Annotated in this window: 35 protein-coding genes and 3 pseudogenes; 9 read left to right on the top strand and 29 right to left on the bottom strand. The window is 51.0% G+C overall.

Annotated features, from left to right (window positions below; all coding sequences use genetic code 11):
- Positions 1 to 243: 243 nt before the first annotated feature.
- The 7 genes and pseudogenes from ACAN56_RS21490 to ACAN56_RS21460 all read right to left on the bottom strand — a co-directional run bounded on the left by ACAN56_RS21490 (position 244) and on the right by ACAN56_RS21460 (position 12,222).
- Positions 244 to 426, bottom strand: coding sequence for an S-layer homology domain-containing protein (locus ACAN56_RS21490; RefSeq protein WP_379145704.1), 183 nt, complete (start codon positions 424 to 426; stop codon positions 244 to 246).
- A gap of 78 nt (positions 427 to 504) precedes the next feature.
- A pseudogene (locus ACAN56_RS21485) lies at positions 505 to 2,640 on the bottom strand (Ig-like domain-containing protein); the annotation flags it as partial.
- A 204-nt stretch (positions 2,641 to 2,844) separates the two neighbouring features.
- Positions 2,845 to 6,747, bottom strand: a pseudogene (locus tag ACAN56_RS21480) (DUF5695 domain-containing protein); the annotation flags it as partial.
- 169 nt (positions 6,748 to 6,916) lie between these two features.
- Positions 6,917 to 8,878: a glycoside hydrolase family 127 protein gene (locus ACAN56_RS21475; protein ID WP_379145678.1), complete on the bottom strand. Its 1,962-nt coding sequence runs from the start codon at positions 8,876 to 8,878 to the stop codon at positions 6,917 to 6,919.
- 50 nt (positions 8,879 to 8,928) lie between these two features.
- A complete protein-coding gene (locus tag ACAN56_RS21470; protein WP_379145676.1) occupies positions 8,929 to 9,786 on the bottom strand; it encodes a carbohydrate ABC transporter permease in 858 nt (285 codons plus the stop codon).
- A 3-nt stretch (positions 9,787 to 9,789) separates the two neighbouring features.
- Complete coding sequence (locus ACAN56_RS21465) at positions 9,790 to 10,713, bottom strand: carbohydrate ABC transporter permease (protein ID WP_038596266.1); 924 nt, start codon at positions 10,711 to 10,713, stop codon at positions 9,790 to 9,792.
- A gap of 147 nt (positions 10,714 to 10,860) precedes the next feature.
- Positions 10,861 to 12,222, bottom strand: coding sequence for an ABC transporter substrate-binding protein (locus ACAN56_RS21460; RefSeq protein WP_379145675.1), 1,362 nt, complete (start codon positions 12,220 to 12,222; stop codon positions 10,861 to 10,863).
- Positions 12,223 to 12,396: 174 nt separating this feature from the next.
- On the opposite strand from ACAN56_RS21460, the gene ACAN56_RS21455 reads away from it, so the two are divergent.
- Positions 12,397 to 13,287 carry a helix-turn-helix transcriptional regulator gene (locus tag ACAN56_RS21455; protein ID WP_076113180.1) on the top strand — a complete coding sequence of 297 codons (891 nt, stop codon included), beginning with the start codon at positions 12,397 to 12,399 and terminating at the stop codon, positions 13,285 to 13,287.
- Here ACAN56_RS21455 and arfA read toward each other — a convergent pair.
- The 9 genes from arfA to ACAN56_RS21410 form a co-directional block, all read right to left on the bottom strand.
- Positions 13,284 to 14,801: an arabinosylfuranosidase ArfA gene (gene arfA, locus ACAN56_RS21450; RefSeq protein WP_379145674.1), complete on the bottom strand. Its 1,518-nt coding sequence runs from the start codon at positions 14,799 to 14,801 to the stop codon at positions 13,284 to 13,286. The genes ACAN56_RS21455 and arfA overlap by 4 nt on opposite strands.
- A 216-nt stretch (positions 14,802 to 15,017) precedes the next feature.
- Complete coding sequence (locus ACAN56_RS21445; protein WP_052092303.1) at positions 15,018 to 15,242, bottom strand: DUF6199 family natural product biosynthesis protein; 225 nt, start codon at positions 15,240 to 15,242, stop codon at positions 15,018 to 15,020.
- Between the two features lie 71 nt (positions 15,243 to 15,313).
- Positions 15,314 to 17,140, bottom strand: coding sequence for an APC family permease (locus tag ACAN56_RS21440; RefSeq protein ID WP_379145673.1), 1,827 nt, complete (start codon positions 17,138 to 17,140; stop codon positions 15,314 to 15,316).
- Positions 17,141 to 17,406: 266 nt separating this feature from the next.
- Entirely contained in the window at positions 17,407 to 24,783 is a 7,377-nt protein-coding gene (locus ACAN56_RS21435; RefSeq protein WP_379145672.1) for a pectinesterase family protein, read from the bottom strand.
- Positions 24,784 to 24,858: 75 nt separating this feature from the next.
- Entirely contained in the window at positions 24,859 to 26,445 is a 1,587-nt protein-coding gene (locus ACAN56_RS21430) for a glycoside hydrolase family 43 protein (RefSeq protein ID WP_379145670.1), read from the bottom strand.
- A gap of 33 nt (positions 26,446 to 26,478) precedes the next feature.
- Positions 26,479 to 27,849 carry a glycoside hydrolase family 28 protein gene (locus ACAN56_RS21425; protein WP_379145669.1) on the bottom strand — a complete coding sequence of 457 codons (1,371 nt, stop codon included), beginning with the start codon at positions 27,847 to 27,849 and terminating at the stop codon, positions 26,479 to 26,481.
- A gap of 10 nt (positions 27,850 to 27,859) precedes the next feature.
- Positions 27,860 to 29,014, bottom strand: a complete 1,155-nt coding sequence (locus tag ACAN56_RS21420) for a glycoside hydrolase family 88/105 protein (RefSeq protein ID WP_379145668.1) — start codon at positions 29,012 to 29,014, stop codon at positions 27,860 to 27,862.
- A 102-nt stretch (positions 29,015 to 29,116) separates the two neighbouring features.
- Positions 29,117 to 30,664 (bottom strand): extracellular solute-binding protein, encoded by a 1,548-nt coding sequence (locus ACAN56_RS21415; protein WP_076113187.1) that lies wholly within the window; start codon positions 30,662 to 30,664, stop codon positions 29,117 to 29,119.
- Positions 30,665 to 30,749: 85 nt separating this feature from the next.
- Positions 30,750 to 31,691: an ABC transporter permease gene (locus tag ACAN56_RS21410; RefSeq protein WP_076113213.1), complete on the bottom strand. Its 942-nt coding sequence runs from the start codon at positions 31,689 to 31,691 to the stop codon at positions 30,750 to 30,752.
- Between the two features lie 295 nt (positions 31,692 to 31,986).
- On the opposite strand from ACAN56_RS21410, the gene ACAN56_RS21405 reads away from it, so the two are divergent.
- Positions 31,987 to 32,871 carry a carbohydrate ABC transporter permease gene (locus tag ACAN56_RS21405; RefSeq protein ID WP_038596286.1) on the top strand — a complete coding sequence of 295 codons (885 nt, stop codon included), beginning with the start codon at positions 31,987 to 31,989 and terminating at the stop codon, positions 32,869 to 32,871.
- Between the two features lie 94 nt (positions 32,872 to 32,965).
- Here the strand turns inward: ACAN56_RS21405 and ACAN56_RS21400 are convergent, their stop codons facing one another.
- Both ACAN56_RS21400 and ACAN56_RS21395 read right to left on the bottom strand, forming a co-directional pair.
- A complete protein-coding gene (locus tag ACAN56_RS21400; protein ID WP_038596289.1) occupies positions 32,966 to 35,212 on the bottom strand; it encodes an AraC family transcriptional regulator in 2,247 nt (748 codons plus the stop codon).
- Positions 35,213 to 35,972: 760 nt separating this feature from the next.
- Positions 35,973 to 36,389, bottom strand: coding sequence for a MarR family winged helix-turn-helix transcriptional regulator (locus tag ACAN56_RS21395; RefSeq protein ID WP_038596294.1), 417 nt, complete (start codon positions 36,387 to 36,389; stop codon positions 35,973 to 35,975).
- 137 nt (positions 36,390 to 36,526) lie between these two features.
- On the opposite strand from ACAN56_RS21395, the gene ACAN56_RS21390 reads away from it, so the two are divergent.
- Positions 36,527 to 37,000 (top strand): DUF2798 domain-containing protein, encoded by a 474-nt coding sequence (locus ACAN56_RS21390; protein ID WP_379145667.1) that lies wholly within the window; start codon positions 36,527 to 36,529, stop codon positions 36,998 to 37,000.
- A gap of 74 nt (positions 37,001 to 37,074) precedes the next feature.
- Positions 37,075 to 37,218 carry a hypothetical protein gene (locus tag ACAN56_RS21385; protein ID WP_179091829.1) on the top strand — a complete coding sequence of 48 codons (144 nt, stop codon included), beginning with the start codon at positions 37,075 to 37,077 and terminating at the stop codon, positions 37,216 to 37,218.
- A 106-nt stretch (positions 37,219 to 37,324) separates the two neighbouring features.
- On the opposite strand, the gene ACAN56_RS21380 is transcribed toward ACAN56_RS21385, so the two are convergent.
- The 7 genes and pseudogenes from ACAN56_RS21380 to ACAN56_RS21350 all read right to left on the bottom strand — a co-directional run bounded on the left by ACAN56_RS21380 (position 37,325) and on the right by ACAN56_RS21350 (position 47,486).
- Positions 37,325 to 38,779, bottom strand: a complete 1,455-nt coding sequence (locus tag ACAN56_RS21380; protein ID WP_489685703.1) for a GH32 C-terminal domain-containing protein — start codon at positions 38,777 to 38,779, stop codon at positions 37,325 to 37,327.
- 71 nt (positions 38,780 to 38,850) lie between these two features.
- Positions 38,851 to 41,238 (bottom strand): annotated as a pseudogene (locus ACAN56_RS21375) (glycoside hydrolase family 32 protein); the annotation flags it as partial.
- 96 nt (positions 41,239 to 41,334) lie between these two features.
- Positions 41,335 to 42,225 carry an ROK family protein gene (locus ACAN56_RS21370; RefSeq protein WP_038596298.1) on the bottom strand — a complete coding sequence of 297 codons (891 nt, stop codon included), beginning with the start codon at positions 42,223 to 42,225 and terminating at the stop codon, positions 41,335 to 41,337.
- An 18-nt stretch (positions 42,226 to 42,243) separates the two neighbouring features.
- Positions 42,244 to 43,728, bottom strand: coding sequence for a glycoside hydrolase family 32 protein (locus ACAN56_RS21365; RefSeq protein ID WP_379145664.1), 1,485 nt, complete (start codon positions 43,726 to 43,728; stop codon positions 42,244 to 42,246).
- Positions 43,729 to 44,015: 287 nt separating this feature from the next.
- On the bottom strand, positions 44,016 to 45,626 hold the full coding sequence (locus ACAN56_RS21360; RefSeq protein WP_379145663.1) for an ABC transporter substrate-binding protein: 1,611 nt from the start codon (positions 45,624 to 45,626) through the stop codon (positions 44,016 to 44,018).
- Positions 45,627 to 45,684: 58 nt separating this feature from the next.
- Positions 45,685 to 46,566: a carbohydrate ABC transporter permease gene (locus tag ACAN56_RS21355; protein ID WP_038596304.1), complete on the bottom strand. Its 882-nt coding sequence runs from the start codon at positions 46,564 to 46,566 to the stop codon at positions 45,685 to 45,687.
- Between the two features lie 17 nt (positions 46,567 to 46,583).
- Positions 46,584 to 47,486, bottom strand: coding sequence for an ABC transporter permease (locus ACAN56_RS21350; RefSeq protein WP_052092700.1), 903 nt, complete (start codon positions 47,484 to 47,486; stop codon positions 46,584 to 46,586).
- A 479-nt stretch (positions 47,487 to 47,965) separates the two neighbouring features.
- Between ACAN56_RS21350 and ACAN56_RS21345 the strand changes: the two genes are divergently transcribed.
- The 5 genes from ACAN56_RS21345 to ACAN56_RS21325 all read left to right on the top strand — a co-directional run bounded on the left by ACAN56_RS21345 (position 47,966) and on the right by ACAN56_RS21325 (position 54,412).
- A complete protein-coding gene (locus tag ACAN56_RS21345; RefSeq protein WP_379145662.1) occupies positions 47,966 to 49,006 on the top strand; it encodes a LacI family DNA-binding transcriptional regulator in 1,041 nt (346 codons plus the stop codon).
- 772 nt (positions 49,007 to 49,778) lie between these two features.
- Positions 49,779 to 50,675, top strand: coding sequence for an ATP-grasp domain-containing protein (locus ACAN56_RS21340; RefSeq protein WP_341119107.1), 897 nt, complete (start codon positions 49,779 to 49,781; stop codon positions 50,673 to 50,675).
- A gap of 160 nt (positions 50,676 to 50,835) precedes the next feature.
- A complete protein-coding gene (locus ACAN56_RS21335; protein ID WP_379145661.1) occupies positions 50,836 to 52,305 on the top strand; it encodes a VCBS repeat-containing protein in 1,470 nt (489 codons plus the stop codon).
- Positions 52,306 to 52,325: 20 nt separating this feature from the next.
- Complete coding sequence (locus tag ACAN56_RS21330; protein ID WP_038596316.1) at positions 52,326 to 53,012, top strand: response regulator transcription factor; 687 nt, start codon at positions 52,326 to 52,328, stop codon at positions 53,010 to 53,012.
- A 2-nt stretch (positions 53,013 to 53,014) separates the two neighbouring features.
- Complete coding sequence (locus ACAN56_RS21325; protein WP_379145660.1) at positions 53,015 to 54,412, top strand: ATP-binding protein; 1,398 nt, start codon at positions 53,015 to 53,017, stop codon at positions 54,410 to 54,412.
- Positions 54,413 to 54,429: 17 nt separating this feature from the next.
- Here ACAN56_RS21325 and ACAN56_RS21320 read toward each other — a convergent pair whose 3' ends face one another.
- The 4 genes from ACAN56_RS21320 to ACAN56_RS21305 all read right to left on the bottom strand — a co-directional run bounded on the left by ACAN56_RS21320 (position 54,430) and on the right by ACAN56_RS21305 (position 57,510).
- Positions 54,430 to 55,179, bottom strand: a complete 750-nt coding sequence (locus ACAN56_RS21320; RefSeq protein WP_379145658.1) for an ABC transporter permease — start codon at positions 55,177 to 55,179, stop codon at positions 54,430 to 54,432.
- Entirely contained in the window at positions 55,176 to 56,099 is a 924-nt protein-coding gene (locus tag ACAN56_RS21315; protein WP_379145656.1) for an ABC transporter ATP-binding protein, read from the bottom strand. The genes ACAN56_RS21320 and ACAN56_RS21315 overlap by 4 nt, the downstream gene beginning before the upstream one ends.
- 62 nt (positions 56,100 to 56,161) lie before the next feature.
- A complete protein-coding gene (locus tag ACAN56_RS21310) occupies positions 56,162 to 56,851 on the bottom strand; it encodes a TetR/AcrR family transcriptional regulator (RefSeq protein ID WP_052092306.1) in 690 nt (229 codons plus the stop codon).
- A gap of 86 nt (positions 56,852 to 56,937) precedes the next feature.
- Positions 56,938 to 57,510, bottom strand: coding sequence for a TetR/AcrR family transcriptional regulator (locus ACAN56_RS21305; RefSeq protein ID WP_379145655.1), 573 nt, complete (start codon positions 57,508 to 57,510; stop codon positions 56,938 to 56,940).
- Positions 57,511 to 57,671 lie beyond the last annotated feature (161 nt).

Raw genomic sequence — 57,671 nt, 5'->3', positions numbered from 1 at the left:
CTGTGTTCAGAAGGAGGCGTAACTTCAACCAAGTGGAAACGGCTTCGCCGTCCTCAAAAGGACGGTATAGGTTTCAGCGAGAAATAGAAGGATAATTTATAGCGTGAAGCATATAAATGCTTATATTTAAAACAAAGCCATTCCCCAGAGTCCTTTCGGACTCCGAAGAATGGCCTTCCCATAATCAAACTATCTGTAGCATCATGTTTAACTCATTCGCAGCGGAGACTTAGCAGGGCTTAATCACATAGCACCCTTCTTGTCCGTAGCACTCAGTAAATTCGCAAGCGCCTGAACAGTTTGTGCTCGGCTAGCGGAACCCTGCGGATCAAACCGGCCATCCGGAGCCCCTTGCATAATGCCGGATGCTAGCGCCTGTGCTACCTGCGCTTTAGCCCAGTCTGACACCTGAACTGCATCAACCATCCTTAGCGGTTCACCGGAAGCTGCTGCCCGGCCCAGCTTGTATTCATAGGCTTTGACCAGCAGTACAGCCATTTGCTCACGGGTAATCTCCGCATCGGGTGAAAAGGCTGTTGCCGTTACGCCCTGTACCAGCCCCGCCTGATAAGCGGCTGCTACGGATTCGGCATACCAGTTGCCCGAGTTAATATCAGAGAATGGAAGCTCCCCACCGTCACTCTTTAGATTAAGCATCCGGGCCAGCATCGCTGTAAATTCAGCCCGTGTTGCCGTTCCTCCTGGAGAAAATAGATTATCCGTCACACCCGTGACCACATGCTTTGCGCTAAGCGACTTCAGCGCAGCGTAAACCCAATGGCTGGATGCGACATCCGTGAACGTCTTATCGTAGGAGAACACCGCGTAGGTACTGAAATGATTCAGCATAATAACAGCCTTATTGCGGGTGCTATCTATACTTCCTCCTGCATAACCCCACAGAGAGCTTGGCTTCTCCTTTACATACACACCCAACAGTTCATCATTTGATATCGCAGCGGAATATGGAAGCTCCGCGCGTACTGGCTGCGGGAAGACAGACAAGACCAGCTCCGCTCCATCCCCCTTACGCAGGAGAAGGCCAAATTCATAGGCTGCACCTTCCTGCCGGTAGATCCCGCTGCCACTGCCTGACGGGATTGTTCCCGATGTTACCGGAGTGAGGGTGACCACGAGGGCCGCGCCCTTCCGTTCGTTTTCCGGTAATCTTGCACTGAGTTCAACCAGTACAGAGGCAGGAATGACCAGCGAGGCCTCTCCGTCCTTAACGATAAGCGATCTCGTGCCAAGCAGTACTCCGGCGTTCAGGGGCAGTAATGCCTCCGTTTTTCCATCATTCAGAGTCACCTCGATGTTAGAGGCTCCCTGATTCTTGGTGAAGATGTCCTCACCAACCGTTTGTGTCTTCATACCGACCGTCCCCGCACTGGCTGACGGAGTTGGCACCAGGGTCGGGGCTGGCGTCGGGTTCGGTGCTGGTGTTGGCGTCGGCGTTGGGGCAGCCCCAATTACGGTAACTGTTGCCTTGGCTGCCACACCCGTCCCCTCCACCGTGCCGTTCACAATAAAGCTGCCGGTATTTGCATATTGCTGCGGTGCGATCCTCTGCCAGACGACTGGCACTGCTGATATTGACTTGTCGCTGTATACAGCCGTCACCACCGAAGGCAATGCAGGTGCAATGCCTACCGTTGTGGTTACCTCCACAGCCTCAAGACTGACAATCCCAGGTGCTTCCGCCTCAAGCACCGACACCTCCGCCAACGCAGGCAGTGCCGTTCCTTCCGCAGCTCCGTTTACTGTGAATGTGCCTGGTGCTGCATACTGTCCCGGATCTATCTTCTGCCAGACGACCGGAGTCTCCCCGCTGGTATTGTCGGAGTAAGTAGCTTGCACTACCGTGGGCAGGGAAGGGGCAACTCCGGCAGGTGTGCTGATATGCACCTTCTGCAGCGCCACAATGTTCCGCTCCGCCGCTTCCGTTACGATCACCTCAGCCACTGCTGGCAGCGCTGTTCCTTCTACTCTGCCGCCTACTGTAAATTCTCCAGGCTGGGCATAAGTTTCCGGCAGCACCTGCTCCCAGCTCACTGCTGCGGTTCCCTCGCTTCCATTCTCGTATACCACCGGAATCATTTCCGGCAGGACAGGGGATACCCCCGCAGCAGTTGTTACACCGATACGGCCCACGCTCTGGATGTCCTTGTCATCGTATATGGCTTTCACTTGCGATGCGTTCATGGCTCCGTTGTAAATCCGGAAATCATCAAGTCCGGCATTCAGCTGCGCGCCGTCTCCATAGCCGGAGACGCCGATCTTCTTGGCATCATTGATTGCCGTGATCGACTGCGGCGAGCCTTCCAGGTCGACCTGCTGGGCCACTCCGTTTCTGTAAATCATCCCGCTCTTGGTTGCCGCATCAAAGGTAAAGACAATATGCATCCACTCATTCAGCGGCAGAAACTCCTCCGGCGACTGCTTCACATAGAAGCCGTTAGCTCCGTCAACGAATACAATGCTGGAATTGCCGTTGTAGGTGACAAAAAATCCGTTGCCGGCAAAGCTGCCCTCCGGTTTGAACCATAACAGCACATTCTCCTTGTCATTCATGGTGCCAGTGCGCTTGATCCAGTAGGACAACGTCAGGCTGCCCGGCTGTAGCTCCGGATCGTTGCCCGCATGGACAAAGTTGCCGCTTGTTCCGCTGAAGATGAGCGCCTGGTTCTTGTGTCCCTGTCCACTCCAATCGGGCGAGCCGTGAAGTGTTCCATCACGCCCGCTTCCCGAAACGTCTTGAACCGTAATTCCCTGACCTTCATCAAAGGTATAGCGGAGTGCAAGCTCCGGGAAGGGAGCAATAACCCGTTTCGTCACTGTTACATGAGCCCGGACTTTCGTTTCCGTGCCCACAACAGTTCCATTCACCGTGAATAGGCTGCCTTCCTTGTCATACAGACTGGGATCTACCGGCTCCCATTGTACCGGAACCTCGGACACACTGCCGTCCTCCAGTGTCGCCTTGACCGTTGCCGGAAGCTTCGGCGCCTCCTGAGCCGGAGTAGTCAGGATGGCGTCCTCAACCGAAACAATGTTTCCGGCAGGGGCGATTAGAGCAGCAATTTCGGCAGCACTAAGGGCTCTGCTGTAAATGCGGAAGTCGTCAACCAGACCGTCAAAATACGGATCTGCGAATTGTGATTTGCCGATGTAATTATTTTTGGTCTTGCCAAGGTCGGAAGGCCGGAGCGTCATGTGGTCATTTCTACCTGCCTCCACACCGTCGATATACAGGACACCCTGAGAACCCGTGAGCGTCACGGCCACATGTTTCCACTCGCCGGCAGGCAGTGCAGGCGCATCAATGACCTGCTCCCGTCCGGCTGCATTGCCGCCGGTAGTAATGGCAAACCGGGTGATGGAGCCTGCTTTGGGCGACAGGAACATATAGGTGCCCGTTCCGGTGCCAAAATCGAAGATCCGTGAATAAGTGCCGATCGTGTCCGCCTTCACCCAGGCGGAAATCGTAACTTCATCGGCACGGCTCAGCAATCCCTCTGGCATTTTCACATAACCTTCCTGCCCGCTCAAATCCAGGGCATGATTGATTTTACCAGGAGTCCAGACTGCCGAGCCGAGCACATTGGCGTCATAACCCCCGCCGGTGGCATCGGAGACTGCCGTTCCTTCGGTTTCGTCAAAGGTATAATGCGCCAGCAGCTCCGCTAGCGGCGGTGCAGCAGCAGCTTCAACCTTAACCGTATCGCTGTGCTCAATCTCCGAATCGCTTACGGTCAGCTTGAACACGTAGATTCCCGGCTCTGTAACCGCAAGCGAGGTGAACAGCGCTTTGCTGTTGCCGAATGTTGCCTCGCCGCCGGTTGGCCCGGACAGCAGTGTCCATTCGGAGGTCAGCTTGCCCTCCGGCAAGCCGTCGTCCTTAGCCTGGCCGCGAAGCACGGCATCATCCACCCGCAAGGTGTATGTGAAGTCCTCCCCCGCATTAACAGCCGGAGCTTGATTGTCGTCAGGCTCCGTCCCGCTCAGCTCTACAGTGTAGGCAACAGCCGGACCCGCTTCAACGGTCAGCTTAACTTCATCGCCGAAGGCATTCAGTTTGCCAGCCGGCTCACCGTCTATACGGATGAGGTAGGCACCTTTTTTCAAGCCGCTGAAGGCAATCGTTGTTTCATGCGCCTTGCCCGGCGTCAAATTGCGCAGATTGAAACTGGCATAGTCCTTCTTCATGGACAGTTTGGCTGCCGTAAACTGATCTTTGTCCAGCTCGATATAGAGCTTCTCGGTAATCAGGTTGACCCGTTTGTACAGGCCATCCGTGGGCGTAATATCGTAATAGACGGCATCCGTGACAGAGACATCCGCCCCGTAACCGGTTACCCCAAAGATCGGATCGACCGCAATATCCGCGCTGAGAATCTGAAGCGCGCCGAACAGTCCGAGATCGGCTTCACCGGTCATGCCCTTCCAGCCATTCAGCAGCGGAACATTCCGGCCGCCGCCGGTTCCATTCGTGCCTTGATTGCCTTTCTCCGCCTGATAGGTCCAGGCTGCAGCTCCGAAGTTTGCCGGATCATCGCTGATCTGGCCGGAGTTGATCGCACTGAGATTAGCCAGCTTGGCGGCATAGGACAGCCGCTGCTCTTCTTCCCGGCCCGTCCCGGCGTGATAGCGAATCCAATCATCCATAGCATAACCTGCCAGGGACGCGCTATACTGGAAATTCCACCAGTTCTCACCCGTGATGGTAACCGGGTCGGCATAGTAATACCACACCGGCATTTGGCCCCGGGACGCCCGTGTCTTGGAGTTGATTTTGCCCATCATCTCGAGCGCTTTGGCCTGCTCCGTTTCGTTGCCGCCCTGCATCTTGGCCAGCGTATATACGGCTTCCTCGCCGGTATTGTCATAGCTGTACTCCGAGCCGTACGGGTATTTGGTATTTTTAAAATTGTTGTATTTGCGCAGCATCTTGGCCCGGACATCATTGGCCTCATCCATATAACCCTCGTCTTCAAGCGCCTGAATGATATCCGGAGTCGTCAATTCGCCCATAAGCCCGGTTTCCCAGTTGTAGGATACGGGCCCTTCGTACAGCGCCTTCAAAATATTATAGGCCCGCAGCAGGTAAGTCTCCTTGGGATGCTTATAGTTGACCAGCTCAGGATAGTTCGCGGCAATTTTATACATGCTGAAGTACGTATTATAGATATGCGGGTAGGCGTATCCCCGGTAAGTCGGTGTTGTGTTCGGCTCCGCCATCAGGAAGTCATGAATCAGGTAATCCTCATGGTGGCCGTTCATCAGATTCGTCCAGATTGCCGTCTCAAGATAATCGTCGACCGCCGTGATTTCCGACGCTACAGGGGTAAGGGCATTTTTTTCCGCCAAAAACTGTCCGTGTGTCAGCCCCCAGTCATCGCCCCAGCCCCAATACCCGCCGAAGCTGTTCCGTTTCGATTTCGTGTTCATCATCCAGTCGTCAAAAACTTTGTCTCGAAGATCGCCCGGAAGATTCCACTGTGTGCTTTGCACCATAAAAGCCGCGTGATCCTCCAGAGCCTGGTCAACCGCATCGATGCCGTAGAACTGCAGCACTGTTGTGAGACCGCTCCCATAATTTATGGTAACATGCTGCGGACCGAGCTTCGTCAGGCTGAATTCATAAATTTGGTGGTCCCCGCCCTTGCGGGCAAGCAGCGGAATTTCCGTGCCGTCATCCAGCTTCACACTATGAATGTCCGCCTTGGTGCGCAGATCGAATTTCACTTTCTGGTTGCTTGGCACGACCATTCCCGGGACAACAGTTACATCTATCAGTCCCTGCTCATACAGCGTATTCTTTGCCTCCTGCTCATTCGCAACGGCAAACCACTTAAACCCGTAATCCTGTGCTTCTCCCGCTGCCAACACCAGGCTGGAATTCGGCAAATAACCGCGGTTCGTAGATTTGATCACATTGGAATGAATATAGAATACGTTCAGGCCCTCAATCCATTTGCCTTCGTTATCGGGGTTCCAGGCCCATTTGCTGCCCGGATGCTCCTCATTGCGCCAGCGGTCCTGATATTCAAACCCCGCCCCCGTAGCGGAATCCGGCATCAGCATCAGGTATGAGCCAATACCGCTTGGTCTGCCCGCTGTAATATAGGAGCTGTTGTTGCCGACAAAAGAGTGGGTGACCACACGGGTTTCATAAATGGCGTCCCCATAGGTCCACTGCTCATTAAAAGGAAGCGGAAGTCCGAAGTCGCCGATCTCCAGCTGCTTTCCGCTGGTGTTAACGACATGAATATCCCACTGCAGATGCCCATCCGCTTCCAGTGTGTAGGTCTCAACCAGCTTGAAATTACGTATGCCTTCCGCATTCCCGGAGTTCTCATACGTAACTGTGACTTTATTGCCTTCTTTAATGATGCTCCGGACATCTTCCGACTGGTTAGTCGACGCTTTGATCCAAGCCCCGCCGTCCAGGCGATAGGTAAAGATCAGCTCACCCATCCACTGATGATCAGCTGTATCTTGCTCAGGCGACACCTTCTTGTTCATCACATATTCGGTCGGGAAGGAATCCCCTTTGATTTTAATCGAAGAGATTTCGCCGTATGACCCGGTTTCAACCAGCAGCTTGTCACTTGTCAGCTCATACGCGCCGGCCTTTGACGGAAAAAGGACTGCTGATACTACCGCCAGCGCCACAAAGACCGCCCCCGTAAGTATCCTTCTATTCCTAAAACGCGGCTGTACTCTATCTGAAGTCGTGAATATCATGCTCTTCATCATCCCCTTCTTCTTAGATTACGGACATTCCCGTTTCTTACAGCGGATACAGGTAAGGACGGCTTCACCTCCTCTCCGGGAAAGGCGGAATCAGGCACAGCCGCATCCCGGAGCAGATTCCAGATCAATGAACATCATCAATTATGGTTGTTATACGCATTTATTTCTTTGCTTCTTCCCCAACCCAAACGGACATTTCCCCGACGCCCCGGTTGGCCCAGGCGAAATACGGAATGAAGATCAGCCGGACCTGCTCTCTCGTCCAGGAAGAGTCACTGCGGTACAGCTCGCGGTCCCAGCTTCCTGCCGGAGTCAGGCGCGTACCGTCAGCCGCAAGGGTCTTCACTCCTTCCGGGAATCCGCTTTCCTCCGAAAGTGTAAATTCACTCTCCTCGGGCAGACGGAGCTGATACAGCCTTTTGCCATTGTCTGCTTCCTCGAGGCAGTACACGAACGGCCCGCGCTGCAGTGCGATCTTCGAGAAGGTCTGGCGGATCAGCGGATGTCCTTTCATCCGTTTGACCGGCATGGCAAAGGCCAGCTCCACCTTATTGCCGGACAGCCATTCGCGGGTCAAGCGGATATAACCATCGTCGTCACCGGATGTAATTATCCGGGACGTCCCTCCAGCCGCAACCTCCACGGCGTCACACCAATCCGGCAGACGCAGAGCCAGTGTGAAGGTAACGGGCTGCTCCGCCGTCACTTCAAAACACACCCGCCCCTCCGGGGCATAACGGGAGTGCTGCTCGATCACAACCGGCTGCCCGGCCACAACGGTCTCCACCCGGCCGCCGATATAGAGCTCGGTGTAGACGGTGTCTCCCTGCACCGAGTAAATATATTCACCGAGCGAAGCAAGCAGGCGGGCAACATTCGGCGGGCAGCAGGCACAGCTGAACCATCCTTGGCGTTCGGCTTTGACATGATTGTAGTTTTTATTCCGGCCAAGCACCTCGGGATAGACCTCCAGCGGATTCACATAGAAAAACCGGGTCCCGTCCAGGGACATGCCGCTGATAACCGTATTGTAGAGCGCACGCTCGATCACATCAGCATATCTGCTGCTGCGGTGCAGCTGCAGCATGCGGCGGGCAAAAAAGATCAGCCCGACCGAAGCGCATGTCTCAGCATAAGCCAGATCCCCAGGCAGGTCATAATCGGCGGTGAAAGATTCCCCCTGTTCCATGGAGCCTATGCCGCCTGTGATGTACATCCGCTTGCTGACGATGTTGTCCCACAGCTTCCGGCAGGCCTCAAGCATGCCTGCATCCTGCGTGGCGGCAGCGATATCGGCCATGGCAGTGCACATGTACACCAGCCGTACGGCGTGGCCTTCCGCCGTGTCCTGCTCCCTTACCGGCAGATGGGACTGGCTGTAGGAGTGGTCATGCACCATTGAGAGCTGCGGGAAATGCAAGGTCCGGCCGCGCTTCTCCCACTCCTCCTCAAAGTAGTGCGGCTTACGGCCGCGCTGCCCGAGGAAGTAGCTGCTCATCCGCAGGTATTTCTCATTTCCCGTAGCCTGATGCAGCTTAACCAGCGCCAGTTCAATCTCCTGGTGCCCGTCATAGCCCTGGAGCTTGCCCGGATCCGTCCCGAATACCGTGTCAATATAATCGGCAAACCGGCTGACGGCGTCCAGCAGCTTTCTTTTGCCCGTAGCCCGGAAATAGGCCGTCGCCGCTTCGATCAAATGTCCTGCACAGTATAGCTCATGGCATTCCGCAAGATCACTCCACTCCCTGCCCGGCTCCTTGAGCATGAAATACGTATTGATGTAGCCGTCACCCCGCTGAGCCTCGGCAATCAGCTCAATGACCCCGTCCGCAATTTCTTCCAGCGCCGGATCACGTTTCGTCTCCAGCAGGTACGCTGCTGCTTCCAGCCATTTGGCCACATCGCTGTCCTGAAAAACCATGCCGTAGAACTCGCCTTCCTCCCTCCCGGCGGCGATTTTGAAATTGCGGATCGCGTGGCTCGGCTCCGCGCCTTCGATGCGGTCATTCAGCGCTTCCCACTGATAAGGAACCATGACCTCACGTACGAGCCGGATATATTCAGACCAGAAAGGATCGTTGATTTGGATGTTGCGCTTAGCGGCACTCTCTGTTTGATTCATTGATGGAGCTCTCCTCTCTTTTTCTGCGGGGCATTCCCGCCTATAGCACCTTATCCTTTGACTCCGCCGACGGTCAGCCCCTCCATGAAGTAGCGCTGGAAGAACAGGAACACCAGCAGAATCGGCAGAATAGCCAGCACAGCGCCCGCGATCAGAGCTTCATAATTGTTCCCAAGCGGGGAGACGAAGGAGGCCAGTCCGATCGGCAAGGTGAATTGCTCTGTCGTGCGGAGCACAATCAGCGGCCACAGGAAATTATTCCAGCTGTTCATGGCCTGCAGGATGGTAATCGCTCCAAAGGCGGGGGCCATCAGCGGCACCATGATTTTGAAGAAAATCCCGTATTCCGAGCATCCGTCGATTCTCCCCGCATCCATGAAATCCTTCGGAAGCCCCAGCGCAAACTGGCGGAAGAAGAAAATCGGCAGCGGCGCGACAACAAACGGCAGAATGACGCCCCAAATGGTATTGATCAGCTTCAGGGAAATCGTTAATTTATAGAGCGGCAGCAGAATAATCTCCACCGGGATCATCATCACGACAAGCACCAGGGTAAAAATCAGATTACGCCCCTTGAAGCGGTACATCCCGAGGCCGTAACCGACCATCGAGGAGAGCAGCAGGCTCAGCAGCGTAAACAACACACTGATGAGCAGACTGTTCTTGTACCACCCAAAATAATTGGCGGCGGCTCCTTCCCCCGAAAAAATGCTTTTGTAGTTGGTAAAGCTCATCAGATCAAAGTCCAGCCGGACATTCAGACCATAGCGGAAAAGTTCGGTCGCCGGCTTCAGCGAAGCCAGAAACAACGCATATAATGGAAACAGCATTAGTGCAGCCAGGATGACAAACAGGATCACCAGCACCAGAGAGGAGGGGGTAAGCTTAAATTTGGATGGGGTCCGCATGAATTAATCCTCCTTCCTGAACATGCCGGTCAGCGTTAATTGCACCAGACTCACCAGCAGCGTAATGGCCAGCAGGGTGATGCCAATGGCCGAACCGAAACCGAGATTGAAATATTGAAAGCCCTGCTGATAAATATAGCCGACAATAGTTAAGCCAATATTCTGCGGAGACGGTTTGCCTGCCCACAGCATATAGCTCTCCGTGAACATGGAATAGCCGCCGTAGATGGTGATCGTCACAACATAAATCGTAATCGGCTTCAGCAAAGGAACAGTGATCCGGATGAATTTGCGCATCGTACCCGCGCCGTCAATCTCGGCCGCTTCATACAATTCTCCGGGAATGCTCTGCAGTGCGGACAGGAAATACAAAATATTAATCCCGATCCAGCGCCAGCCCGCAAGCACCAGAAGCGCAAACATCCCCAGGCTGGAGCTGTACAGCCAGCGCTGGCTGGGGATTCCAAAGGCATGCAGCACGGTATTCATCAATGCGCCGTCCAGTTCGCCGAAGATAAGCCGGAAGATTACACCAGCTACAACTACAGAAGTAAGCGCCGGGATGAACAGAGTAGATCTGAAAAAATTGCTGAACAGCATTTTCTTGGAATTCAGGAATACGGCGAGCACCATCGGTACGGGAATCAGCAACAGCAGCGTCCAGATCGTATAACGGCTGCTGTTGTAGAGTGCTGCACCGAAATCCTCATTCCACAGGCCGCGGTAGTTCTCCAGCCCGACAAAGGATACCTCCCCCGGGAGAACCTCCTGAAAGCTCATCACCCCGGCATTGATCAGAGGATAGGCAAAAAAGACAGCAAAGGACAATAGAAACGGCAGCACAAACACATAGGGTGCTATTTTTTGCGAATTGCCCAGTCGGTAACCTCGCTTGACGTTATGGCCGAGCTCTCTTTGTATCTGCATAACGATGCCTCCACTCTATTTCAAAATGTAGCGGAATATAAAGACGGGCGGGCTGACAGCGGAAGTCCCGGCAAGCCTGTTGCCGCAGCAGGGGCATACTCCCTGCTGCCCTGTCACAGCCAGGACTTCCCTCCATCAGCCTCCCCGTTATTTCAAGCTGGCCTGCACATCCTTGAGCACTTGTGCCGGGTCCTTCATGTTGATGAAGATTTCCGGCATCGCCTTGTTGCGGACCGCATCGAACACCTCCGGCGACTTCTCGCGGATATGGACCGGAGCAATTTCATCCTTGACGCTGAGCAGCGTATCAAAGATATCCGTGCCGAAATAATCGGTGAACTTATTGGATTCCTTCATGGCCGGATCACTCCATACATCCGTACGGATCGGATCGAATCCGAGCTGCTTCCAGACCTGAAGATTGCCTTCCTTGGACAGTTTGGCGTAAGCCAGGAATTCCTTGATCAGGTCCGGATTTTTGGCCTGATTGGTAATGGAAGTGGCCGTTCCGCCCATACCTGCCGAACGGTTGCCGCCTTCCTCCCAGGCCGGCATCGGCCGGATGATGATTTTGCCTTTCAGATCAGGGATATGGTCGGTGAAACGGTTCATGAACCAGAAAGGCATAAAGACCGACGCCGCGCTGCCCGAATCCATATAGCCGAAGTATTCCTCCGTATCATGGCCTGCTCCCGGCGCAACCGCCGCCACACCTTCCTTCACCAGCTTCTGGAAGAATTCCATCGTCTTCACATTGACTGGTGTGTCCACAGTAACATTGCCGTCAGCGTCCACCTGATCTGAACCCTGCTGGCTGATGGCAGGCCACCAGGACCAGTTGCCGTTGCCTTCGAAGGTGATCATTGGTTTGCCGGTTTTCTCCAATACCTGCTTGCCTGCTGTCTCGAACTCGGCCCAGGTCTTGATGTTATCCGGGTTCACTCCAGCCTTATCAAGCATTTCCTTGTTGTAATACATGACGGTCGCACCTACATGATAATCAATGCCGTAATACGTATTATCCTTGCTGTAAATCTCGACTCTGGATTTCACAATGTTGCCAAGCTCCGGCTCCACGATATCGTTCAGAGATACAAGCTGCGGTGTGCCCTTCATAAAGTTCGGGAATTTGCTCTGCTCGATATCCACCAGATCCGGTGCGCCTACACCTGATTGCAGCGCTACCAGCAGCTTGGTGTGCATGTCGTCATAAGGAATGGTCGTTGCCTCCAGCTCAATTGCCTTGTCCGGATGGCTCTCATTCCAGCTTGCCGCCATGCTCTCATAGAATTTCTGGTGTGCATCGACAAAGGTCCAGAACACCACCTTTTGCGCTTCCCCTCCGGTATTTCCTTTCTGACTGCCCTCGCTCTTCTTGCTGTTGCTATTGTCCTGCGCCGGTTGATTGGACGGAGATGTCTCTTTATTTCCGTTCCCTCCGCCGCAGCCGCTGAGCCCCATGACCAGAATCAACAATAATACCGTCGTGCATAAAAATGCTTTTTTCATTCAACTTCCTCCTTGAATGATTTATACTTAGCCCAGTTAAGGGGATAAGCCTGTTATACAATTCCAACCTTTAAGTAAGCGCTTTATTTATAATAATACATGTTGTATTATGAAAAAAAACAAACGAATTCAACCTCATTTTTCACCATTTCAACCTGCTTGGAGGAATTTTATATGAATTCACCCATTCTTCATTTCATCTCGCCGCCCATTCCTTATTTCGTGGACTGCGGACATGCCACCTACACCGCCGGAGATGTTCACATCAACCGCAACTGTATCGGTGTATTCGACCTGATCGTCGTTCTGAAAGGGATTCTTCCTATTGGCGAAGACGACACAACCTGGGAACTGCGGGAAGGAGAAATTCTTATTCTCCGGCCGGACGGCTATCATTACGGCTCCGCTCCCTGTACCGGTGACACCAAGATTATCTGGATTCATTTCCAGACCTTCGGCAGCTGGAAGGAATGCCTCAGCATGGATGAATGTCTTGACAATCAGGCAGAGCTGATCGAAAGCCACAAGCAGAAGGCCTATCTGAATCATGCCGATGTCTGTTCCATCTTTATTCCCAAGACGATGAAGATCACCGGAAAAGCGATGGAGGTGCTGGACATGTTCTTTGAGCAGGAGCATGAGCCGCAGTCCATGCGCAACTGGAAGCGGCAGGCTTCCTTCCAGCTGTTCCTGCAGCATCTGGACCGCGATCTGGCCTCTCCCTCCGATGCGACCGCCATTCAGCTCGCGGAGAAAATTGAGCTGTTCATCCGCCACAATTACACGTCCGGCATCACCAACTCCATGCTGCAGAAGGAACTGAATTATCATCCCAACTACTTGGCCAAAAGCATGCTGAAGGTCTATGGAATGACCCCGATGGCTTATCTGCAGAACTATCGCCTGGAGCAGTCCAAGCGTCTGCTGCTGCAAACTTCCTGGTCTGTTGCCCGCATCGCCGAAGAGGTCGGATTTCACCATGTCTCCCACTATTCCTCCTGCTTCTCCAAGAAAGAGGGGCTCTCTCCATCCGGCTTCCGCAGAAAGTTCATCCGGGAACGCTAATCCTTTTGACGTAGCCGGATGACATTCCACGACAGCCTGGACAAAACAGCTGTCAGCCTGCCTTCCGACACCGACGATTCCCCCCGGCTGTGCGGTGCCACGGCGTACGGATCAGATACGGTATTGACTGCTTTCACATCGTCATGCTCAAGCACGAGATGCTCTTCTACCCGGTAATTCAAGAATCCGCGCACATCACATTCCAGCAGCAGACTCTCCTGCAGACTTCTGTTCAGAGCGAAGATCACCAGTTCCCCTTCCGCCTCATTCCATACCACGGCGGAGTCTAGCAGCGGCACATCAGTGTAATCCTTGCTGTCGTACAGCGGAGAAGTAATCACCGGCCGTAATACGGTCCCTCTGCCGTACAGGGAAGTGTGCATGTAAGGATAGAAAATACTCTGCCTCCAGGCTGCGCCCCCGGTTTCGGTCATGATCGGCGCGATGGCGTTGACCAATTGGGCCAGACAGGCAATCTTAACGCGGTCAGCATGATTCAGCAGCGTAATCAGCATGCTGCCGACCATCAGTGCATCCTCGAAGGTGTAGCAGTCTTCAAGCTGTGCCGGAGCCACCTGCCACGGTGTTATTTCCTTGTCGGTTTCCAGAGTATGAAACCATACATTCCATTCATCGAAGGAAAGGTTCAACGTCTTCCTGCTGCGCTTCTTTGCCTTGATGTAGTCGCACACAGCGACAATTTCCTTGATGAACAAGTCCATATCCAGTGATTTGGCCAGATAGTTCGCTGTATCATTCTCCGCATTGCCGTAATAGGTATGCAGTGACAGATAATCTACCTGCTCATAGGTATGATCCAGTACAGCAGCTTCCCACTGCGCATAGGTGGGCATGGACCGGAACGAACTTCCGCAAGCCACAAGTTCAATCGAAGGATCGACCAGCCGCATCGCTTTGGCTGTCTCGGCGGCAAGCCGTCCGTATTCCTCTGCCGTCTTCTGCCCGATCTGCCACGGGCCGTCCATTTCATTGCCGAGGCACCAGGTCTTGATGCCGTGGGGCTGCTGATAGCCATGCGAAATGCGCAGATCGCTATAATAGCTGCCGGAAGGATGATTACAGTATTCCAGCAGGTTGCGGGCGGCATCGACACCTCTGGTTCCGAGGTTGACGGCCATCATCACCTCGGCATTTAATTCTTTTGCCCAGCGGATAAATTCATTGGTCCCCACTTCATTGGTCTCCACTGTCCTCCAGGCCAGATCCAGCCTCCGCGGACGCGAAGCAGCAGGACCGACACCGTCCTCCCAATTGTAACCGGATACAAAATTACCTCCGGGATAACGGATCATCGGCACACCAATTTCCCGGATCAGACCGGCCACATCCTGGCGGAATCCTCTTTCGTCAGCCTGCGGATGCCCCGGCTCGTAGATTCCCCTATATACAGCCCTCCCTAAATGCTCGATAAACGAGCTGCATAGCCGGGGATCGGCCTCGGCTAGAGTATATGCTTTATCAATAGTCATCTTAGCTTTTTGTTGAATTTCCATCTTGTAGATCTCCTCCCCTATTTCAATATTTTCAACTTATGAAGCAAGCGTCTGCTTTTCTATTTTACTTGCACTTCCACTGCTATTAATACCAGGATATTGAATCTGTTTTTATAAATTCTCAACCTTTAGGAAGCATAAATAAGAGACAGGCAGCAGACCCTACAACGACAAAAAAACCTTGAAAGGCATTTCGCCAATCAAGGTTTACTGTATTTACAGCAACGGTAAGATTCCTAATATCGTAAAAAGCGCACCCACACTTATGGCAATGGTTCCGGAAAATTTAACCGATTCCAGATAGGAGTCGCTGGGATCGGAATCCCCTTTCACTTTCCATCCCACATTCATCCGCCATCCGCTTGCCGGATTCTTACGGATATATATCCCGAACGCTACAGTGGTGAGTCCGAGTATCATGATGACAATTCCGGTAATCATATGATCAGCCCCTTTTAAAATTATACGGGCATACCCGGAATTTGTTTCTTTAAATCCCTTTTTTCGGAATGCTATTTTTTCAAATGATAAGGCACTGTAGTTATGATAACGTTCCTGCGGTAAAGCAAATGTGCGCGGATCAGCAGGCTGGACTGATTATGCAGGATGTTGTGCCAGCCCTTCTTCGGAATAAACTGCGGTACAATCACGGTCACCTGGTAATTCGATTCACTCGCCTTGCGCTGCACGGTGTCGATAAATTTGGTCAGCGGATGAATGATGCTGCGGTAAGGCGAATACAGCGTCACCAGCCTCACTTCGGGATGGAATTTCTTCCACTTCTCTTCGAATATCGCATCATCCTCCCGCTCGAAAGGAACGTGGACGGCAATAATCTGTTCGGCGGACAGTGACTTGGCATAACGCAGCGAATTCTCCACCACATGCGTAATTCCGGCAACCGGAAGGATGATAATATTCCCCTCAATCGCCAGAGGCGGTTCGCAGGTCGTAATCCGCAGCTGATCAGCCACCGCTTCATAGTGCTTACGGATTCGGTAAAAGAGCAGGATAATCAGCGGCAAAAAGATCAGCACTGTCCACACCTGCGTAAATTTAGTCATGAAAAACATCATCGTGACGACGAAGCTGATGACTGCCCCGGTTGTGTTGATAATCAGCTTAGGGATCCAGCCTTCCGGCTTCTGGCGGATCCATTTGATCATCATGCCGGTCTGTGAGAGGGTGAAGGGAATAAATACGCCCACCGCATACAGCGGAATCAGATGTTCAGTACGGCCTTCAAAAGCAATGATCAGAATAATGGACAATACGCCAAGACTGACAATCCCGTTGGAATACCCCAGCCGGTCGCCGCGGACCGTGAACATTCTCGGAATGAATTTATCCTTGGCCAGATTGACCGCAAGCAGCGGAAAAGCCGAATATCCGGTATTGGCTGCCAGAACCAGAATCAAGGCCGTTGTGCCTTGCACAAAGAAATACATAAAGTTCCGGCCAAAGACCTGCTCGGCAATTTGCGAGACCACCGTAACCTCTTCACTAGGGATGATCCCGTAATAATAAGCCAAGAGCACAATTCCGGAAAACAGGACCGCAAGCAAGATCCCCATCGCCGCCAAGGTTTTGGCCGCATTGTTTGGTGCCGGAGCCTTGAAGTTAGGAATGGCATTGGAAATGGCCTCCACTCCCGTCAGCGCCGAGCTCCCGGAGGAAAATGCCTTCAGGAGCAGAAACAGGCTGATCCCGGCTACCGGTGTACCGATGGGGGTATGCAGTTCAGCAGGCACTCGACCTGTTAAAACGTTGAACAGACCAAGTCCGATCATAATAAACAATGCAAGAACAAATAAGTAGACCGGATAAGCAAGGAAGGAGGCCGATTCTGTAACCCCCCGCAAATTCAGCGTCGTAATCAGCAGGACAAATACAACGGCAATAATTACATTATACGGATGCAAGCTTGGAAAAGCTGAAGTAATCGCGTCAGTACCGGCGGATACACTCACCGCAACCGTCAATATATAGTCGACCAATAGCGAGCCGCCGGCGATCAGGCCGGGATACTTCCCGAGGTTTTCCTTGGAAACGACGTAGGCTCCGCCGCCGTGAGGATAAGCATAAATAATTTGCCGGTAAGATAAAATCAGGGCCGTCAGCAGCACCAAAACACCGATGGCAATCGGGATGGAATACCAGAAGGCTGCTGCACTAATGGTGATCAGAACCAGCAGGATTTGTTCAGGACCATAAGCGACAGAGGATAAAGCATCCGAAGATAAAATAGCCAGCGCTTTGGTTTTGTTCAGTTTTTGGTCGCCCAGTTGATCCGACTTAAGCGGACGTCCAATCAGCAATCTTTTTACCGAAGACATCATCAGCCTCACCCGCACTTTTTTAATGTTATATTACCCTTGGAAGTAAATAATAATCTGAGTCCGACCGGAGTATAAATTACCTTATTGCTTAAAGTATATCTTGATCGGTACAATTCATCCCATAAATATACATTTCAGCGACGGATTGCGCAATAGATTTAATTATGACTATCTCTGGACACCCAAAAACAATCAGCCTGAACCGGCTGCTCGTTATGAGCTGCGGTTCAGGCTGACTGGTGGATGACAACGGATTGCTTAAGAAATTACGGTCTTAACAGGAACAAATGCTGTACAATCACTGCCGCCTGTGCCCGGGAAGCCTGCGCTTTAGGCGCATAGCTGTTATTGCCTACGCCTTGTATGATTCCCGCTCCGCTCATGGCTTGAACTGCCGCCAGTGCGTATTCGGAAATATTGGTTGCATCCTTGTATGCAGCGGTTTGGCCCGAGCCCTGAAGCGGGAGATGGGCCTGCCGGGCTGCGCGGAATGCAATCAGCGCCATTTCCTCACGGGTGATGGGTGCGTCCGCACCAAAGGTTCCGTCCGGTCTGCCCAGTACGATACCCAGCTGCTGGGCTGCCGCAACAGAACTGTAATACCAGTCATCCGGTGCAGCATCGGTGAAGGTGCTTGCCGCTTCGCTATTGTCCAAATCTAGCGCCAGCATCAGCATCTTCAGGAACTCTGCCCGGGTTACCTTCAAGCCGGGCCCGAAAGTATGTGTATCCGTCCCCTCAAGGATTCCCCTGGCGGCAAGTGCTTCAATACTGCCCTTTGCCCATTCCAGTCCGGCAATATCGCCGAAGGTACTCTCTGCATAACCTGCAGCATATTTACTGAAATGCGCCGGACTGAAGTCCACTTTCCCGGTCAGCAGGTTGTATTTGGAATTTCTGATGACCTCCGCCTGACCCTTATCAAGGATATGATAAATGACTATTTTCTCGGCTGCAGCTGCAGCCGGACGGTCGTAGTTCAGCGATACCTTCAGGCCGCCGTCAAATTGCTTCACCGGCTGCCCGTCAACGGAGAAGCCCAGTTCATAGATATTGCCAAGGTTACCCTGAACCGTAATCTGTTCACTGCCTGATTTGGCAACAGTAAATGTAAGGCTTGAGGAAGCTGATCCGGCTGCCCGCCGAATAAGTTCCGCATCCAGCCGGAAGCTGGACAGTCCCAAGTCTATCTCCACCGTCCGGACTCTCCCGGAGACGGCTTGAACCATTACCTGCGCTGGCAGCGTCAGCTGGACGGCAGTGGTATCCGCAGGGGAGCGCACTTCAATCCGGAGTGTATCCGTCTGAACGGCTTCCACCGCCTTTGTGATCGTTATTGCGGATAGCTCTGCCGTGACTTTTCCATTCACATTTGCTGCCAGGGAGACTGTAATTCCATTGACACCCGCTGTAATTTGCGGCTGTTTGCCGGTTGTCACGATAGACGGCAGATTTCCGCCCGGTTGCGGGGGCTGGTTACCATCCTTGATCTCCAGATTCATCGTCCCCGCAACGCCCGGACTCTCACCAGAAGCTGCCTTCACGGTGATCTTTCCGGCAGCTATTGCAGTGACCAGACCCGTTTCCGTAATGGTTGCCCTGACCGTAGAGGAACCGTCGGCATTATACACGGACCACGTAACCGTAGTACCGGTGGTGCCTACGGGCAGGACAGCCGCATGCATTTGCAGCTTTTGCCCGGTCTGCAGTACACTCACGTTGCCTGCAGAAGTGACGTTTATTTGGGTAGCAACTTTAGGAATGACCCGGATAACAGCCTGCGCTTCATGCTTAATCGGGAAATTCAGGATCCCATTCGACCCGCTGAAAGCAGCGAATTTCAGCGGCACTGAAATTTCAGCTGCCGTCTCCTTGGCCCGGAAGCTGATTTCGATAAATTCCTTGGCGTCGGTCAGAGCAACTCCTTCCGCCGCTGCTGCACTGACGCTGAGTTGCCCCGGATGATCTGCGGAGACAGGACTAAGCGTAATCCCCTCAACGAGACTCCGGGCGGAGATAAATTCTATCCCGGCCGCAGCATAATCCAGCGTAAAGTCGGCGGAGTATACCGACCTGTAGACGGAATCAGTAACATTGGAAATACCGACCCGGTAGGCAAATTCCTGCCCGGGCGACACGGTGACAGGCCCGTTCAGCGTCGCCGAAGGCAACCCGGCTGCAACTTCCTCCTGCCCGCTGATTACCACCTCCAGACCGCCGCTGATCCGGCTGCCGTCGAGCGCAGCCGCGGTCACTAGAACGGTCCCGTTTGCTTTTGCCGCAAGTAGCCCGTTTTCATCAATGGAGGCCTTAGGGGTAGAAGTCATTCCGTCAGGCTCCGTCACGGTCCAGTGCACGTTGCGGTTGGCCGCATTCTCCGGAAGCACAACTGCCTGAAGATGAAGAACGCCTTTATCCGTTTCGATCGTCTTCCTGCCCTCTTCACCACTTACAGTAATGGAAGAGACCTTCTCTCCTGGCACTTGAGATTGGCTCAAGAGGCGCACCAGCGGCTGCGGATTCCAGCCGTCGCTGCCGGCCAGCACAGCCTGAACGGTAATGGCCTGCGCCTCTTCTGCAGTTAATTGCTTGGACCAGCTGTAGCGTGCGGCTGCGTTAGCCCCCTCCCCATAGCTCATATACTCGGAGAAACGTGCCGTCCGGGAACGGCCTTCATACCATTCATGCCAGCCGCTTGGCTTGATGTGGGCTCCCATATCTGTATTGATGAAGGTGGAGCTGCCATAGTCTCTCCACGGTCTGCCCAAATCCATGCTCCCCGCGGCCACCCCTTCACCGGCAGTCAGGCGGTTATTCAGGAATACATATCCCGGTTTACCCGCTTCCGTGGAAGGAGCAGTTACATAGCCGGCACCCGCGCTTTGAATGACATTGTTCTCGAACACCGCAGCGGCGTTACCGAAGATAAAATCCACAGTCCCTTCAATATGGCTGTCCACGAAATAAGCTCTTCCTTTATCTGCGAACAGCGTATCCTGATATCCGAGCAGCTTGACGTTGCGGTATACGCCCCGGTCCCCTTCGGCATCTAGGGCTACAGCCTGCCCGGCAGTCCGGCCAGCACTGTTCTGAACCGTCATATTCTCCAGCGTGAAATCTGTTGCCGCCACTTTAAGCGTATAACTGCCGCTGGTGCCCATTTCTTTGCCGTCCGGCCCTATCGTCTTGGCCGAGTCTGCGTTGACGAGCAAGGTGCCTTCCCGGCTTTCGCCGATGATGCGCAGATTCTTCTTGCCTGCCGGCACCAGCACCTTCTCTGGATACGTTCCGTTCTTCACCTTGATGATCGTCGTGAGTGTACTGTTATCAGGTGATGCCAGGATTGCTTCGTTGAGGGTCTTGTAATCTCCCGCTCCGCTCTGATCGACTACCATGACCGGGGCCGGAACCGCACTGACTGCCATGGACGGGAGACTTGCCGCGCCTCCGCTGCCGTCAACGGCGATTACCGCATAATCATAAGCGGTTCCATTTGCCAGTCCGGTGTCGGTATACGCTGCTTCACCGATCCCTTCAGCAACGACCCTATAGTCGCCGCCAGTCTCCGAACGGATAATCCGGTAGCTGCTGTTGCCTGCAGATGCAGTCCAGCTCAGCTTCACTTCCCCGTTACCAGGTTCAGCTGCAACCCCTTGAGGAATACCGGGCTGGCCGGCGTTCTGGAACGGAACCGTTCCGGCTGCATCCGATGCCAGCCCGCTGCGGGTGCCTGCGGCGGCGGCCACCTTGTAATAATATGGCGTACCATTCGCCAGTCCGGTATCGTCATAGCTGGTGCCGCTGATCTCCGCAGCGAGCAATTCATATGGGCCTTCCGGCGACAATGCCCGTGTTACTCTATAGCTCTGCGCGTCCCCGACGGCCGTCCAGTTCACCTTAACGGCACTATCACCGGCCTGGACGGTAACTTCAGGCGTTGCCAAGGCCGTGAGCGGCTGTGCTTCCACAGGCAGTGAGTCCTCACCCTCCCCGGCAACATTGACCGCTGAGATGACAAAACGGTAAGTTTGCCCGTTGGTTAACCCGCCGATGCGGTAAGCGGTATCCGTGAGGCCCTCCGCCACGAGTTCATAGCGGTCCGCTGCTGCATTCCACTGCTTGACGGTATAGCTTTCCGCATATTTCACCGCATTCCAGCTCAGCTCTAGCTGGGCATTCCGGCTTACCGCCGCAAGCTGCTCCGGCGCGGGCAATTTCACTGCCGAAGCGGAAGGAGTTATGCTGATTTCATTGGAGTTGCCCGATTCACCGGATAGAGCCACGGCAGTAATAACGTAATAATACGTGGTTTCATTGGTGAGCTCCTTATCCACATAGGAAGTCTCCGTAATGGCACTGGCAACCGTATCATAGGGGCCGCCGGCCGTAAGTGCCCTTTTAACATTATAGGAGGCCGCCCCTTCAAGTGCAGGCCATTTCAGCTGCGCTGCTCCGTTGCCGGGAAGACCGGTTAACCCGAGCGGCGTTGCGACTGGCTCCACGTAAACTTTCAGATTATCCAGATAATAATTGCCGGACCCGCCGCCCGGTGTTTTGGACAGGATCCGTCCGATACCATATCCCGCAAAATTTGTGGTGGTAAACGGAAAAGAGCCTGCAAGCTGGTTGTCGATATAGACCTCGACTTCATCACCCTGCACATCCACCTTCAGCTTCAGGTTATACCACTGGTTCAGTGCGTAGGCGCTCATCAGCTGATGGTATTGGCTGCTCCCCCTGCTCATCGTCAGTGTGTATTTGCCCGCTGCGGCCGGAAGCGTCGGTTTGCGGCTCTCAATGGAGAACGCGGTTTTGCTTCCATCTGTACTCTGGGCCTGCAGGAACACTGAAGTGCCCGATTCCGCAGCGAACATAAAATCGGTATCAATCACCAGCGCACCTGTCATTGGCGTGAACTTGCGGATAAACTGCACATTGCCGTTCGCGGAATCATACACATTCAGCACTTGTGCCGACGTGTTCCCCTTACTTCCGGATGGTGTGGCAGACACAACCACTTTTTGCGCATCGGTCTGTGGATTCGGAGATACCTCATAATACTCGGGTGTGGTGCCCGCAGCCACCCGCTCGAAATCCTCATCCACATAATAGATATTGCCCGCTTCAGCCTTAGGCTCGGCACTCGCCTCGTCCGAATCGAAGCTTTCACCGAATTCGTTCACGGCACTGACCGTATAATAGTAGGTTTTTCCCGGACTTACATCAAGATCGGTATAGAGGTTGCCTGTGTTGTCTTTGCTTACCAGCGTATAGGGCCCGCCCGAAACCTCACTTCGTTTAATGCTGTAGGTCTTAGCAAAAGGGACTGGCTCCCATTTCAGCTCCACCTTCTTGCTGCCTCCCGCAGCTGTAAGTCCAAGGGGTGTTGCCGGGAACTTATCGTCAAGGGTTTTCAGTTCCACACCGCTGAAGCGGGAGATATTATAGCGGTTGACTTCGTTATCCGCCTTGGCAGCATCGGCGGCAAGACCCATATAAACCGTCTCTTTCAGCCCAAGGTTCACTGTGCCCACCTTGCTCCATGCCACCTTATCCGGCGAGACCAGCCCTGTCACTTCGTCGCCAAGCCGGACCAGCTTCACCCAATAAGGGGTGGTGATAAAACTATCAGGTTCCGTCCTAACTACCTTGGCCCCTGTAACGGAGCGGGTAATCAGAACTCCTTTTTTGCCATATTTCACATAAGGAATCGCCATCATAGCCATCTTGGCATCAGGCTGCAGGCTGTCGCGGATCATCACTCCCGCTTTCGCATCATCATCTGTCGCCGTTACGGAATCAATCTTGGCAATCAGTTCTCCGTTGCCCTCCAGGGTCTGATAGGCAAAGTGGAAGTTATCCTCCGTTTTAACACTCTCCGAGGCGGCACCAACCAGCCCCGCTGATTTGACGGTGACCTGCCCGGTCTCTGCATTAACCGAGGTATGTCCGGCAATACCCGGATTTCCGATATCTGCTGGTGTCCATGGACCGGTACTGCCTGAGGCATTGACATGAACTGCAACATTGTCCGACTGTGTCTTAAGGCCTTTGTTGTCGGTAGCCTGAACAACGAGATAATAAGTTCCGTCCTGCACATTTTTCCATTCGAAGCGGTAAGGCGCTGTGGCAGCTTCTCCCTGCTTCACACCATTTACGATAAATTCAACCTTGGCTATCCCGTCTTTGTCGCTCGCGGAGGCCGTTAAGGTTACATCACTGCCCGCCTCCAGAATCTGATTGTTGGTTGGATAACTGATAGCGGTTACAGGATTGTCGGTATGTTCTCCGCTTGCTGTGGCCTGAACAATCAGATCATTCAGATAAACTTCAAGATTGGTGTAGCCTTCACTTGACAGCGACGTTCCGTTGCGGTCGGCAGGATCGGACGGCGACAGGCCTCTTGCTGTTTCCCAGGCGTCGTCCATTCCGTCATGATCCTGATCGACCACCTTTGAAGCGGTCTCCGGGTAGTCGGGATACCCGCCAATTTCCAATGGAGAATTGATATGCTGCCCGGTACGGTTCTTTACATCATTCATCACACGCGCATCGTAGGCATCCCGTCTCGGCAAAGTGGCTCCGGCACCGGCCAGAACATTCGCATACGCATCGCTGGCCGGCTCTTCCACATAAGGGTTCGGCATCACTGCCGGCTCCGCCAGCTTTGAACTGTCCGAGTGGCTCTGAACGCCTTTCCAGTTATCCGCTGTGACCTCCGGACTGCCGTCCATCACATTTCCTGCCAGATACAGCTTCGTAACCGGCGCTACTTCCCCGAATAACTGTTTTTTCACGCTGCTGTAAGTATTGGGGCCATTTTTATAATAGTTGTTGCTGATATTGTACAAATAACCTTCAGCTCCGCCGCCATAGGTCGATGCGAAACCCCAGTTGTAAATAACATTGTTCGTCATTTCCGTCAGATCGACCAGCCTCGTTATCGTGGGCAGCCGGGGATTGCGGCTGGTACTATGGGCAATGAGGTTATGATGATAGCTGGCATTTTTGCCGCCCCAGATGCCGCCGTAGCCGTGCCGCCCTTTATGATGGCTGGTCATCAGCATGCTTTCTGCGGAGATCGACCATTGCACCGTAGTATTCTCATTGTCATACAGGCTGACCACTTCATCGACCGACCAGCTGAACGAGCTGTGGTCAATGATGATGTTCTTGTAATAACGCGAGCCGAAGGCATCATCTTCACTGACAACCCGGTCTCCGAGTCTAAAGCGCATATAACGCATAATGATATTGTCGGCTTCTATGGATGTCGTATAATCGGCTACGGTTATGCCATCGCCCGGTGCGGTCTGGCCGGCAATCGTCAGATTGGAGCCGGTGATCTTCAGCGACTCCTTCAGGCGGATCGTTCCTCCTACACGGAATACGATCGTCCGGTTGCTCCCGCTTACCGCATCGCGGAGAGAACCGGGGATCGGCGTTTCGTTGCGCCCGTAATCAGCCAACGTTGTAACCTCATACACAGCCTGTGCCCTGCCGCCGGTTACATATTTGCCGCCGCCCTCTGCACCAGGGAAAGCAGGAAGCGCTTCCAAAAGTGCGGCCTCAGCAGTGCCGAATGGAACACTTGTCGCAAGGAGACCGGCTATCAGCAGCTCCGCCAACCATTTTTTCTTCATACAAAACCTCCTAGGTTATATGAGAATGCGGAGAGCTCCGGCAGTTGCCGGAACTCTCCGAAAGTGAAGCCTTCTTTATGCCTTCCCTTGATAGCGGAAATACGAGAAATCGGCGCTGCTGCCGCCGAACTGCCCCATATCATGCGCAGCAATACCTACGAAGTTGCCTGTGAAGCCTCCAGACAGGAAGCTTATATTATATTCTCCGCCCAGCGGCTTCCACGCCGCCGCTTCACCGGCGAGATACATGAACTGCGCGTTCACTTCGCTCACTTCCACTGCAATCTGCACAGTTTCACCTGCATTCAGATCAATAATTACAGGCTCGGCAGTAAATTCATCGGCCGCGCAGCGCATCAGCCGCAGCACTTTACCGCGTCCTTCTTCATGGCTGATATAGGCGTACAGATAATTATCTTCATTGAGGTACAGCAGGAGACCTGCCATCTGCAGATAGCTGGCTGGCTCGGCTTCAAGCGCTGTCTCTGCGCGGAAGCTGCTGTCCGTCTGGCGGATGGCCAGGATATGGTGCCGGAACAGGCTTTGCACCGATTCCCCGGCCCTGATCCGCAGCCATCCCGGTCTTTCCGCCAGAGAACACCAGCTTTCATCTGCCGTTATCCGCAGCGTATTCCAGTTCTTCTTCAGCGCCGGACCGCTGAAATCATCCTCGAAATCCAAGGCGCGGTTCTGCTTCCCGACCTTCGTTCCTTTTGGTGCCTGCACCTCCAGCAGAGGCGTGCTGCCCCCGGAGGTCAGCCGCAGCCAGCCGTCTTCGGTCCAATATACCTGCTGCAGGGCGGTTTCACGCCCGAGAATGGCATATTCACCCTCCAGCGGACGTGTGCATAAATGTGCCATATACCATTCCCCGTCCGGTGTCTCGACCAGACTGCCGTGACCGGCGCATTGCAGCGGCAGCTCAGGATTATTGCGGGAGGTCAGCATCGGATTGAGCGGATCTACTTCGTATGGTCCAAGCAGTGAAGTGGAACGCGCCACAGTTACGGCATGGCCGGAGCCGGTCCCGCCCTCTGCGGTAATCAGGTAGTAATAGCCGCCGCGCTTGTAAATATGCGGCGCTTCGGTCTTCTTGAGGTCGGTGCAGTCGAAGATTTTGACCGGTTCACCGATTAACCGGCGCTGCTCCGGAGCGTATTCCTGAATGACGATGCCGGAGGATTTATTGCCTTCGGTGATGCGGTAATCCCATAGTTCATTCAGCAGCCATTTCCGCCCGTCCTCATCATGATACAGCGACGGATCAAAGCCGCTGCTGTTCAGATACACCGGCTCACTCCAGGGCCCTTCGATGTCCGGGGCGGTGATCAGGTAGTTATGACAGTCCTTGAACGGCCGTTTCGTGCTCTTCACTTCCGTATAGATCAGGTAAAACAATCCATCCTGATAGCTGAGCTGCGGCGCCCAGATGCTGCAGTTCTTCGGATTTCCCCTCAGATCCACCTGATGGGTCAGAATATCCGTACAATGCTCCCATTCGGCCAGATCTGCGGACTGGTACACCCGCACACCGGGCAGCCATTCAAACGAGGATACCGCGATATAATACATTTCTCCTGCCCGTACCAGGCAAGGATCCGGGTTAAAGCCCTTTAGTATTGGATTCTGTATAATGCCGGTCTTCGTGTGCTCTGAAATCATTCCCTGGCTCCTTCCGTTTGTCATGTTCCAATATCATTCTTCCAGACCGCTGAGATCTTCCTGTGAAGGGGCTACTGTCACCTGCTGCACCAGTTCCTCCGCTTGGCGCGTATTTCTGGACTGGCAGCCGCTGATTTCCACCTCTTCCCCGTTCTCAATATAAAACGCCGGCCCTTCATGATTCTCTATCGTTACCTGCCGGAAGCGGATATCCCTGACATTGCCGAGATAGAAGCCGCGGTTGTTCATCTCCTGAATCCCGGACATCATCGCCGGACGTCCCGGAACAGCATTCTCCGCCATGGAGATATCGATATCGGAGAAGGTAATTTCCGAAATATATTGCTCTGCCAAACCGTAGAGAAAACCTGCTGCCGCATGAACCTGCCGCGCAGTAATATTGGCAAAATGAATCCGTCTGAAGTTTGGAGTTTCCTCCGTCACCGGATAGGGATTTTTGTCCCAGACATATTTGTCCTTGCCGCGTGGACCGCAGAAGTAATAAAGATTCAGGATAAACGGACAGATTACATCCTCCATCACAATGTTGCTGACACGGATGTCTTCGACCACACCCCCGCGCCCGCGTCTGGACTTCAGCCGGATGCCGCGGTCCGTCTGCTTGAACACGCAGTTGCTGATGACGACATTGCGGATATCGCCGCTCATTTCACTGCCCAGCACCACACCGCCGTGACCGTGAATCATGGTGCAGTTCGTAATTGCAATATTCTCGCAAGCAATCCGTTCCTTCGTGTCCTCTGTCCCCGCCTTAATGGCGATGCAGTCATCCCCCACGTCGATATGGCAGTTACTGATCCGCACATTCACGCACGATTCCGGATCAATGCCATCCGTGTTGGGTGAATCGGCCGGGTTGTGGATCGACAGATTATCAATGGTCACATCCTGGCAGCGGATGGGATTGACCGTCCAGCTCGGGGAGTTCACCAAGGTCAAATCTTTAAGCGTAACCCTGTTGCAGCCGTCAAAGCTGATCAGCTTCGGCCGGGGATACTGCAGCTCTTCGGGGGAATTGCGCTGCTTCTCCCACCACGGCCCGCCGTTACCATCCAGCTTGCCGCCGCCGGTCACTGACACATTAACCAAGTTCATGCCGAAGATGCAGGAAGCATGAACCCCACGCTTCACTCCCTCCCAGCGGGACTCCACTACTGGATAATCCTCAGGGTCCGAGCTGAAGGAGAGGACAGCACCGGGGCTTAGACGCAGTTCGATATTGCTGCTAAGAATGACCGCGCCTGTACGATAGGTGCCGGAAGGAATATATACAGTACCGCCTCCGGCTTCGCTCGCCGCTTGAATCGCCCCGACAATAGCTGCCGTCGACAGCTCCGTGCTGTTCTTATGTGATCCGAAATCATCAATGCTATAAAATGACATATGGCTTCACCTATTCCTTCCCGGCGGCCGGACGCTGCAGGAATTCGTACTCCCCGCAAGCGAGCAGGAATGCGCCAAGCCCTTTTTGATCATTGGTGATGATCGGCTCACTGATATAGTAGGCGTAGCTGCCGTCTCTCCGGTCATCCCCGCCGAGTCCGGCGACTTGGCAGTTTTTGTTCAGGTTAACCCAGCCGCTGTTCGTCACAAGCACAAATTCCGCGATCAGCCCTTGATAGGCGCGGTCCAGCGTTTCGAGCCAGCTGTTATCCAGCAGTCCAAGCCGGATGCCCTTGGCGATCGCATAGGTAATCATGCTGGAAGCAGAGGCCTCCAAATAATTGCCTTTGCGTCCACCCTCATTGACAACCTGATACCATACCCCGCTGTCTTGATCCTGGTACTTGCGCAAAGTGGAGAGCGTATCTTGAAGAATACTCACCAGCGTGCCGTAATCGGTATGTTCGGCAGGAAGCATCTCAAGCACATCGGCCAGCGCCATCACATACCAGCCCAGGGAGCGCCCCCAGAAATTCGGTGACAGTCCGGTTTCAGGATCGCACCACGGCTGAACACGCTGTTCATCCCAGGCATGATACAAGAGTCCCGTGTGTTCATCCTTGGTATGGCGCGCACAAAGGATGAACTGGCGGGTTACATCTTCCAGACCTTTCCCTTCTTCGAAGGCGAGCAAATGCTCCAGATAGAAGGGTGATCCCATATACAAGCCATCAAGCCAGATTTGGTAGGGATAAATTTTTTTATGCCAAAATGCACCTTCCGAGGTCCGGGGATGCGCTGTGATTTGCTTTCTTAACAATGCGGCTGCCTTTTTGTATTTCTCCTGGCCTGTTTCCCGGTGAAGAACGAACAGCAGCTTTCCGTTATTGAGATGATCAATATTGTATTCTTCGAGCCGGTAGCCCTTCACTGAACCGTCTTCCCCGATGAAATAGTCCATGTTTTCCTGAATATAATGGTAATACTTCGCTTCACCGGTCTGTTTCCACAGCAGTTCGAAGCCCTTCAGAATAACACCGTAATCATAAGACCACTTGCCCTGATACCCTTTGTCCTCATATAATCTAGGCGTCCGTTCCATGATGGAATCCGCCATCTTTACAGCCCAGTTCAAGTTTGCTGAAGATTTATTCGTGTTTGCCATGTGTTCCTCCTTGGTTGGATAAAATACGGTCCTATCCGCCATCATCGGCGGATAGGACCTCTTTGCTATGCTTAATTCATAGTTCCGGCAGCTTTCGCTGCATTAAGGGTTAACTGCTTTGTAAGCAGCTTCGTATTCGGTAATAATCTTGCTGCCGCCTGATTTCTTCCACTTTTCAATCTCGGACTTATAGCCGTTCAAGTCGATTTTACCGAGAATATATTTATAGGTGGCATCCGTAACAATCTTTGTCAGCTCAGAGCCTTGGGTTGTGTGGGTCTCGGATTCCAGCGAAAAGGCAGGATTAAGTACCCCATACTTGGCATTTTCTTCGATCAGCCGCTCGGCTTCAACCTTGAGCGGATCGGAATCATGAATCTTATATCCGGTTTCTTTTACACGGGAGGACGCGAACGGCTGCACTTCCTGCTGCCAAAGATCGGCATCTTTAATAGTAACAGCCATATCGGCATCCACGGTATAATGAACATCCTGAATACCGTAAGTCATGAGGGCGTAGATTTCATCGCTCATGGTATCGTTCACAAATTGCAGAATACGCTTCAGCTCTTTCTCATCCTTAACTTCCGATTTCGGGAAGGACAGCAAGCCGCCGATGCCGTTGGCGCCCGCCCAAATCGCACGGTCCGCTTCATTGCCCGTTGAGGTGATGTCATTGACCATAACCAGCTCCATGTTATCCTGGATACCCTTGGACATTTTCATCAGGTTTTTGCTGTCAAACAGAGCGCCTACATAAATTCCGGCTCTACCTTGTGCAAAGTTCTGCTGCTGGTCGGTTTTGGCCGTTACGGCAAAGTCTTGGTTGATGTAGCCGCCTTCATACAAAGCTTTCATATAATCCATGGTTTTAATGTAAGATTCCGTATCGAACTCCGGTGTCATCTTGCCCGCATCATCCACAGCCCAGATGTTTGGGGTTCCGAAGTAAGAGCCTAATGTTTTGAACGCTCCGTAGACGAGGTCGCTGCGGTCCATAAAGCCGGTTGTATCCTTTTTGCCGTTGCCGTCCGGGTCCTTCTCCGTAAACGCTTTCGCAACTTCCATCAGTTCGTCTGTAGTCTTCGGCACTGCTAGACCCAGCTTATCCAGCCAGTCCTTGCGGATAACGACACCATTTCTGGCTACCGCTTTCTGGAATGGGATGCCATATAGCTTTCCTTCGATCGAGGCCGAAGTCCGGGTTTCCTGGGAGATCGCCGCCAGATTCGGGAATTCATCCAGATAAGGACTCACTTCCCAGAACACGCCCGCTTTCAAGGCATTGCGGACCGAAGAGTTATCCAGGATCGTCAGGGTGACCATATCCGCGAGGGAATCAGAAGCGAGTGCGGTATTGATGCGTTCTTCTTTGGATGGATCCGGAACCCAGGAGAATTCAATTTCCGTATTCGTCAATTCTTCAATTTTGTTCAGTACAGTGTCTGTTGGCGGTGATGCCGTATGCAGCATGTTCATCCAGCTAATCTTGGCTTTGGCAGTCGTTTCGGCTGCTCCGGATGAATTTGCCCCTGCATTCGTAGCTTCAGCCTGGCCGTTATTAGCGTTATTGTTGTTACCCCCGCAAGCTGTGAGCACAAGCCCGCTGCACAACATCAAAGCTGCCAGCTTCTTGTAATTGCGATTCATGTACACTACCCCTTTTATACATAATGGTGTTGCTGTATCTTCCACCCCCGCCAAGAAGGCGGAGGTTGAATTCAGTGTGTATTGCTTAATATACGCCGTCTTCTCCGACCTTCTTAGCCAGCTTGTTTGACAGCATGACAAGGACGAGACCAACCACGCCTTTGAACAGGCCGACAGTAGTACTGAAGCTCAATTGGCCATTCTTGAGACCGGCGGTGTATATATAAGTATCGAAGATTTCGCCAGCTTCGCGGTTCAGGGAGTTGATTAAGAGATACATGTGCTCAAATCCAAGATCCAGCGTATGTCCGATTTTCAGAATCAGCAGGGTGATGATTACCGGGCGAATCGCCGGCAACGTGATATGCCAGGTTTTGCGCAATCTCCCTGCACCATCCATCTCCGCAGCCTCATATAATTGGGTATCTACTACAGTAATGGCTGCCAGATAGATAATGGTCGACCAGCCAAGCTCTTTCCAGATGATCTGTCCGATATACACGGTGCGCAGCCACTCTGGCGAAGTCAGGAAGCTGATCTTCTGTCCGCCCATCGCAGCAATCATCTCATTCAGTACCCCGCCGTCCACATTCATGAATACATAAGTAATGGAGACAATGATAACCCATGACAGGAAATGCGGGATATAAATGATGGTCTGAACCACACTCTTGAACATTTTGTTCCGGACCTCATTCAGCATCAGCGCCAGAATAATCGGCAGCGGGAAAAAGATTACAATATTTAGCGCAAACAAGATGAGTGTATTGCGCAGCAGCATAAAGAAGGTTGGTTCCGTAAACAAACGGACGAAATGCTTGAACCCCACCCAAGGACTTCCCGTGATGCCCAGATACGGCTGATAATCCTGAAAGGCGATAATCATTCCGCCCATAGGCAGGTACTTAAAAATTACAAAATACAAAAATCCCGGCAGTATCATCAGATACAATAGCTTGTGTCTTTTTAAACTCAGCAGGCTGTGCGGGGTTCGCTTTCTCCTCACCGGCGCAGCGTTCAACTCCATAGTGACATTTGCCTCTTTCAATGTTCGGCCTCCTTGATCGCGTTTCTTTACGATTCCCAGATTACGGTCATTTGCTGATTACGTATATAATCATTAGTTACGAAGGAGGCTCGAACCGCGCTGTTATGCTGTTTTTTTAGCTTCTACCCCTTAATGGGATTACTATAATACATAAAGATCATGCCCCCTATCAACCCGTTTTTCTAACCTAAATAAAGCCATTGCTAATGATTATATACGGAATACAGCACCCCTGATAAAGTTTCATTGAAACGATTACAAGGAGGAAAACCGTATGGCGCAATCATCATTCAAAAAAGAATCTCTGGGCAACCGGCTGTTTACCATAGTAAACACCACCCTGCTGTCACTCATTTCACTCATCTGTCTTTTACCCTTTATCAATGTATTTGCCAGTTCCTTTGCCTCAACACAGGAAGTAGTGGAGAAGAGATTCATTCTGTTCCCGACCACCTTCTCCCTGGATGCTTACCGCTATATCCTGTCAACATCCACGATCTTTAAAGGCCTGTCCGTATCCATTGGAGTCACTCTGGTAGGTACGGTGGTAAGTATGGTTCTTACAGCTCTGATGGCCTACGGATTATCCCGCAGATATTTATATGGAAGAAACCTCATCAATTTTGTTGTGGTGTTCTCCATGCTGTTCAGCGGCGGTATGATCCCTACCTTCCTCGTTGTTAAATATTTCGGACTCATTGATTCTTACTGGTCGCTGATTTTTCCTGTGGCCATCAATGCCTTTAACCTGATCATCATGCGCAACTTCTTCCAGGCGCTTCCGGACAGTCTGGAGGAGTCAGCCAAGATCGACGGCTCTAATGATTTTGGCGTATTCCTCAAAATCATGCTGCCGCTTGCGCTGCCTTCGATTGCGACCCTCTCCCTGTTCTACGGGGTGGCTTACTGGAACACTTACACTACCGCCCTTCTATATATCACAGACTCTGTGAAATGGCCGATTCAGGTGCTGCTGCGCCAGATTGTTATCGTCTCCAGCGGGATGCAGGGAGAGAATACTTCAGTCGATGTCATTCCTCCTCCACAAACGATCAAGATGGCAGTTATCGTTGTTGCCACCGTTCCGATGCTGATTGCTTATCCGTTTGTTCAGAAGCACTTCACGAAAGGTGCACTGCTGGGCGCGGTAAAAGGCTGATATGCTATAAGCTTCGCCTTCTCACAACCTACAAGCAACGAAAACAGCCAGTCTCCGGCAACCGGAGACTGGCTGTTCTCGTCTATTCCACCGCCTACTTGTCCTGTTTCATTGCGCGGTATGCACCGGGTGTCACATGCTCCTTCTTGCGGAAGGAGCGGATGAAGTTCTGCGGATTATGATATTGCAACCGCTCAGCAATCTCCTTAATGGTCATCTCGCTCTCCACCAGCCATTTCTTGGCCATTTCCAGCCGGTAGTTCATGACATATTCACTGAAGGTTACACCAAATTCCTTCTTGAAGATGCTGCTCAAATAGTTCGGACTGTAATGCAGACGCTCGCCGATAATCTCCAGCGACAGCTCCTGATCAAATTCGGCGCGCACAATGGCGGCAATCTGGTCGGAGAGGCTGCGGAATTGGCGGGTCGTCTTCTCCTTCATGCTGGTTACCATCGGCCGGATGACTTCATTCACCAGAATGCGTTCAATCTCCTCCGGATTGCGGATATCCAGCAGCCGGTGATACAAGGCATAATTGTCCTGAGTCAGCAGCACCTCTACGCCAATCAATTGTTCCAGCTGAATCAGATTATTCACGAACCGGATCAGGGTAACTTCGAAATTGAGCGGGTTCTTGCTATACTTCATCATTTCGCCAAGAAGCGGGTACAAGGATCGCGATACCAGCTCCTCATCCCCGAGCCGGATGGCGTCGAACAGCTGTGATTCCAGTTCTACCGGATAATGCAGCAGGACAGGACCTGAAATAACCGTTGCTATATCTTCATAAAAGATAATCGACTCTTTGCCCAGATTCAGACGATGATGCAGCGCCTGCTTGCTCATTTCGCAGGCTTCCTTGCTGGAGGCCAAATCCTGATAGAGATTACTAATGCCGACACTGACTGACAGCTTCAGGATATCCCTGACTGTTTTGATAATTTTCTTCGCATCCTCGAGCGCTTGCTTCCGGTGTTCCTGCTCATTCATTCCCTCATAGATCAGAATGGTTGCCTGCGTCCGGTCATTCAGCAAGATCGGAATCATTCTCCGCGCTTTCGGAATCAATTCCTCCACCAGCTTGTTGACTGCGACAAGCAGCAGATCCTTGTCGCTGGCCTGCCGTTCCCCGTAATTATCAAGCTGGATCAGCATCGTGGAATACACTGAATCCTCCGTGGGGGAGTAACCGAAGCGGGACATATTGAGCTCCAGCTCTTCGGCGGTAATCCGGCTGCGGAACAGGTTCAGCATAAACTGCGTTTCCAGCTGCGGCAATTCTGACTCCAAAAGTCCCTCCAGACTTTCCTTCTCCGACAGAATCGTATCAATTGAATTGATAATCCAGTCGATCTCATTCTTGTCCTCCGGCTGGGTGCTGACCGCCAGCCTGCGCTGAATCTGGCGGATCGGCTTGGTGAAATGCACGGAGATTACATAGGCCACCACAACAATTAGCAGGGTGATCACCACTCCCAGGATGATTAAGCCGAAACGGGTCGTGGCCAGGGCGTCGGAGATTTCCTGCTGGTCCAGAAGCGTGACATAAATCCAATTATTATAAGAAGACTTGGCATAAATGGCTTCAACCTTTTGATAATTGGCTTTCTCCAGGGCTACTGTCCCAGTCTGGCTTTCATTCTCGGCAATATTGGTGATGCGTTGCATTTGCCCGCTGGTCAACAGGTTCTTCCCGGTTGCCGATTCATACAGCAGTTCACCCTGCCGGTTCAGAATGAACACTGTGGTGTTGTCCTCCGTCTGCAGGATATTCCGCAGTGTCTGCAGCGAAATATCGGCTAGGCCAATCGCCTGCTTGTTCTGAGAGAATACAGGAAGCGTATTCACAAAACGGATTCCTTTATCCGTCTTGATCCAGAACAATCCCTTGTTCTGATTGTTGATATAACTTTCGTACAGGTTCTTCCGATTTTCCTCTGTTAGAAGAGAAAGGCTTCCATCAGAAATTTTCCAGTCTTGCACCAGACTGATCAGCGAATATTTTACGCCGACATCCATCCCCATCGTAGCGATATAGTTGAGCTGGGAATTGATATCCCGGTACGCCTGAAAGTCCTCCTCTGTCATCGGATTATTGACAACCTCGCTGAAGGAACTGGTCGTACTGTAAGTATTGAAGGCATACTCTATGGTTTTAATTTTCTGCTCCAGCGTATTTTTGATTTGGGTGATTAGACTCTGCTTGCCGCTGGCAACACTATCAATAACCGAATGAATCGTCGTCAAATAAATATAGCTGCCGAAGCTGATGACGAGGCCGATGCCCAATACCAGAATCGGAATAAAAATCTTATAAAACATCCTGCCCTTTTTCATAGATAGGCTCCTTCAATAAGTAATCATTTTCAATTATAGCGTTTTCATGAATCGAAATCCAAGGATTTTTAACGTGTGCATAACACCCGCTGAAACCTGCAAGCTTCTTTCCTGCCTAGACAGGAAAAGGAAACATCCCGCCCAAAACAAAAAGGCTCACCGTAAGCCACCGGGAACCTCGATTTATCGAACTCATCTAATCCGAAAAAAATTATTTATCGGATTCACACCTCCGGCTTCGCGAGCAGTTGAAAATTGGATCAGAACACTCAGATCCTTGATGCGCGGTGTTGTGCGTTTGAATCCGAAATCTCCATAGGCTCCCGGACGGGGTTTCTTTTGAAATCCTGCGGGAGGGCGGACAGCTGCGCTTACTCTGCTGGTGACCAAACTGCCCTCCCCGCCACCATTATCCTCGTAACGGACTCCAGAGAAGCTATTTGCTGAAATCGGGCTAATGGCGGAGTCTTGCGGACCCCAGCGACCTAATGTGCTTATTTTACTGCGCGGCAGCTGTATTTTTGCTGAAATAACGTCTCTGCGGTCCGCTTGTATCAATAATTGGCGTTTTTCGGGACAATAGCGTCTCCTCAGTCCGTTACAACTTACAGCGCCCCCCAATGCAACGTTTCATCTTGAACTAATTTGCGCACTTTAGAAACTAGAAGCCTGAGTGCTTAGAACCTCAGAGTCTTAGAACCTCAGAATCCCAGAACCTCTGTTCCTCAGAACCTCAGCTCCTCAACAGACCCTTACAATCTCAGAGCCAATCCTCCGTAAGCAGCTTTCTCAACGTTTCCACCTGGTCCCGGCCAATTTTGGCGGCGATCTCCGCCTCGATGCTCTGCTTGATCTCCAGCATGCTCCGGCAGACCGCAATACCTTTGGGAGTGAGTACGATATGCTTGTCACGGGAGTTCCCTTCTACCACGGCGGTTTCTACGTATCCTTCAGCCAGCAGAACGTTAATCGTTTTTTGCGCACCCTGGCGGGAAATGCTGATCTGCCTGCTGATCTCCGAAATTGTGAGCATGCCATGCAGCTCCAGCTTCGCCAGAATATGTGTCTCAGTCTTGTTCAACTGCTCACCGCTGGTTTCATTTACTTTTTCCCGCAGAGCATTATGCTTCTCACTGACTAAATCTATCAAGTTCAAACCAAGGATATAGTCTTTCATAAAAAAGGCCCCCAATATAAAGATACAATTAAAATAAACAATCAGATTGCATTTTTGTCAACTAGGTTGACAATTTTTCCGCCCACTGATACTATGAGTGAAGTTTGAAAAACTTAAATGTTAAGGGAGTTTGAGCAATGGGCAGAAACAAGAAAGAAGCTTTAGTATTCACCTGTATGATGTGCGTGTTGATGGTCGTCGGAATGAGCTTTTACAACGTGATGTTAAACACTGGCTTAACCCATACCTTATTCCGTGATGTTGCGATCGGTCTACTTCCTGCACTCGTCGTCGCCTTATTCTGTGATGTTGTCATCGTCAGTAAAGCGGCCAAGGGTCTGGCCTTTAGATTGGTTAAACCGGCCGATCCTATGATTAAAAAGGTGCTGTTCATTTCCTTCTTCATGGTCTTCGGTATGGTGCTCTGCATGTCCCTATATGGCACACTAGCACACTACGGATTCGGAGACAACTTCCTCCGTCACTATCTGTCCACTGCCGGACTGAACATCATTTGCGCCCTGCCGCTACAGCTGATTGTTGTAGGGCCGCTAACCCGTTTCCTGTTCACCAGGATCTACCCGGTAAACAGTGCTGTGCAAAGCGCATAGGCTTTGCTTAATTGCCCGGCACCTTGGCTAATAATGGGTATATATTCAGAGCATTTCAAGAAAGGATATCCGTCATGCTTAACAAAAAGGACGGTGTCTCTCTTGTTATTCTAGTCGTGGTGCTTGTGCTCATCCTTTTCCTTCAGGCCATGATTACCTATGCCGAATCCCTCCTTCTGCGCAAGGAGATAAAGGGCGAAAACAGCAAGCAAATTTAAATTCTCTATCCTTGCTTTCCAGCAATAAAAACAGTCCCGATGCCTATGATCTGCATCGGGACTGTTTAACGTATTACAAGTAATTTCTACTGCGCTGAATATACATTCAAAACTCAATAAGCCATTGTTGACGGGCTTCACCGGTTTGAGGAGCCTCTAACGTCAGCTTCGAACCATCCTCAGAGACAGCCAGCGCCAACTGATTATGGACAGAGAGGATGGATGCTGAACCATCCCCATTCTTATGGATGATCCAGCGCTGATTATTGTAACCCAGATAAGCATAAAGCTGAATTGAATTGTGTTCTGTGTTCAGATCAAGGGCTTGACCCGAGGCCGTACGGATCGAGTAGGAATCAGCGTCATCTCCCGTCGGCACGAATACCCACTTCTGATCAGATATCTCATTTGCATCCCGGACCGTTACGGCTTCACCCTTCACCGGATTTGCTGTATAAATGGATTTCCGGAACGTTTCGTTCACCAGGCTTGATGTTATCAAGTTCTCCGTTGCTGCCCCGTTCACATTAACATTCTGGTAGGAGACAGACCCTCCGAATACATGAAGTCCAAAATGGCCTGCTGCAAAGGTTCCGTCCTTCAGATCTATTATTTTCTGCCCGCCCAGATACACCACAATATGAGGTCCGTCCGCTTGTATCTTTAAACTATACGTCCGGTCCGGCAGAATGAAGGCTGGAACCTTCGCCAGAACCTGCCGTTCTTCAAAACGTCCATCGATTTTGTAGAACAGACGGATTGCCTTCATATTAGGATCCAGATTCAAGTAATAGCCGCTGCGTCCGTCCGGACTTGCACGGAACAGAAGGGAGCCTGCACCTCCCGACTTGCCAAGTTTCATCTCGGCTTCATACGAGAAGTTTCCCGCCTTCTCCTCAGCAACATAATTTGCGTCGCTGGAGTGACTTCCGCGAATTCCATCCCCGCTAACTAGCCAAGAAGCCTTGGACACATCTTGCGTCCAGCCGCTGAGGTTGGTATGAAATGTTCCGCCGAACACTTTCACATCAAAACTTGCGGATGCCTTTCCATTCGGTGTAGATACTGTAATGATAGACTCGCCCGCTTTTTTCGCCTCAAGGGTTACACGGGAATTGCCTGCCGCCTTTATGATTACGGCATCTTCATTGCTGGACTTCCACTTCAGCGGCTGGGCGCCGTTGCCGGGTCCGTTTTCTACGATCACCTGCACTGTTTCGCTTTGCCCAACCCCCAGTTCACGGTCACTGGTATCCAGCACAATCCGGGTTGCCGAACCCGACTCAGGATTCCATACCGATCCAAGCTTATAGACTTTCAGAGAAACAACCTTCACATTGCCGCCCTTGCTATAGAAACTCATTGCCCTGCTGGCCGGGTCCGGAAAAATGACCTCGGAGAACACGGACTTCCCTTCATTTACAAAAACCTCAACCGAAGATTCATCCACCAGAATCCGCAGCTTGATTTGGCCGTTCTCTGTCGGCATTTTCGTTTCATGTCTCGTACTGAACAGGCTGGAGAAATCTGTTTCCCCGGAAAGAGAGCGGTCCACAAACATTGTGCTNGCAGCTTGATTTGGCCGTTCTCTGTCGGCATTTTCGTTTCATGTCTCGTACTGAACAGGCTGGAGAAATCTGTTTCCCCGGAAAGAGAGCGGTCCACAAACATTGTGCTCCCGCCCGGCTTATAACCTATAACTGTCTTCTGATCCGCTCCCTCACGTACGTTGAAGCCGAACTCCGATACGCTGCTGCCGGCGGAAATCTCCAGGGTAGGTTCAATTTCATAGGCGCCTGAGGTCATGCCTTTCAGCAGATTAGGAGAAGAAGGACTGACCACCTTGTTAGCTGCGGAATAGAGTTCACTGCGCAGGGATTCCAGCTCCTTCACCGGACTCTGGGCCAGACGAATTCCGTCTTGGGTGTTGATTAGGATAACTTCTCTCGGGATCGTCAGCTCTCCCTTCCAGTTAGACGTGGGAAAGGCGAAGGGATAATCCCAGTTGGACATCCAAGCCAGCATCACTCTGCGGCCGTCTTGCATATCAGAGAAGGACATGGATGCATAAAACTCCTTGCCGGCGTCTGTCCTCAATACGGTTCCAGCCGGGTTATCGTTCACGAATTTACCTTCCTTAGTCAGGCTCCCTACAAAATATTCCGCATCTGAACCACCTGTTGCCGGGTTCGCTCCTGTACTAATCATTAGAACCCATTTCTTCTCTGTCGTTCCCTGTACAGTAAGCGGAAACAAGTCGGGGCATTCCCACACCCCGCCACGGACATAATCCCCATAGCCCCAATTATCGGTCAAGGTCCAGTCGAGCAAATTAGTTGATGTGAAAAAGCGGATATGATCACCGCCCGATACCACCATGACCCAGCGATTATTCTCCTCATCAAAGATCACCTTGGGATCGCGGAAGTCCCATCCCCCGGGTTCTTCTCCGTTCTTTCCGGGGTTTTCAATGACAATTGGACGATCCTTGGCAGTTTCCCATGTCCGCCCCTGATCCTTGCTGTAGGCCAAACCTATACGCTGGTTGCCGTTAGGGGCATCCGGATTAAAGGAGGTGTAGTAGGCAAGAAGGCCTTTGCCGCCTGAATCCGAGAACAAACCGGAGGCATTCTTCAAATCTGCCACAGCAGACCCGGACCAGACATGGCCGTACTCATTCCATGGAAGGGCAATCGGCAGGCGTTTCCAGTTCAGCATATCTTTGCTGACGGCATGAGCCCATGTGCCTCCATCCTGATGAAAGAGATGATATTCTCCTTCGAAATAGACAAGCCCGTTCGGATCACTAACGGCACCGCGGATCGGCGTATAATGATACTGGGGCCGGTATTTTTCATTATTGTAACTGCCAGCGTCCGTAACATAGGCGTCCTGAAAGTAAGCGGTTCCATGATTTACAACAAGTCCGGCGTATCCGGTAGCATAAGAACTGTCCTTAACATCTATTGCTGCCGGAGTATACCCGTCCACGAAAATCTGAATCCGGTTCCCCTTCGCCTGCACTTCCACCGCATGTTTTGCCCCCGCTGGACTCGGATAAGTCTGCTTGGAACTGGCAATTACTGTGCCGTTTGCTTTTGTTAAAGTGACATGTACCTGATTTCCTTCTTTCGCAAGAGAGGCTTCATATCCCTTCGCACCGTCAGAAGAGGAACGGAAGGCCAGGCCTGCAACAGCAGTGGAACGAAATGAGATCACTCCTTCATACACCAGATCAGCAGCTTGCCTGCTATAGATCTGCAGCGCCTTGCTCTGATTTACAGAGATCCCTTTTTTACCGCTGATATCCGGCTGCCACTGTCCCTGACTTGCCAGCACCGTATCCAGATTCCCCTTCAGATCGCTTACGTTAATGTTTTGGAACAAGGCAGCTCCACCCGAGACGTGGAGTCCAAGCCGTCCGGAGAGATGTGCATTGTCCTGGATATCAATCACGGGCTTATATTGATTCCCCCAATACACTTTCAGTAGGGCCCCTTCCGCTTTCACTTTAAGATGGTAGATTTCACCTTGTACCAGGGAAACCTTACGTTCCTCATGCAATTTACCTTCTCCGCTGCTTCCGTCTTTTAAGCGGATAAGTCCGGCATCCGGTACGATTTGCAGCATGTATGAACGCTGACCCTCCTCGCTGGAACGGAAAAGCAGCGCAGCCTCCGGCTGCCGGTCCTTGATCATTACATCAGCCTCATATATGAAATCATCTGCTGACGTTTCGGAAATCGCCAGCACCTTTTCTTCAGGATCGGATGTCAGCAGAAGCCCTTCTGACGTATCCTCCAGCTTGCCTTTTCCGGCTATTCGCCAGCCCGTCAAATTTGTAGCAGCTTTGGTAACGGTTTCAGAAATAGAAAGACCCTCCTTTGTCAGTCTGCCGGACTTCTGCTTTGCCGGTGCGGCCCAGCCTGTATCCTCATTAACGGCAACAATCCCTGTTGAAGTTATCATGACTCCCGCAGCCAACAGAATGGTTAGTGCAAATTTTGATTTCCGGTTCATCCTTTACCCTCTCTTCCTGTAAATGATATGTCGCCTTTACTAAGAGCAAGGCCGGCCAATTACGCTCATAACTGGCCGGCCTTATCTTTTGCTGTATTATATAGAAGAAACTCGATTATTCCATGCTGTGAGTCCTAATGCCAAAGCGCCGCCTAACCCCGCCTGCTGGCCAAGGCCCGGAGAAACAATGTACTCCTCCATATGGTCCAGAATGGCACTTGAACTGACATATCCGTTCAGGTTCAGGAGCACAGCCTCCCGGATAAGCGGGTACAACTGAGGCTGCTGCATAACCCCGCCGCCCAAAATTATTTTTTGCGGAGAGAGCAGTAGAATAGCATCCGTTATGGACTGGGCGATGTAGAAGGCTTCCATCTTCCAGGCTCTATGATCCACCGGAAGCTCGTGGCCTTTCTTCCCCCATCTGGCTTCAATAGCAGGACCTGCCGCCATCCCTTCGAGGCAGTCCCCATGGTAAGGACAACTACCAACGAAATCATCTTCAGGATGGCGCCTCGTCAACAGATGCCCGCCCTCAGGATGTACAAGACCATGAACTAATTGGCCTTCCGAATACACGCCGATACCAACGCCCGTGCCTACCGTAATGTACAAGCAGCTTGACAGGCCTTGAGCAGCCCCCCATTTTACCTCGCCATATACAGCTGCATTCACGTCAGTGTCGAAGCCGAACGGGACCGGAAAGGCTTGCTTTAAAGTCCCGAGCAGATCGTAATTCCCCCACCCCGGCTTAGGTGTTGTCGTAACGTAACCGTAGGTCGGGCTGTCTTGGCGGATGTCAATTGGACCAAATGATCCAATCCCCATCGCTTCTACCCCTTTGTCTTGAAAATACTCTATGACTCTGGGCAAGGTCTGATCCGGATGTTCGGTCGGAAAGCTGATCCGATGTTCAAATCTCCCGTTTTCATCCCCGATCCCGCATACGAATTTCGTCCCGCCTGCTTCAATCGCTCCTATACGCATGTCACTTAACCCTCCCGGTTACTGGTTGCTGCCGTTTGCGGTAGATGAAGCCAGATTGTAGATATCCAGCGAAAGGAACAAGTCCTCTTCATTGTCGGCAAACGCAGCAAGACCGGTAGATTCGGATTCAGGGAAAATGAGATCTGTAATGACTGCCTGGCCTCCACCACAGAACGCTTCAACGGAGGAACGGTCCACATAAATATGCAGATCATAGGCTGTACCCGGTGCCGCAAGCTTCGCTGAGTGGCGTCCCGGGAACAACTTGTGGAAATCATGCTTCCCGGAGGCTGTCCGGTCTACATACAATTCTTCCGTCTGCGCATCAATCCCGACCATGGTTTGCTGCTTTGCACCTGCCTTTACTTTAAAGCCGGCAGATGTCCCATGAGCAACCTCCGCCTCAATAACGTAAGCCTCAAGATGAAGCTTGGCACAGGCTGCATTAATTTCTTGAACAGAGACATTTTTCAGGGAAAGGACCGGGGTACGCGCGGCTTCCAGTTCTTTTGCAGGCTTCTGAATGAGCGTAGTTTGCCCGTTCCTTAACTCCAGATAAAGCTCCCGCGGAATCGTCATTGCTCCGCGGAACCCTTCCGCCGGTGTCTGACCGGCATACATCCAGTTGCTCATCCAGCCGATAAACAGCCGTCTTCCGTCTTCCTCGGGCAGATCGGACCAGCTCACACCGGCATAATTATCTCTGCCGTGATCCAGCCAGCGGATGCTCCGGGACTCTTCGTCAGGAGTAAATACCGCTCCGTCAAAGTCACCCGTGAAATATTGCGTTCTTGAGCCCTCCTCAAAAGCGGGATCTGCACCAATACTCACGAGCATTACCCATTTGGTATCCGATTTCTTTCCGTCAACGGCCAGCTGGAACAAATCCGGGCACTCCCACACACCGTCATGTGATCCGATGCCCTCACCGAATTCGCTGGCAAAGGTCCAGTTGATCAGATCAGGGGAATGATACAGACCTACCGTTTGACCACAGGCTACGATCATCACCCATCTACTCTTCTCTTTGTTCCAGAACACCTTGGGATCACGGAAATCAATGAAGATATCATGTTCAAGCACCGGATTCCCTTCGTATTTGGTCCAGGTTCTGCCTTTGTCCTTGCTATAGGCCAGACTTTGACGCTGAATGGCAGGTTGTCCTTCCGGCATGTCAAAGTGATGGGTAAAAATGGCCACCAGCCCTGGCTGATCCTCAAAAAATCCAGTCGTGTTATTCCAGTCGACAACGGCGCTTCCCGAGAAAATCATCCCCAGTTCATCCGGCACCAGCGCGATCGGCAGCTCTTCCCAGGTCACCAGATCCTTACTGACCGCATGGCCCCAATGCATGTCCCCCATGGTCATTCCGCCGGGATGATGCTGAAAGAACAAATGATATTCCCCCTCGAAATATACCAAGCCGTTTGGATCGTTCATCCACTTTTCTTTGGGTGAAAAATGATAGGCACCCCGGTAGTTTTGTTTTGTAATAGCTGACATTATGATTTCTCCTTTGCTCCTATATAGCTTGAACTGAAAAGTTTAGAATAAAGGTTCAGTCGCAACTACGGAGAATATTTGGACTTCCGGCCGCGATTGTCTTCGGATTTCTTGATTATGACCGCTGTCCGCGGTTGAAATCCGAAGACTGCCTATGCTTTCGAAGCGAGCTTTCCTACGGAAAGCTTTCAGGCGGACGCTTACGCTCCTGCAGTTCCAAACTTCCCCTCCGCCGCTTTCGCCTCTAGGTGTACTTTAGTTCAGCTTATATATATTTTTATATTTATCTATTTTCCCGTCGCTCTGTCGTAGCCTGCCTGTTTAATTTCAAGCCATTCCTGCAGGCCAAGACGGTCCAGCTCCTTCAAATAATCATTCCACTGTGCATCGACTTTTCCGTTCTGGTACCATTCTGTACGCATTCTGAGTACATAGGCGAACAAGTCGGTTTCAATCGTCGTCAGGCGGTCAAGCTCATCAATCGAATGAAATACGCTCGGCATTACGTTCTCTGCTTTCATCTTTGGAGCCATGATATTCTTGATGATGTCCATACGCCCTTTGGCATCATCCGGCATGGTCGTATATTTGCCATAGTAGGAATCAAGAATAGCCAGCGGTCCGCCGATACTTGTTTTCTCGCGAAGCTCCACAGGAGCAGCGCCTTCCAGCGGCAAATGCTTCAGCATTCCTTTTGCTTCATCAAATTCGAAGATGTTCTGCTGTGTGTCATCCCCGTAGGTTCCCCAGTTGTTCTGGACGGATTGAACGGGATCATACAGCTGATCTACCCATTTCGCTGTCGTTTCCAGGTTTTTATTGGCGCTTGTCACAACCATCTTACCGCGGCCTAGACCGAGACCGTTGGTTCTGGTTACGTTGACTTCACCATCAGGGCCTGCAAGCGGCGGCATTACTTCATAAGCAGCGTTTGCTCCGGAGATATTGGCTTTATCCCAAGAGAAGTAGAGGCCGTACTTCTGATCTTTGCCTTTGGCCAGGTAAGTGCTCCAGTCTTGGGTATAGGCTTCGATATCAATGAGTTTTTCTTTATAAAGGTCATTGATAAAAGACACCGCCTTTTTATAACCTTCTTCCTTAGCTGTAAATATCACTTTGCCTTCATTGCTTACGACAGCATGGTCGGGATTCTCGCCCAATCCGAATGAACCGAAGAGGAATGCCAGATCTTCCGCACCCGGCTTGTTGATAAAGGATAAGGGAATTTCGTCTGCCTGACCGTTGCCGTTCGGATCTTGGGTCTTGAAGGCAATCAACACCTTTTTCAATTCTTCCGTGGTTGTCGGCATGTCGAGGCCCAGCTTCTTAAGCCATTCCACGTTGATCCAAGGCATGCTGTCTACCGCCTGAATTCTTTCTTTTCCGTTCCCAAGCTCTTCAATCCAAGGAAATGCATAAATTTTACCGTCAGGCGCTGTAATCATACTCTTGTATTCAGGGGCTTCTTCCAGCACTTTTTTAAAATTGGGCATATTCTGCTCGATCAGATCGTTCAATGGAACGATAGCACCATCTTTAGCAAGCTTCAGCAGCTCATAATCACTGTAGTCGGCATTGAAAATAGCATCGGGGAGATCACCGCTTGCGACAGCCAGGTTTCTTTTTTCCACGAATACGTCTCTGGTGAAGTTTTTCCAGTTGATATGCACATTCGTTTTTTCTTCCAGACGTTTATTAATCAGCTTTTCGTTCGGATCGGCCGGTGCCAGCGGGGAGCTTTGGGTAATGAAGTTCAAGGTGACTTTGCCGCTTGGATCCTGTTTTTCACCGGCAGCATTTCCTCCCCCGCCGCCGCATGCGGCAAGGAACATAAATGAAGCAAGTACAGACGCAGAAGCTGCTTTTGACAACACTTTTGATCTTTTTGATCTTTTCATAGGATATGACCTCCAAAGTGAATAGGGATGAAAGAACTTATCTATGTGCAGCCGCTTCCTATTTAATGGAACCGACCATGACACCTTTTTCAAAGTACTTCTGGAAGAACGGATACATAATAATGAGCGGCAAGCTGGAGACAACGATTGCGGCATACTTGATGATTTCAGATAATCGTTTCATTTCCGCCATGGCCAGCTGATCAGCGATCATGCCGGGATCGACCTGATTCTGAATCAGGATTGAGCGCAGAACGAGCTGCAACGGATGGAGGTTGGGATTATCGAGATAAATCATGGCATCAAAGTATGAATTCCACTGGCCGACAAAAGCATACAGCGCCAGCACGAAGATGATCGGTTTCGAGAGCGGTAATACAATGCTGAAGAAAATCCTCATCTCTGAAGCCCCGTCCACATTGGACGCCTCCTTCAGCTCATTCGGCACGCCTTTGAAGAATGTTCTGGACAAAATAATATTCCATACATTGACCGCCCCGGGAATGATGACAGCCCAGACTGTATCCAGCAGCCCCAGATTCTTAACCAGCAGGTAAGTCGGGACCAGTCCTCCTCCAAAGAACATCGTAAAGAGGAACACTGTCATAAAAAAACCTCTACCCTTCATCCTGTCATCCGACAAGGCATACCCCGCACAGATCGAGACCAGAACGGTAAGAATAGCAAAGGAAGAGGCGTAAAAAACAGCGTTTCCAAATCCTCGGATCATCGCCGGATTGGTAAGAATCATCTTATAGCCTTCCAGTGACCAGTCCGAAATTTTGAACGACAGCCCTTGGCTGAGCAGGATCGACGGATCCATGAAGGATGCAATCACCACATAAATGAGCGGAAGCACCACAATCAATACAGCAAGGGTCAAAAAGGTGGCGTTCAGCACAAGAATAAAGCGGTCCAGCCGGGAATGTTTGATGAACATGACTTGTTGCTCCTTTCTTATAAAAGACCTTCGCCCTCATTCAGTTTCTTCACTGTGAAGTTCACCGTAATGAGCAGGATGACGTTGATAATAGAGTTGAATAGTCCTACTGCGGCTGAGTATGCATAGTCACCGGACTGCAAACCAATTTTGTAAACGTACGTCGGAATAATCTCAGAGGTTGGCATGTTCGTTGCCGTTTGCATGAGATAAGCCTTTTCAAACCCGATCGACATGATGCCGCCCGCGGCAAGGATAAACACAATGGCCATAATCGGACGAATGGTCGGAATATCAATATGACGTATTCTTTGAAGAAGATTAGCACCATCCAGATTGGCTGCGTTATGTAACTCAGGGTCCACATTGGCAAGAGCCGCAACGTAGATAATGGAAGCCCATCCCGCACCCGTCCATATATCCGAAAGAATATAGATCCAGCGGAAGTACTCCGGACGTGACATGAACATCACCGGTTCACCGGTAGCCCAGCTAAAAAGCTGGTTGATAGGTCCTGTCGGGGACAGGAAGATAAACAACATGCCGACCACTACAACAACGGATATGAAGTTAGGGGCATACAAGAATAACTGTATGTTCTTTTTGACTCCGGCCCGGCGAACCTGATTGAGCATCAAGGCCAGCAGGATGGGAACAGGGAAGCTCAAGATTAGACCGAAAAAACTTAATTTAAGCGTATTCATAAAAATCACTTCGAAGTTTGGGGAAGACAGGAATTTCTCGAAGTTGTAAAAACCTACCCACTCGCTCCCCATAATTCCCTTGATTGGGCTGAAATCCTTAAAGGCAATAATCGCACCATACATAGGACCGTATTTAAAAATAAGGGTCAGGATCAGTGCCGGTGCTAGCATTAAATAAAGGAAGTAATGTTTCTTCAAATATTCAAACAGGGACATCTTCCGCCCCGTCACCAGTTTTCTGTGATCCACTTCAATTGAGTTATGCAATGCCTTTACCTCCATTCTTATACAATGTTTTTCACCAGTGAAAGGCTTACATTTTGACGTTCATGCCCTTCTTCATTTACAATTTATCAAAGACTTCACCATGAGTCAATACATTTTGTAAAAATATATTTGTTCATTTGACAATTATTCCGTATCTAAAATCCCTGAAAATATTGTCAAAATTGATAAATAGGTGGTTTTTCTTAGAAAAAGAGCATTTATTCAACTTAATATATTCATTTTAAACACTTTATCAGAAATAATTACCAAACAAAACTATTACATAATGTAAACTTAATTGTGCATTTGTAAAATTAACGTTGCTATTTTGAGAAAACTATTATACATTTAAGGGAGTAAAGCGAAGCGTATGCGGCCGCTATTTGCAGAGTGAAAGAAAACAATAATATAGAGGTGAAATTACATATATGGCACGGGGAAAAGTAACGATACAGGATATCGCTGATGCTCTGGGGATCTCCAGAAACACGGCCTCCAAAGCCTTGAACGGAACGGAAGGATTGCCTGAAGAAACCAGAAACAAAGTTATCAAAAAGGCGATTGAGTTGAAATATAAGCAGTTTTCTTTAATGGAAACCGAAAATGTCCTGCCAAAGAGCTCGAGAAACATTGCTTTATTAACAGAGAATTTGCCGAATACTTCGCATTTTGGATCGACTTTGATCAGCGGCCTGGAAAAGCGGATCAGTGCAGAAGGATATAATTTGTCCATTCACATCATCCGGGAGATTGAACAGAAATCTCTGTCCCTCCCTAATAATTTCGATGTATCCAATGTGGACGGAATCATATGTATTGAGCTGTTCAACTTGGAATACAGTAACCTGATTACAAGCCTTGAGATTCCGACCATTTTCATCGACTGTTCCGCACATGTCTGCTACCCTGATTTCCGGGCGGACGTGTTGTTAATGGAGAACGAACACAGCACCTATCAGCTTACTAAAAAGTTGATTGAGGGCGGTTACAAAACCCTGGGGTTTATCGGGGATTATAATCATTGCCGGAGCTTTAATGAAAGATGGGTAGGTTTTAATCGTGCTCTGACCGAGGCTGGAATCCCGCTAGATCCCGGCCAGTGCGTTCTCGATGAGGATAATCTCTTTTTCTCCAGTCCCTGCTGGGCGGATGAAAGATTGAATGACATTGCCGAGCTCCCGTCCGCCTTTGTATGTGCGAACGATTACATCGCCGTAAGCTTTATGAAATCACTGAAGAATCTGAATCACTCCATTCCCGGTGATATTGTCGTCTGCGGTTTTGATAACGGCCCGGAATCAAAGATTATTGAGCCTCATCTTACCACCGTTCATATCTACAGTAATGAAATGGGCGTCAAAGCAGCCGAAATACTGCTGTCACGCATCACCTATCCAGAGCAGCCTTATCAGGTCTCTCATATCTACACGAAACCAATCATTAGAGATTCCACTCCGAATATTAGCTGATTGTGGAACCTATAAACGCTTACATTCAACAAAAGCATCCCTTTCACGTGAAGGGATGCTTTTGTTCTGGAATTTTGGAACTGTAGGAGCGATAGCGACCACCTTTGTCTCCGGATTTCAACCGCAAATAGCGGTATAAATCAAGAAATCGGGAGACAACAGTGGCCGGAAGTCCAAACATTCACCGCAGTTGCGTTCTATGCCGGATCGGTAAGTCTAAAGTTCAACTTATATAGCTAAAGATTTATATAAATGGTGAAGCTGTTCACAATTACTAAAACCGTGTTTAACACTAACAGAGAGGTCTTAGATTTCCTTTCCCCCCTAAAAATAGATGCAACAATTTGAATACCCGGTATCAAAAAAAGGAATACCCGCTTGGGAATATAATTTGTGAAATCATCAGCCTTGAACTGGAATGATTTCACCTGTATTCCCATCTGGTCCGGTAATGAACGATACGCAATAAAATTAGACAGCAGAGTAATTGCAATCATTCCCGCTACAATGTAAAACACGGTGTCCCTCTTCATTTCTGCTTTTCATCCCCTTATTTTACTAATGCCAAATTATTATAAGTTTTCAAGAAAAATCTGTAATTAACATGTGTCACACACTGAATGCTACTAGCTGCACATGAGCTGCGGGCATTTGTACCTCCAATATTTCCCAGTTCCCTGATTTCCGTAATCGCTGGGCATGCTGGCTTCGCAGAGCTACCTAAGAGAGTATAATGGAAGGTAAACAAGCTTAAGGGATGAGGGAGAGTATTATGAGGATTATTTTCTGCCAGGATCCGCTGGATGCCAAGAGGGTGGATATGGATTATGAAACGGAGTGGCATGCAGCTCAAGCTGCCGGCTTCAAGACGGAGCTCGTTTCACTGGAGGCCTTGATGGAAGGCCAGGCAGCCCGGTCCATCCGGCAGATTACACCTGCGCTCTCTATGGAATCTGCAATTTACCGGGGCTGGATGATGAAGCCGCAGCATTATCAGCAGCTCTACGATGCACTCCAATCAAAGAATATTGAACTTATCAATGATTCTACCGCCTATGCTCACTGTCACTACTTGCCCTATTCCTATTCGATGATCGCATCGTTGACACCGCGCACCATCTGGCGCACAAGTCCAAGCAAGCCCGCCGACTGGAAGGAGCTGTTCGAACAAATTGCCGTATTCGGCGAATCTCCTTTAATCGTCAAGGACTATGTGAAGTCAAGAAAGCACGAATGGGTTGATGCCTGCTATATCCCGGATGCTTCAGACCACGGCAATGTACAGCGGGTGGTGTGGAACTTCATCGAAAGACAGGGGGCCGGACTGAGCGAAGGAATCGTTATCCGTGAATTCGTTCCTCTGGAGTACCTGCAATCACACGATAAGAGCGGCATGCCGCTTTCCAAAGAATACCGGATATTTTTTCTGGATCATCAAATCATAGCTTTTCTGAATTACTGGGATGATGTTACCTACGATGAGGATCAGCCGGATCTGACCCCTTTTATGGAAATTGCCCGCACGATTACAAGCCGCTTCTTCACCATGGACATCGCCAAAACTGCAGAGGGAAGCTGGATTATTGTAGAGCTGGGAGACGGCGGTGTTTCGGGCCTGCCCGAGCAGATGGATGTCAGAGCGTTTTATGAGGGGTTACTTCAAGACTAATAATGACCGATCCGCCGCTGCTCTAGCTTTTCGCTGGACACTTATATACAAGGTACTATCCAAACAGCCAGACTCCCGTTTAGCCTTTACCATTTTGAAACTACTTTGCCGAAGGGTTGGGATATACTAGCCACAGATGAACTTAAGGAGATTATATCTTATGAACAAATCAGGCCTAAGCGCCCTTCTCTTATTATCGATTATTGCTGCAGGCTGCGGTGCACCCAAGACTCCCAGTGATTTACTCCGGGCCCCTTCGCAGGGCAGTGCCGATGGCACCATTACAAGTATTGTGAAGTCTTTTCTTCCGGCGAATGCCCACCTGACGGTGCCCATCAATTCCGAATCCGGCAGTGCCATTCAATTGCAGGATCTCGACAAGGATGGTCAGGATGAAATTCTGGCCTTCTATAAAACGGACAAAACGGATTATGAAATCAATACCCTCGTATTGTCCAAACCCGGCGCCGACTGGAAAAAGCTGACTACGATTACGGGAGTCGGCAGTGAGCTGGATTACGTACAGTTTATAGATGTTACCGCAGACGGAGCAGCGGATATGCTGCTCGGGTTCAGCGGCGGCGAAGGCTTGAGCAAGGAACTGTCCGTCTACAGTCTGAGTGGGGGTGAGCTGACCGAAAAGCTCAAGCAGCCTTATGACCAGCTGGTTGTCGGCAATCTGACCAATGAAGGTCAGACAGATATCGCCCTGATCCAGGGAACGTTCACCACGGACACCCAGCCGCAATCCCACCTGCAGGTAATCCGGCTTCATGACGGCAAGCTGCAGACCTTGTCTGACCAGACCATCGACGGGTATGTGTTTCAAGCCTTGTTTACAAAAGCAGCGCCATCCAAAAATGCCCTGTTCATTGATGCGGCGGTTGGTGCACATTCCTCCTACACTTCTCTGCTGACTTGGGAAAATGGCAAATTTATTGATATACTTGCAACAGAGGATTATCAGCGTGACGAATTGGCAGACAGCAGGGATATTGTGCTGGGGCCACTTGTTTCGAAAGCAAACGGTTTGCTGGGTGAGAACAATATGGCGATCAAGGATTACCCGCTGTATAGCTCAGATATTAACGGTGATGGCATTGTCGAGATCGGATTCCTTGTCCCCCCTGCGGGTACAGAGAGCTTTGCCCCGCTGGCCACTCCCTTCATCACCAAATATTATCAGTGGGACGGGCAATCGGGACTGAAGTTTGTGGAGGAGCATTTCGACAGATGGGGCTACAATTTCCACATTCCGCAATCCTGGACCGGTAAATACAAGCTTGTGGCCCCGGAGGAATCCCCTACGGCTTGGGAGCATATCCAGTTTAGCTACACCAATGCAGCGTCTGCTGAGCAGGCCCCGCTTCTGGAGCTGCGCCAGATCTCCAAAAAGGATTGGCAGACTGCCGAAGCGGCACTGCTGGCGAAGAACACAACCTATAAACTGCTGTATGAGCTGCAAAATACGGAGGATAGTACAGCACCGACCGTGCTTGTTGCTGTTCTTCCATCCGCTGATGCAGCCGGCAAGCTGACCGGCTCCTCTCTTCAGGAGTATGAACAGCTAAAGCTGACGCTTGATGAAGTGCAGCAGCTGGCCGGCACGCCCCAGAAGCCCCAGCAATAGGTAGAACAAGGAGGGCACCCATGAAAGTGCTGGTACTGGAAGATGAGAAGCCCATACGCGATTTTCTGCTTGTCAATCTTAAGCGTGCGGGCTTCGAGGTTGTCGAGGCCTCCACAGGCGAAGAGGCTCTGGCTGCCGCCCGGGATCAGAAGGATTTTGATATTGCTATTCTGGACCTGATGCTTCCCGGTGTCAGCGGCTTCGAGGTGTGTGAACGCCTGCGGGGCATGTTCCCCCGGCTTGGCATTATTATGCTGACTGCCAAAAGCCAGGAAGTCGATAAGGTGATGGGGCTGGAAGCCGGTGCAGACGACTATGTGGTTAAGCCCTTCAGTCCGGTTGAGCTGGTTGCCCGGGTCCGGTCGCTCTACCGGCGGATGTATCCGGGAGAAGTGTCCGCACAAGAGAACCATATTGAGCTTCCTCCATTCACACTGATGCTGGATGAACGCAAATTACTGAAAGACAAGCTCGAGATTCCCCTGACGCCCACGGAATTCTCCATCGTCAAACTGCTTATGGAGCAGCCTAACAAGGCTATGAACCGTGACGATATTCTTACCTCCGTATGGGGGCAATATTTTATGGGAGAGCTTAAGATTGTAGATGTTAATATCAGCCGAATCCGCCAAAAAATCGGGCAGGGCCCTTCCGGACCACAATACCTCGAAACGGTCTGGGGATTCGGCTATCTATGGAGGGTCTAACATTGCTGAAGGGAATCAGGTCTAGGCTTATCGTCTATATCACCATTGTTCTGCTCCTGATCGTCCTGCTGCTGGAGGGAGTATTTATTGTAGCAGTCCATTACTACTACCTGGGCAGCGCGATGGAGACCCTGTCTTCCCGGGCCGTTACCTCCGCCACCTTTTTCAATAAGTATCTGGAGGGCTACTCGATCAATGAACGGGCCAGGTACATTCTGGAGAATCTTTCGACTGAAGAGAGCAGCAAGGTTGAAGTGCTCAGTCCGGCAGGTGATGTCATTATCAATTCATTCGGCTTCGCAAGCTCGGAGCATATTGAGACCCCTGACGTCAAAGATGCTTTGATCAGCGGCAAGGGGACCTATCAGAGTATTACCCCTCTCAACGGTGAACGGATAATGGCCGTTTCCATTCCTTTGAGGGAATCCGGGGAGAACATTGGTGTACTGCGTTACTCTGTTTCAGCCGAGCCCCTCTACGACGTTATTATCAACATTGTCCTGAATGCCGCCTGGGTCGGGCTGCTCGTCATTCTTTTTGGCTTCGTACTCAGCCTGATTATCGCTAAACGGATCGTTGGACCTATTCAGCAATTAACCTCTGTCGCCAAAGAGATGGCCACCGGAAACTTTGACGTAAGGGCGGAAAAGCGGTATGACGATGAGGTCGGCACCTTGGCAGTCACACTGAATTACATGTCAGAGGAAATGGTCAAAAGCGAAAAAATCAAATATGATTTCATCTCTTCCGTCACGCATGAGCTGCGCACTCCCCTTACCTCGATCAAAGGCTGGGGTGAAACGCTGCTTGTGGGTGATTTGTCTGATAAAAAAGAGACCCTGCAGGGTCTTGAGGTAATGACCGGGGAAACGGATCGTCTGATTGGTCTGGTTGAGGATTTACTGGATTTCTCCAAATTCCAGGCGGGGGAGATAAAGGTCTCGCTCCAGCCTTATGACCTCAGGGGTCTGCTTGAGGATCTGCTGCTGCAGTTCAGGTACCGGGGCCAGACCAAACAAATCCGGCTCTATGCCGATATTCCCGATCAGCCGCTGCCCGTGGACGGCGATTTCAACCGGTTGAAGCAGGTTTTTGTAAATCTGCTGGACAATGCTTTCAAATTCACTCCCGCCCAGGGGGAGGTCCGCCTCACGGCGGACTATAATGAAACCCTAATTATCGTCACAGTCGCGGACAACGGGGAAGGCATCGAAGCTGACGACCTCACGAAGCTCGGGACCAAATTCTTCAAAGGCAGATCACGCCAGTCCGGGAGCGGACTGGGCCTTGCCATCTGCAAAGAAATTATCGAGCTGCATGGCGGCCGCCTGCGCATCGAGAGCGAATTCACCAAGGGAACCTCAGTCATCGTGGAGCTGCCGCGCTACCCGGTGGAGTGAGGTGCCCCTTTTATCAATTATGCTTGATCAGCATAACGCCACCAGGAGAGTGTGCCGATCAAGCCAATACCACCGGTCAGATACGGAAGGCTGAGACTCAGAGCCTGCAAATGGGCATTTCCCTCCCCCGAAGCGCCGCTGAGGAGCCCGGGGATGGCCCATGGAATATATTCCGTAATTCCAATGCCTCCGCCAAGCTGGGAAATCACGATGGTAAGCACAATGAACCCAAACGCAGACATATACCCGCGTCCAACGCTGGCCATCCAGGCTACCGGGATGCATAAGCAGATGACCATGAGACAGAGCAATACATATTCCCTGAAGCTTTCCGCGATGATCTCAAGGCTCCAGCCATCCAACTGGACAAACCAGGCGGTAAGGCTTCCAACCGCAAACATAAGGAGTGCCAGGACCTCACACCAAACTGTGGCAACCATTAATTTAGCGGCTGCCACACTGTAACGGGAAAGCGGCAATGCCAGTAAATCCTTAACCGTACGGTCGGAGTATTCCCGGCCGAATATCCAACTGTATATAAAACCGAATCCGATCAAGCCTCCGATCGAAACCACATAACCAAGCTCATCCATAAACCCCGGCACATCCAATATACTCTCTATGTTGTTCTGAGAACCCAGCGATCCGGAAAATACGAGCCCCAGCATAACCGGCAGCAGGATGCTGGTGCCGAGTGATATCCATAGCAGTCTGGACCGGCGAAGCTTCAAGATTTCCCCTCCTATGGCTGATAACCATTGATTCATTCTGTTGCTCCCCCTCCGGTTTCAATTTTTCTAAGAAAATAAGCTTCCAGATCCTCTTCTTCTACACTCAACTGAATGGGCGGCATATTTGCATGGACCAGCAGCTTCGATATCTGCTCAGGACTAGCTATCGCATGATCGTCGGAGAGCTGCAGCCCTTCCTCGGACCATTTCACCTTATAACCGTGCTGGAGCAGCTTTATCCGGGCAGCTTCAGGATTACGGGTCTGCACAAGCAGATGTTTCCGGAGAATATGCTGCAGCTCCCTGACCTCCGTTTCCTGAAGCAGCTTGCCATGATGAACAATACCGATCCGTGTCGCCAGTCTGGCGACCTCGCCCAGGATATGGCTGGAGATAAATATTGTCACCCCGTGAGTCAGGGCAAGCTCGTTAAGCAGCTGCCGTACCTCGACAATTCCAGCGGGATCCAGTCCGTTCGTCGGCTCATCCAGAATCAGCACTTTTGGATTATGCAGCATTGCTTTGGCCAGGCCCAGCCGCTGTCCGTTGCCGAGTGACAATTTACCGGCCTTGCGGTCCCGGTAGGGGGTTAGCTGCAGCTTGTCCATTACAGAATCTATGGCATCGTGTTCCGGTATGCCCCGCAGACGGCGGATGATCTCCAGATTCTCCCGGACCGTTAACTCAGGATAAGAATACGGGGTCTCCACCATGTATCCGACGTTCGCCCACAGCTTGTGACTGCCGGCATCCACACGTTGCCCAAACAAATAGGAAGCTCCGGAATCCGGCCGGATCATCCCCAGCAGCATGCGTATCGTCGTCGTTTTACCCGCACCATTCAGTCCCAGAAATCCGTAGATTTCCCCTTGCTCAACATGCAGTGATATTCCGTCTACAGCATGATGGCTTCCGTAATGTTTCGTTAAGCCTTCAGTCTGAATAATAGCATTCACATTATCGCCTCCCTTTATAAACTAACTAGTTAGTTATATTTGATGAAAATAAAAGCCATCTTCTACAGTAAAGATGGCTCCATGACACCATAAATGACAAACTTCGCAATCTGATCCATGGTGTGCTCCTTCATCTCCGGGGAGTCCAGCTTGCCCATCACTTCCTTATAGCGTGAAAAGGACTGAAGCGTCGCTGTCGTCACATTCAGAATCAGAATCGGAAACATCGCCGGATCGAAATCCTGCCGGAGGATTCCATTCTGCTTCGCGGCTATGGCCAGCTCATGCAGCTGAGTCATATCATCCGGGCGGTAGGTGATTTGATTCCAGGTCTTCCAATCCTCAGCGGCCTCCCAGAACAGAATTTTCAAATATCGCGGGTACTCCAGGAGAAACTCATACATTTGCCGGGTAATCTTCTCCAGAAAACTTTTGAATACAACAGGGTCACTCATGAGACTTGGGTTCTTCAACAGCTCGGCGATTGCCGCCCCGGTTACCTGCTCACTAATCTGGTCGGCACGTTTGACTACTTCGGTGTAAAGTCCCAGCTTATCGCCGAAATACTGATAAATCAGGCTTTTGTTATACCCCGAAGCCTTCGCAATCCCGTCGATTCGTGCTGCTGAATAACCAAGCTCGGCAAACGTCTCCTCCGCAGCGTCAAGAATCATCCCCTTGGTTCGGGCTGCATCGTAAGTCCGTGAACTTCGCTTGCCGTTGCCCTTGCTCCCGCTCTCTGCTGGCGTCATGGTTTTCACCTCTTTTTATAACTAACTGGTTAGATTATATTTAAATGTACTACCGAAGTCAAGAGCACCTATATTCTATTGATCTGTTATTGAGAGCGGAGCAACGTTATTTGTCTGGCCAGATAGGACGGTGTATAGGGCATGTCCTTTCGAAGCCAGGCGACAATCGTACCAATCAAGGCTGCGGAACCGTACCAAATGGCGACCTCTCTTTGTATATTTGCTGATGAGTCCCCCGGGTCACCTTGCTTTCGCTCCAGTCTTTCAGCAATCATTTCCGACAGCAGCTTGAACAAACGATCCGTGAAGATCGTAATTTGTCTCGATGTAAGAATAACTTTGTAAAATCTTGCATTCTCCTCAATATGCTTGAGAAGGTTCTCCAGCAGCGGCCAATCCTCCTTGTCTGCCAACTCCGAATGATTGTTTACTACCTGATGAATGTCCTCGACCATATCATCTGCCATCTTCTCCAGCATATCCGGGAGATCCCGGTAATGCAGATAAAACGTAACGCGATTGATTTTTGCCCGCTCTGCAATGCGGTTTACTGAAATTTTCTCGATGTCCATTTCCTCTAGCAGTTCAATCACTGCATTTCTAAGCAATTGACGCGTGCGGAGTATGCGTGGATCTGTTCGCGACGTTGTTTTATTCATTCTTCTCGCTCCATTCTTCTGCTTTCACATCGTAAACTACATCTTCTATATAATTGTAGCTTTTTAAACAGTAAAACTACAAATCCGAATCAACTGTAAACTAATAAACACTTTTTCAGAAAGCGTTGCTTGCTTACATGTAAATTTCATTTATAATCTGA

It is taken from the genome of Paenibacillus paludis (genome assembly GCF_042610515.1).
In the GTDB taxonomy this organism is placed as follows: domain Bacteria; phylum Bacillota; class Bacilli; order Paenibacillales; family Paenibacillaceae; genus Paenibacillus_AQ.
This window is presented reverse-complemented; position numbering and strand designations above follow the sequence as displayed.

Bases quoted from the DNA above. Each gene is read 5' to 3' on its own strand.
- ACAN56_RS21435 (WP_379145672.1), bottom strand. From the start codon at position 24,783: ATGAAGAAAAAATGGTTGGCGGAGCTGCTGATAGCCGGTCTCCTTGCG.
- ACAN56_RS21320 (WP_379145658.1), bottom strand. From the start codon at position 55,179: ATGAATCAATGGTTATCAGCCATAGGAGGGGAAATCTTGAAGCTTCGC.
- ACAN56_RS21405 (WP_038596286.1), top strand. From the start codon at position 31,987: ATGGCGCAATCATCATTCAAAAAAGAATCTCTGGGCAACCGGCTGTTT.
- arfA (WP_379145674.1), bottom strand. From the start codon at position 14,801: ATGGAAATTCAACAAAAAGCTAAGATGACTATTGATAAAGCATATACT.
- ACAN56_RS21340 (WP_341119107.1), top strand. From the start codon at position 49,779: ATGAGGATTATTTTCTGCCAGGATCCGCTGGATGCCAAGAGGGTGGAT.
- ACAN56_RS21365 (WP_379145664.1), bottom strand. From the start codon at position 43,728: ATGTCAGCTATTACAAAACAAAACTACCGGGGTGCCTATCATTTTTCA.
- ACAN56_RS21410 (WP_076113213.1), bottom strand. From the start codon at position 31,691: ATGGAGTTGAACGCTGCGCCGGTGAGGAGAAAGCGAACCCCGCACAGC.
- ACAN56_RS21400 (WP_038596289.1), bottom strand. From the start codon at position 35,212: ATGAAAAAGGGCAGGATGTTTTATAAGATTTTTATTCCGATTCTGGTA.
- ACAN56_RS21355 (WP_038596304.1), bottom strand. From the start codon at position 46,566: ATGTTCATCAAACATTCCCGGCTGGACCGCTTTATTCTTGTGCTGAAC.
- ACAN56_RS21445 (WP_052092303.1), bottom strand. From the start codon at position 15,242: ATGATTACCGGAATTGTCATCATGATACTCGGACTCACCACTGTAGCG.
- ACAN56_RS21455 (WP_076113180.1), top strand. From the start codon at position 12,397: ATGAATTCACCCATTCTTCATTTCATCTCGCCGCCCATTCCTTATTTC.
- ACAN56_RS21370 (WP_038596298.1), bottom strand. From the start codon at position 42,225: ATGCGTATAGGAGCGATTGAAGCAGGCGGGACGAAATTCGTATGCGGG.
- ACAN56_RS21385 (WP_179091829.1), top strand. From the start codon at position 37,075: ATGCTTAACAAAAAGGACGGTGTCTCTCTTGTTATTCTAGTCGTGGTG.
- ACAN56_RS21345 (WP_379145662.1), top strand. From the start codon at position 47,966: ATGGCACGGGGAAAAGTAACGATACAGGATATCGCTGATGCTCTGGGG.
- ACAN56_RS21335 (WP_379145661.1), top strand. From the start codon at position 50,836: ATGAACAAATCAGGCCTAAGCGCCCTTCTCTTATTATCGATTATTGCT.
- ACAN56_RS21465 (WP_038596266.1), bottom strand. From the start codon at position 10,713: ATGCAGATACAAAGAGAGCTCGGCCATAACGTCAAGCGAGGTTACCGA.
- ACAN56_RS21305 (WP_379145655.1), bottom strand. From the start codon at position 57,510: ATGAATAAAACAACGTCGCGAACAGATCCACGCATACTCCGCACGCGT.
- ACAN56_RS21350 (WP_052092700.1), bottom strand. From the start codon at position 47,486: ATGTCCCTGTTTGAATATTTGAAGAAACATTACTTCCTTTATTTAATG.
- ACAN56_RS21415 (WP_076113187.1), bottom strand. From the start codon at position 30,664: ATGAATCGCAATTACAAGAAGCTGGCAGCTTTGATGTTGTGCAGCGGG.
- ACAN56_RS21390 (WP_379145667.1), top strand. From the start codon at position 36,527: ATGGGCAGAAACAAGAAAGAAGCTTTAGTATTCACCTGTATGATGTGC.
- ACAN56_RS21420 (WP_379145668.1), bottom strand. From the start codon at position 29,014: ATGGCAAACACGAATAAATCTTCAGCAAACTTGAACTGGGCTGTAAAG.
- ACAN56_RS21430 (WP_379145670.1), bottom strand. From the start codon at position 26,445: ATGATTTCAGAGCACACGAAGACCGGCATTATACAGAATCCAATACTA.
- ACAN56_RS21440 (WP_379145673.1), bottom strand. From the start codon at position 17,140: ATGATGTCTTCGGTAAAAAGATTGCTGATTGGACGTCCGCTTAAGTCG.
- ACAN56_RS21380 (WP_489685703.1), bottom strand. From the start codon at position 38,779: ATGTTTGTGGACCGCTCTCTTTCCGGGGAAACAGATTTCTCCAGCCTG.
- ACAN56_RS21360 (WP_379145663.1), bottom strand. From the start codon at position 45,626: ATGAAAAGATCAAAAAGATCAAAAGTGTTGTCAAAAGCAGCTTCTGCG.
- ACAN56_RS21470 (WP_379145676.1), bottom strand. From the start codon at position 9,786: ATGCGGACCCCATCCAAATTTAAGCTTACCCCCTCCTCTCTGGTGCTG.
- ACAN56_RS21460 (WP_379145675.1), bottom strand. From the start codon at position 12,222: ATGAAAAAAGCATTTTTATGCACGACGGTATTATTGTTGATTCTGGTC.
- ACAN56_RS21475 (WP_379145678.1), bottom strand. From the start codon at position 8,878: ATGAATCAAACAGAGAGTGCCGCTAAGCGCAACATCCAAATCAACGAT.
- ACAN56_RS21310 (WP_052092306.1), bottom strand. From the start codon at position 56,851: ATGACGCCAGCAGAGAGCGGGAGCAAGGGCAACGGCAAGCGAAGTTCA.
- ACAN56_RS21330 (WP_038596316.1), top strand. From the start codon at position 52,326: ATGAAAGTGCTGGTACTGGAAGATGAGAAGCCCATACGCGATTTTCTG.
- ACAN56_RS21490 (WP_379145704.1), bottom strand. From the start codon at position 426: ATGGTTGATGCAGTTCAGGTGTCAGACTGGGCTAAAGCGCAGGTAGCA.
- ACAN56_RS21395 (WP_038596294.1), bottom strand. From the start codon at position 36,389: ATGAAAGACTATATCCTTGGTTTGAACTTGATAGATTTAGTCAGTGAG.
- ACAN56_RS21425 (WP_379145669.1), bottom strand. From the start codon at position 27,849: ATGTCATTTTATAGCATTGATGATTTCGGATCACATAAGAACAGCACG.